The organism is Pantoea sp. alder81, from assembly GCF_020179835.1.
GTDB lineage: Bacteria > Pseudomonadota > Gammaproteobacteria > Enterobacterales > Enterobacteriaceae > Pantoea.
Map to the genome: position 1 here is coordinate 173,014 of NZ_JAIUDA010000008.1, position 55,352 is coordinate 228,365.

The window sequence follows — 55,352 nt, forward strand, 5'->3', positions numbered from 1 at the left end:
TGAAGCCGCGGAAAAAGCCGACGAATACGTGCGCGACAATCCCTGGCACGGCGTGGGCATCGGTGCAGCTGTCGGTGTACTGATCGGCATCCTGATTTCACGTCGTTGATATGAACGAGAGTCAGAGCCACGGCCCAGGCAAAGGGGTCTTCAACATCGGTCAGCGCGTCGTCACTACCTTAGTGAGTATGGTTGAGACGCGCGTCCGTCTGGCGATTGTCGAGCTGGAGGAGGAGAAAGCCAATCTGATTCAGATGCTGATGATGGTTGGGTTGACCATGCTGTTTACCGCTTTTGGTTTAATGAGCCTGATGGTGCTGATCATCTGGGCGGTGGATGCGCAGTATCGGCTGATGGCGATTGCCATTACCACCGCCGTACTGTTTGCGCTGGCGCTGATATTTGGTTTGTGGACATTGTACAAGTCACGTCAGTCAACGTTGTTGCGTCATACCCGCAAGGAGCTGGAAACCGATCGCAACCTGCTGGAGGAGCATCGCTCATGAGCCGTCGCGAACGTGAAGCCCGCATTCACGAACTGTTGAATCATGTTCAGCAGCAGCGATTGGATCTGAGTGCCGCTCGTCGTGACTGGCTGGATGGCACCGCTCACTACGATCGCGGCTGGTTGACGTTTCTCAGCCTACGCCGCTATCTGGCAATTGGCAGCAGCGCACTGGCCATCTGGTCTATCCGCAGTCCTAACCGTATTTTGCGTTGGGCAAAACGCGGTTTTGGACTGTGGAGCACCTGGCGCATGATTAAATCCACGCTCGAACCTCGCTAACGTCTTCATTTCAAACCGGATCTAAAAGATTCGGTTTTTCTTTATCAGAATTCCTGAACAACATTGACAGTTTATCTCGCTTACAACTGTTGCGACCTGCGACTATCATCTCCCTCCATCAGCCCAACGAATTGAGACATGCGATTCGGCGGGAATAAAACCTTGCAGGCCAACAACCTGCTACATAATTCTTGTTGGAGTAAATGATGAAAAAATTCGAAGACTCAGGCCTGCTGCTGGCACGTGTATTAATGACTATTCTGTTCATCACTGCAGGCTGGGGCAAAATCACCGGTTATGCAGGCACTGCACAATACATGCAGGCAATGGGCGTCCCGGGCTTCCTGCTGCCACTGGTTATTCTGCTGGAGTTCGGCGGCGGTCTGGCGATTCTGTTCGGTTTCCTGACCCGTTTCACCGCACTGTTCACCGCGGGTTTTACCCTGCTAACTGCGTTCCTGTTCCACAGCAACTTTGCTGAAGGTGTTAACCAGCTGATGTTCATGAAAAACCTGTCCATCGCCGGTGGTTTCCTGGTGCTGGGTCTGGTAGGTCCAGGCGCTTACAGCATCGACCGTCTGATTCGTGCTCGTTTCGCACCAGCGGCCGCACGCTAAGCACACAAGCGTTGCCAGAACACATATACTGATTTGCAGGGGCGAGGATATTCCTCGCCCTTTTTCTTTATGGAGGGCTTATGGGACAACTGATTGACGGTGTATGGCATGACACCTGGTACGATACGAAGTCAACCGGTGGCCGCTTCAAACGCACAGAAGCAGTCTGGCGCAACTGGGTAACGGCGGATGGCAGCGCAGGCCCAACCGGCAATGCCGGCTTTGCTGCCGAGCGCGATCGCTATCATCTTTATGTTTCGCTTGCCTGTCCGTGGGCACATCGCACGCTGCTGATGCGCCAGCTCAAAGGGCTGGAGGAGATGATTTCGGTTTCGGTGGTGCATCCATTGATGCTGGAAAACGGCTGGACCTTTGACGACGATTTCCCGGATGCGACCGGTGATTCGCTGTACCAGAACGAATTCCTTTACCAGCTCTATCTGCACGCCGATCCGCAGTACACCGGCCGCGTGACCGTTCCAGTACTGTGGGACAAAACCCAGCACACCATCGTCAGTAATGAGTCCGCCGACATCATTCGTATGCTCAACACGGCGTTTGATGCACAGGGTGCCCGCGCCGGAGATTATTATCCGCCTGAGCTGCGTGACAAGATCGATGAGCTGAACGGCTGGATTTACGACACGGTGAACAATGGCGTGTACAAGAGTGGGTTTGCTACTTCACAGGCGGCTTATGATGAATCAGTCACGGCATTGTTCCACTCGCTGGCACGGCTTGAGCAGATTCTTGGCCAGCATCGCTATCTGACTGGCGATCACCTGACGGAAGCCGATCTGCGCTTGTGGACCACGCTGGTGCGATTCGATCCGGTGTATGTCACTCACTTTAAGTGCGACCGCCACCGTATCAGTGATTACCGCAATCTGAACGGCTTCCTGCGTGACATCTATCAAATGCCAGGCATCGCCGACACGGTGAATCTGCCGCATATTCGCCATCACTACTACTGCAGCCATAAAACCATTAACCCGAGCGGCGTGATTTCGCTGGGCCCGGCGTTTGACTGGGATGAGCCACACGGCCGCGGTTGAAGTTGGTGCGGATCTTTGCGTTCAACACACTCCTTTTTTTGAAGGAGTGTGTTGTGCAGAGTTTTACAGATGGAATACGAGGTGAAGCGGCTGATAGCCCATTTCTTCACGCGCGTTAACCGCTAAGAATCAGGTCAATGTGTCCAGTTTTAGGCAAACTTAATCAGCACCATCCCCGCAATCAGCAATCCTACCCCTAACCAGCCAATACGATTCAGACGCTGCCCAAACAGCACCCATCCGGCTGCCACTGTTGCCACCAGCCCAAAACCGCCCCACAGCGCATAGGCTACCGAGAGATCGATCCCTTTTACCGCCTGTGACAACGCACTGAACGCCCCCAGCACCGCGACCAGCGAGAGCACGCCGTAAATCGCACGGCGGAAACCATCAGAGTATTTGAGAAAGATATTCGCGATGATCTCTAGCCCAATCGACAATGCCAGCCAGGCAACGTGCACAGCATTAAAGGTGGCCATGTTGCGGCTCCTTACGTGTCAGCGTGCCAGATTTGATCAGCACAATCCCTGCCACCAGCGTGACTAAGCCCGCCACTTTCATCAGCGATAAGGTTTCGTCGAACAGCGTGACACTGAATAGGGTGATAAACAGAATGCCAATACCTTCCCACATCGCATAGGCCACGCCCAGGGCGATACGTTTGACGGCGAAAGACAGGAAAATATAAGAGAGCGCAATCATCACCAGCATAAAAATAAAACCCACGTTGTCGTCATTGACGCTGGACCATTTCATTGACAACGTGCCGGTTATTTCAGCCAGGATAGCTAAAATTAGTAAAAGCCAATAGCGCATACTTTCTCTCCTTAAGAGAAATAGAGAACTATCACGCGAAATAAACGCATGGGAAACTTTAAGAATATTTTTAAATAAGGAGAGGGTGACGCTAAAGCGCGAAGCGCCAGTGCTGATCGCAGATCGAGCAGTGGAAGTGCTGAGGAAGATAAATAGAGGTTGCCATCATTGGGGCGAGCATTTTTTCCATAATTTTACAACTTATCCACGTTGTTGCTTTTCGTCGATGTGGAAGAATAATTGTCCTCGGTAGTGAAACACGCGCCTATTCTGGCATAAGGATTATTTTGTTCCCCGGTATTTTCATTTCTTTACGCTGCGGCTTTTCTTATTCTCCGCGGGATAAAGTTTATTTTAATTTCCGATAAGCCGCATTCTTTTCATTGAAGGTGGAGTGGACAATCATTCTTCTCACTCCCGTACGCCAGATAGCAAAAACCCCGCCGAAGCGGGGTTTTCACCTGAAAAGTCGAAACTGACCGATAAGCCGGGTTCTGTCGTGGACAGTCATTCCTCTAGGCCAGCAATCGCTCACTGGCTCAAGCAGCCTACCCGGGTTCAGTACGGGCCGTACCTTGTGAACCCCTATTTGGCCTTGCTCCGGGTGGAGTTTACCGTGCCACGGACTGTTGCCAGCCGCGCGGTGCGCTCTTACCGCACCCTTTCACCCTTACCTGATCCCATTACTGGGCCATCGGCGGTTTGCTCTCTGTTGCACTGGTCGTAGGCTTGCGCCCCCCAGGCGTTACCTGGCACCCTGCCCTATGGAGCCCGGACTTTCCTCCCCTCTGCCCGTCTCCCCCGAAAGGGACGACGACAAAGCGGCGACTGTCTGGTCAGCTTCGGCGCGGGATAATAGGCGATCCGCCCGCGTTTGTCACGCCTCTTGCTGCTCTAGTGCGTACTTATACAGGGCGTTCTTCTTAACGCCATGAATTTCCGCTGTTAACGCTGCGGCTTTTTTCAGCGGCAATTCCGCTTGCAGCAACGCCAGCGTACGCAGCGCTTCGGCAGGCAACGCTTCTTCGTCGGCCTTGTGACCTTCAACAATCAGCACCATCTCGCCTTTACGACGGTTTTCATCTTCCAGCACCCAGGCCAGCAGCTCACCGACCGGCGCGCCCTGGATGGTTTCCCAGGTTTTGGTGATTTCGCGTGCCAGCACCACATAGCGTTCTGCGCCCCAGACGTTCACCATATCTTGCAGGCTATCGATCAAACGATGGGTTGATTCATAAAAAATGAGGGTACGCGGTTCATTCTCAAGGGAGCGCAGCACGTCGCAGCGGCCTTTACTTTTGGCGGGCAGAAATCCTTCGTAACAGAAACGATCGGACGGTAACCCCGCCGCGCTTAATGCTGTGATAGCCGCGCAGGCACCCGGCAACGGAACCACGCGCACACCTGCTTCACGGCAGCGACGCACCAGATGATAGCCCGGATCGTTGATTAACGGCGTGCCCGCATCTGAGACCAGCGCTATGCTCTGGCCTTCTTGCAGCTTGGCTAACAACACTTCTGCTTTCTGTTGTTCGTTGTGGTCGTGAAGTGCGAACAGTCGCGCATTGATGGCGAAATGTTGTAGCAACAGCCCGGTATGACGTGTATCTTCCGCTGCGACCAGATCGACGCTCGCAAGCACCGTCAACGCACGCTGCGTGATATCACCCAGGTTACCGATCGGGGTAGGAACGATATAGAGCGTGCTGGCAGAAATCTCTGCCCGATCGAGTTGTTTCATTGTTTCATCCGAATTGCCGATTTAATATTGAGCATCTAGAAAAAAACATCACTGGATACAGTATGCTTCCTTCAAAAGTCGTACGTCATAAAGCAGGACGCTTTGTGCCTGTTCTTCTCGCTGGACTGATTTTAGCCGCCTGTAGCGGACAGGGACCGCAGCAAACCTCCAACGTCAATATTCAGGGGCCTGCTACTGGCCGATCTGACTATTATCTGCAGCAGGTGCAGCAAAGCAGCGATGATAGCAAGACCGACTGGCAATTACTTGCCATCCGTGCCCTGTTGAAGGAAGGAAAGTATCCGCAGGCAAACGATCAGATCTCGCAACTGCCACAACAGCTCTCTGATGTGCAGCAGCAGGAACTGCAATTACTGCGCGCGCAGATGCAGATTGGTCAGCAAGATTTCGGCGGCGCTCAACAGACATTGGGTCAGGTGAAAACCGATGGCTTGTCTGAAGATCAGCAGGTGCGCTACTACGCACTGCAAATCGCTGCGGCGCAGAATCGCCCTTCGCTCGCGTTACTGCGCGCCTATATTGCTCAGGAGCCGCTGCTAAAAGGCCCCGACCACCAGAGCAATATTGACGCTACCTGGCAAGCCCTGACGCAAATGACGCAGGATCAGCTAAACAGCCTGGTGATTAACGCCAATGAAAACACCCTGCAGGGCTGGCTGGATCTGCTCAATACCTGGCATACCAACAGCCAGGATCCGCAGATGCTGAAAGCGGCGATCAAAGACTGGCAGACACGTTATCCGCAAAATCCGGGTGCGAAAACACTGCCAACGCAGCTTAGTCAGGTGCAAAACTTCACGAAGGCCTCAACCAGCACCATCGCGCTGCTGCTGCCATTGAATGGCCAGGCACAGGTTTTTGCCAACGCGATTCAAAAAGGCTTCAACGATGCCAAAAATGGCGTGTTAAATGCACCGCAGCCCGCGCCTGCTGCGCCAGCGGCAACCGACGCCAATGCTCAGCCGTCAGCACCACAGGCTGGCGACGCCAACGCGCAGCAGCCTGCCGATGCTAACACCGCTGCTAATACGGTTGTCAGCCCGGCCATGGCGGGCAATATGCCGCCGCAGACTGAACAGCCGCAGTCCGCCGCACAACCGGCGACCACTGCTGCTCAGCCAGACAGCAGCGCGCAAGTGAAAGTCTATGACACCAGCAGCCAGCCGATTGCCCAGGTGATGCAGCAGGCCCAGCAGGATGGCGCGACCATCGTGGTGGGTCCACTGCTGAAAAACGACGTGGAGTCGGTGGTGAATAGCCAGACGCCACTTAACGTGCTGGCGCTGAATGAGCCAGAACAGATCCAGAACCATCCGAATATTTGTTATTTTGCGCTTTCTCCTGAAGACGAAGCGCGCGATGCCGCGCACCATATCTACGAGCAGGGCAAACGCCAGCCATTACTGTTGGTACCGCGTAGCAGCTATGGCGATCGCGTCAGCAAGGCTTTTGCGCAGGAGTGGCAACAACTCGGCGGTTCCACCGTACTGCAACAGCGTTTTGGTGGCGTTTCCGAGCTGAAACAAGGTATTAATAGCGGAGCCGGTATCGCATTGAGTGGCACGCCGCTGACGGTTGAACAACCACAATCAGCCGGCGTGGCTGTTGCAGGCCTGACTATTCCGGCACCGCAAACCACCACGCCAGCGCCAACGGCCGATGCCAGCGGTGGCAGTGTGGATGCGGTGTACATCGTGGCCAGCCAGGATGAGCTGCAACTGATCAAGCCGATGATTGCGATGCGCACCAGCAGCCGCAACAACATCGCGCTGTACGCCAGCTCACGCAGCGCGCAGGCGGGTGCCGGTCCAGATTTCCGTCTGGAAATGGATGGCCTGCAGTTCAGTGATATTCCGCTGCTCTCCGGCAACAATCCGGGTCTGATGCAGCAGGCGGCGAAGTCGTTTAACAACGATTATTCGCTGGTTCGCCTCTACGCGATGGGCATTGATGCCTGGACGCTGGCGAATCACTTTAACCAGATGCGCCAGGTGCCTGGCTTTGCCATTGATGGCAACACCGGCAAGCTGAGCGCCGACACGGATTGCGTGATCAACAGGAAGTTGGCATGGAACCAGTATCGTCAGGGACAAATCGTTCCGGTGCAATAAACCGCCAGCGCATTGGCGCTGAGCAGGAGCAGCAGGCACGCCTCTATCTGGAGCGTGCCGGGCTGCGATGGATTGCCAGCAACGTGCGTTGCCGCAGCGGGGAAATTGACCTCATTATGCGAGACGCCGATTGCTGGGTGTTTGTTGAAGTGCGCTATCGACGCGATGCGCGCTACGGCGGTGCCGCCGCCAGCGTGACGCGCCAGAAACAACAAAAGCTGCTGCGCACCGCTGCATGGTGGTTGCTGGCACGCGGCGGCAGTTTTGATACGGTGAATTGCCGTTTTGACATCATTGCCATTACCGGGCGTGAGCTGGAATGGCTGCCCGATGCCTTTAATGCCGATGGATAGAACCAGGTGGTCTTGTGCAGGACAGAATTAAAGCGTGTTTTACCGAAAGTATTCAGACTCAAATCGCTGCTGCGGAGGCGCTGCCGGATGCGATTTCTCGCGCCGCTATGACGCTGGTGCAGTCGCTGCTGAACGGTAACAAAATCCTGAGTTGTGGTAACGGTGCTTCATCGGCCAATGCTCAGCATTTTGCCGCCAGTATGATTAACCGTTTTGAGACCGAGCGCCCCAGCCTGCCTGCGCTGGCACTGAGCGCCGATAATGTCATGCTGACGGCGATCGGCAACGATCGTCTCCACGATGAAGTTTATGCCAAGCAGGTTCGCGCGCTTGGTCAGGCCGGTGATGTGCTGCTGGCCATTTCAACCCGTGGCAACACCCGCGATATCGTTAAAGCGGTTGAAGCTGCGGTTACTCGCGATATGACTATCGTCGCGCTGACCGGCCATGATGGCGGTGAGCTGGCGGGCCTGTTGGGTCCGCACGATGTGGAAATTCGCATTCCATCACATCGCAGCGCACGCATTCAGGAAATGCATATGCTGACGCTGAACTGCCTGTGTGATTTGATTGATAACACTTTGTTCCCACACCAGGAATGACTGAAGGAGCTCAAATGAAAGCATTGAACGCTGTCGCCATTCTTTTAACCGCCATGATGCTGCAAGGCTGTGTTGCCGTTGTCGCTGGCGGCGCCGCTGTGGCGACCAAAACCGCAACTGACCCGCGCACCGTGGGTACGCAAGTGGATGATGGTACGCTGGAACTGCGTGTCAGTAACGCACTGGCTAAAGATGAACAAATCAAAAACCAGGCGCGCGTCGTGGTGACCGCTTATCAGGGCAAAGTGCTGCTGACTGGTCAATCGCCATCCGCTGATTTGGCCAGCCGCGCCAAGCAGATTGCGATGGGCGTGGATGGTGCCACCGAAGTGTATAACGAAATCCGTACCGGCCAGAAAGTGAGCCTCGGAACGTCATCATCGGATACCTGGATCACCACCAAAATCCGCTCACAGCTGCTGGGTAGCGATCAGGTGAAATCATCGAACGTGAAAGTGACCACGGAAAACGGTGAAGTGTTCCTGCTGGGTCTGGTGACACAACAGGAAGCGACGGCGGCCGCCGATGTGGCCAGCCGTGTGAGCGGTGTGAAACACGTGACTACCGCGTTCACCATCCTCAAGTAATCTGCATCTGACGGGCGCAGTCAATTGCGCCCCGACCACAGATCAGGGCAGCCTCAACGGGCTGCCTTTTTTTATGCCGGTAAATCGATCACCAGGGCACGCAGCGGCGTTTTCGCCTGCAACGTAATCTGATGTTCTTCACTTAAAAACGCACCATCGCCGCAGCTCAGCAACTCCTGGTTGGCACTGCTTGCCTGCAGATCTAACGAGCCGTGGATCGATTGCAGATAGGCGCGAGGGCCATTCAGCTTCACCGTATGCTGTTCACCCGGCGCCAGGATGACCTGATGCACCCAGACTTGCTGACGCAGCTGCAGGCTGCCGTCAACGCCGTCTGGCGAGGCCAGCAAGAAGCGAGTTTCCTGCGGCACAGCGATTTTCTGCAGCAGCGGGTTTTCACGTTCCGGGCAGGCCGCCAGCCATAGCTGCATACGCGTCAACGGGCGATCTTTGCTGATGTTGATTTCGCTGTAGTTCACACCCTGGCGCGCCGAGAGTAGCATGGCTTCGCCTTCCCGCGCGATCAGGTGATTACCCTCGCTGTCGCGGTACTCCGCTTCACCCTGCAGGACCAGGTTCAGCACATCCACCTGCGGATAGCTGCGCGGCTGAAACGCCGCACCCGGCGCCAGCACTTCCTGATTGAGCACACGCAATGAAGCGTAGCCCATCAATTTCGGGTCAAAATAGTGGCCAAAAGAGAAGCTGTATCGCGCCTGCAACCAACCGAAATCGGCCTGGCCACATGCGGACGCGCAGCGGGTTGTCATCATGATTTACCTCCGACGCACTGCGGTGAGATTCGACCACAGGCTTTATACGTTCATGGTAAAAGGCTGGACGCCGGATTGTTAGCCAGTTAATCTGCCTGGCATATTCAAATTTACTGACAGAGAACCGGCATGGCAAAAGACCGCGCGTTAACCCTCGAAGCTTTACGTGTGATGGATGCTATCGATCGTCGTGGTAGCTTTGCTGCGGCAGCCGATGAACTGGGCCGCGTTCCCTCTGCATTGAGCTACACCATGCAGAAGCTGGAAGAGGAACTGGACGTGGTGCTGTTCGACCGCTCCGGTCATCGCACCAAGTTCACTAACGTCGGACGCATGCTGCTGGAGCGTGGGCGTGTGCTGCTGGAAGCGGCCGATAAGCTCACCACCGATGCCGAAGCGCTGGCACGCGGCTGGGAAACCCATCTCACCATCGTGGCCGAAGCGCTGATCCCCACCAATCTGCTGTTTCCTGTCGTTGAAAAACTGGCTGAGAAAGCCAACACGCAGATTTCGCTGGTGACAGAAGTGCTGGCCGGTGCCTGGGAGCGTCTGGAGCAGGGCCGCGCCGATATCGTGATTGCACCTGATATGCATTTCCGTGCATCGACCGAAATCAATACGCGCAAGCTTTACAGCATCATGAGCGTCTACGTTGCCAGTCCGGATCACCCAATTCATCAGGAAGCCGAGCCGCTGTCGGAAGTGACGCGCGTGAAGTATCGCGGCATTGCGGTGGCGGATACCGCGCGCGAACGCCCGGTGTTAACGGTGCAGCTGCTGGATAAACAGCAGCGCCTGACGGTAAGCAGCATGGACGATAAACGCCGTGCCCTGCTGGCAGGATTAGGTGTCGCCACCATGCCCTATCCGATGGTGGAACAGGATATCGCCGAAGGTCGTCTGCGTGTGGTGAGTGCCGAATACACCCGTGAAGTGGATATTATTATGGCGTGGCGCCGCGACAGCATGGGTGAAGCCAAGGCGTGGTGTTTGCGTGAGATCCCGCGACTGCTGGCGAAGCAGCGCGGTTGATTAAATCCAGGTCGGCATAAATGCCAACCCTACGCCGAACATCGTAGTGGCGGCATTCCTGCCAAACATTGTAATACGCAATCCATATCGGACATTGTAGGGGCGGCATTCATGCCGCCCTGGTTTACGATCACATCCGACTCAGACAATCGATCGCCACCGCTTTAAAGCTGACGAAATCCCCGCAGTCGCGCAGTCGGGTCATCGCCCTCTCGCGCAGGAAGGTAACGAAAAGATCGTAGATCGCCATCGCCTCTTCGTATTCGCTTTTGCTGATCGCCAGCAGGAAAATCACCGAAGCGGTTTCATCCCCCCAACTCACGCCATGCGGCGCCAGCACGGTATAGACCACGGTTTTCTTCGCCAACAGTCCCAGTGAGTGCGGCAGCGCAATGCCTTCGCCGAGCATAGTGCTGACGATGGCTTCACGCTCTTCCACTGAAGGATAAAACTCCGCATCCACAAAGCCCTCGGACTCCAGCTGATCGCACAGCACGCGGAACAGCGCCGATTGCGTCATCGGCTTATCCAGCACCATAAAGTGCTGCGCGTCGAAGTACTTTTCCAGCATGTAAGGCCGCGTGCGATCCACCAGCACCAGCTTGCCCAATTGCTCCAGCTGGAATTCGGTGGGGAACGGAGACATCACCGCAACCGGCTTATTCTTTTCGCTCAAACGTACGGTGGAAATCACGAAATCTTCGTCGATGTGTTCGCGCATCTCGTAATCACGCTGCGACAAACGCGCCGTGACCACCAGCTGCGGGTATTTGCGCAGCAGCAGCGCTTCAATCATGCGCAGCGTGGAGTTGCCGCTGTCGCACACCAACAGCACCTGAGGATGGCGTTGATAGCCGACATCGTAATGCCGCTCCAGCCCGACACCGATATGCAGCACCAGAAAACCGATTTCGTTCTCGCTGATGCTGTACGGCGTGTACTTGCCCCAGCTGGTCACCGCCGCCAGCGTGACGTCATACGCCATCGGATAGTGCTGTTTGATGTTACCAAGCAGCGGATTGGGAATGTGAATCTGGTAGCGCACCCGGGTAATCATGGTTTTGATGTGGGTGAGCAGATCGGCCCGCAGCTGTTCATCCTGCTGCAAGCGGTAGTTGTAGTGGGTGTTGATGTAGTTCAGCAGATAATCGACCAGCGCGTCGGCGTCATCGGCATTGATGGCGCTGGGGGCCAGTGCCTGAATCTGTCGTGCGGCGATATTCACGCGCAGCCAGTTCTCTTCTGCCTGCGAAATCGGTTTGCCGACCAGCGGTTGCATCAAGCTCACCAGATGATGTGCGGCTTCGCGCACCTCGTCACCGACATCTTCCGCGCCAGGATCGTTGAGCGGGAAACCTTCGCTGATGCGCCGCACCGCCACCGCACAGTAAATTTGCAGATAGCGCTCGCCCTCATCGCTGAGGCGAATCGCGTACTGATTGAAACAGTGCTGCAGCAGCGGTTCCAGCTGCGCCAAAATGCCGCTGTGCAGCGCTTCCACCGTCAGCAGCGGGCTGTCTGGCATCTCCTGATCGATCTGCCACAGCAAGTCTGTCAGGCAGGTGCGAATCGCCGCCTCGCTGCCAAACAATTTCATGCCGTAATGGGGTTTGGTTTCGATATTCAGATGATAGCGGCCGAGCCATTCCCGCACTTCCGCCATGTCACTTTGCAAAGTGGCGCGACTGACAAACCACTCTTCAGACAGGTCTTCCAGCTTGAGGGAAAAGGCGGCGGTGAGAAAACGCGTGAGCAGATAGCGCACCCGATCCTGCGAGGTACGAGGCACACGCAGCGGTGCGGTGCTCTCTTCCTGCAACCGGTCGAAGCGCGCCACATCGTCAATCTTGAGTTGATACCCCGCGCCGCGTGCCAGCACGAACTGAGCGCCGTGTTGCTCCAGCAGCGCATTCAGCGCGGTGATATCGGTGCGCACCGTGCGCGTTGAAACTGAAAAGCGGCGCGCCAGTTCATCCTGTGGCAGCGTTTCATTTTGCAGCGCAGCGAAAAGTTGGGCCAGACGCTGATTGGGAAATCTCACGGAGCTTCACCTGTGACTCGTTTGTTACAGCAGTTTCTTGCACGTTGCCAGAAGCTGACGCACATCGTCAATGCGCGTGTCGCCAGTGGCACTGTCGATGATCGAACTATAGACGTGTGGAATCACTTTGCTGACGCCCGCATCAAGCGCAATCTGCACAATGGCTTCGAAATTATTGAGATCGATGCCGCCGGTCGGTTCCAGCCAGAAGTCGTGACGCGCACAGGCTTCAGCCACAGCACGATATTCGTTCACTGATTTTAAGCCGCCCATCGGGAAGTATTTCACCGAGCTGCCGCCCATGTCCTGCAGCATGGCGATGGCGCTGTCGATCGGCACTATCGCATCTTCTGCCTGCGAGCTGCGCGGCCCGGTGGAGATTTTCACCAGACCAGGCGTGCCGGTTGGCGAAATCAGGCCGTTGACCACGGTGTGATTCTGGCCGAGCAGCGCACGGCTGGTGGCGACACCAGTGAATACCTGGTTGACGTGCTGCGGTTGCAGCACTGCTGAAATCTCACTCACCATCGCGGACTGATTCGGATCGCCCGCGCCCAGTCCAACGGACAGTGCGTTATCGATCAGCGCCGCGTACTCGCGCATATCGGCAATCGCTTCTTCATTGGTGGCGTAATTTTTTGATAAGACGCCCACCAGCACGTGGCCTTCTGCGGCCTGCCAGATCTCTTTGGCGTTCTGCTTAGAACCGGCCAGCACGTTGAGGCACAGACGGCCCTGATAAAAATTCGGGTTCAGACTCATGCGCGTTTTCCTCCGCTGATTAACGCCTGGATACGGCTAAAGATAATATGCAGCTGATCGGCGCTGACGCTGCGCACATCCGCTTCGATAATGCCTTCATTGGCCTTGTAGCCACGGAAGTAGATAGCGATATCGCCGGTTTTCAGCGCCTGCACCAGCTCGCCGGTTGGCCATTGAGTGACGACTTCATCGAACTTGATCTCAGCACGAGCGATATCGCGGCCCGCCGCATCCCACACCACGCGAGCGGACACGCCATTAATCGTGTTGAGGTTGTCGATAAACGGCGTCATGTTGGCCACCATCTCAGCGCCGGTGGTTTTCGGCTGCACCAGATAGTTTTCAATCGCCTGCGTCAGACCGAGAATGCCCTCTTTACCGACTTTCATCGCGCGGCCAATGCCGTTGCTTTGACGTTTTACCCACTCAACATATTGGGTGCGGCCGATCACCAGTCCGCTGGTTGGCCCTTCAATCGCCTTGGCACCGCTGTAGATCACCAGATCCGCGCCCATTTGGTAGTAGCACTGCAGATCTTCTTCTGCTGCCGCATCCACGATTAATGGGATACCGTGTTTACGCGCGACCACCGCCGCCTGCTCCACGCTCAGGTGGCTCTTCTGCACGCAGTGGTGTGACTTGATGTACATTAGTGCCGCCGTGGTTGGCGTGATGGCGGCGGCCAGCTGTTCTGGCGAGCATTCGTTGCTGTAACCGGCTTCCACTAAACGTCCACCGCCCAGCGCCACCATCGCGCCCACCGGTGCGCCGAAGTTTACGTTGTGCCCTTTCGGCACCACGATATCGTGCGGTACGGTCAACGGTGCGGCATGCAGGTTATCCAGCAGCCAGTCGTTATCTTTGACGATCACCGCCGCCACGCTCTGCGCGATGCCAGCCGAGGCGCAGGAGACCACGACCGCGTTCTCCACATCCAGCAGTTTAGCGATATAGGCGCCGGTTTTATTGACCAGATCTTTGATCTCGAAATAGTGATTCAAACCGTAGCTGACGGTCTCCACCACATCGGCAGACGGGGTTGAAACACCGAGAATGGTCATACGACCGGAGGCATTGATGACCTGTTTCAGGTCATATTTTTCATAAATCGAAGACATGATTGGTTTTCCCTTCATCTGTCAGATGCCACTCACCCGCGACAACCACGGCCAGCGGCAGCAAATGTTGCTCACCCAAAACCCGTTCGCCTTCAGCATCAACGAACGGGCGGGCTTCCTCTTTGACGGTAAAAATGGTCAGGTCGGCGTCATAACCCTCAGTTAAGCGCCCTTTGCCCGCTAAGCGCAGGCCAGCCGCGGCATTGCCGGTCACGCAGTCAATAACCTGCGGCAGCGTCATGCCAATGCTGAAGAATTTCGACATCACGTGCGCCAGGCTGTGTACCGGGCCGTTGATGCGGTTGCGACAGTAAATGTCAGAGCTGATGGTGTCGGGCAGAATGCCCTGCGCGATGGCCTGACGCGCCACTTCAAAGCTGAAGCTGGCGCTGCCGTGGCCGATATCCAGCTTCACGCCGCGCGCGATAGCATTTTTCACCGCCGCCTTCAGTTCGCCCTGTGGCGACAAAATGCGGTTCGGTTTGCCGTTGAAGCAGTGGGTAATGATGTCACCGGAGGTGAGCAGATCGGCGATCTCTTCCAGCACCGGCGGATTGTTGCCGATGTGCACCATCAGCGGCAGATTACCCGCCGCCTGCTGGATGGCTTTAGCGCGAATCAGTGGCTGAATGCCGTTTTCGCCCACCACGCTGCTGCTCATGCGCGCTTTCAATCCCACGATAAAGTCCGGGCGACGTTTTACCGCCTGCACCACCGCGTCACTGTCGATCTGCGCCATATCGGCCAGCTCGTTCTGCGTGATGATGCCGGTGCGTGAGATGTTGATCAGCGCGCGCACTTCCGTGGTGGCGGAACGGGTGAGCTGATAGAAATCGTCGATATGATCCGCACCGGTGCTGCCTGCATCGACCACCGTAGTGACGCCCTGCGCCACGCCAATCGCATCGGCTTCATCGTGATAAATCGGGGATTTGGGATAGCAGTGCACGTGGCTATCAATCCAGCCCGCGCTGACGTAGTAGCGCCCTGCTAAATCGCGCTCCTGCTGAGCCGCGCCTTTAACGTCACCGACTGCAGCAATCTTGCCGTGCTGGATGGCGATATCCACCAGCTGTTCGTCGCACAAACGCGCGCGGCGCAGAATCAGATCAAACATATTTACTCCTTAACAACCTGCATTCAGCCTGGTGCACATAAATGCGCACCCTACGGAATGTGCACCACATCTGCCTGATGCGCATAAATGCGCACCCTACGGAATGTGCACCACATCTGCCTGATGCGCATAAATGCGCACCCTACGGAATGTGCACCACATCTGCCTGATGCGCATAAATGCGCGCCCTACGGAATGTGCACCACATCTGCCTGATGCGCATAAATGCGCGCCCTACGGAATCGTAGGGTCGCCATTTATGGCGACCGTTAAACCGGTTACTGCATCACAGAGAGATCGGGAACATCGCGCCTAATGCCATCGCGCCGAGAATCGCGCCACCGGTGATCGGTTTGTTCCACAGATAGAACAACAGCGCACCCACCAGCGAACCGAGGCCAATCGGAATCGATGCCGCCATCGCAGACAGGATGATCAACGGCCCGAGGAAGCGGCCGGAGGCATTACCTGCGCCCATCATCACGTCCGCACCGTAAGTGGAATCGCTTTGATTGATGGTGAACTTACGCGCCAGGATGATCAGATAGCCAATCGCTACGCCCACCACCAGGCCAGTTGCCAGTGACGCGGCAAAGTTAGCCACCGGGAACACGATGCCCGCACCGAGCAGCAAGGCAGGAACACCTAAGCCGACGCCGGTTTGGATCGCACCACCAATATCCAGAATCCCGACCAGCGAGCCTTCAATGATACGGGCAAACAGGAAGCTGGCACCGAACGCCGCCACTGCGCCATATACGCCGGTTTCCATACCGGAGCGCAGCATGGATACGAATGCCACTTCGTTGAAAGCGCCAATGCCGTACAAGTAGTACATGTGCGTACCGGCAAACACGCCAGATGACAGCAGGCCAACAAAGATCGGGAACGACCAGTCGGCATACCAGAACCCTTTGTTTTCAGTCTCGTTCATTCTCGAGGCTCCTTATTTGCCGCTCAGGCTGTTGTGGATCATGTCCAGCCAGCCAGGGACACCCAGTTGGAAGGATTGCAGCAGTTTCATGTCGAAGCCACGGAAGAAGCCACTCAGAGCGAACAGCAGCACAATCGCGAACATCATCACTTTGGTGACTTTGTTCCAGCCGCTCTCTTCCACGCCTTTACCGATCAGGATGCCCAGCACCAGACCCGGTACGGCATTGCCCATGATCAACTGCGCCAGACCACCAAAGATGGTCGCCCAGAAGCCCGATTTCTTACCGGCATCAATGGCCGCCAGCCAGAAGATCACTGGCATCACGGTATTCACCAGCAGGTTCGCCGCCGGTACCAACACTTTCACTGCCGTGACCTGCAACGCCGCTGGCACCGCAGAAGCGGTACTGTTGAGGAACGCTACGACGATCATGCCGATGATGCCGCAGGCAATCGCCATGCGTTTCGGGTTGTGCAGGGTTTCCGCGACGTTACGATTTTTCACCATCAACGCAGCCGCGCCCCAGTTGGGCAGAATGCGGTGGTCAACGTCCTGTGTGAAGGAGCCTGCCGCCACAGACGATGCCCAGGCGTTAAAGAAGAAGCCAAGACCAAAGGAGAAGTGCGAAGCAGGATCGCCTTCGCAGGAATTGAGTTCACCCAAAGTACGAAACGCGCCCATACCTTGCGTGGTCGGTGCATGGAACATGCGCGCTGCGCCCGCTCCTACCCCAACGCCAACCAATCCACCAATGATCAACGACTTAAACAAAATGATTAAAAACATGTTGTTGTACCCTTTGTTGTCGTTTTTATTTCGTCGCGATGAAATCCACCTTGTCGGTGTCGATCACGGTGACGCTGACGGTAATATCCAGCTCAACGCTGTAATTCCGTCGTTCGCGCGCCAGAAAGAAGAACAAGAACTTCTCTGTGCGTACGCTCTCCTGCGCGCGCAGCACCCGCACATCTATGGGTTCAATGCGCAACAGAATCTTTTGGCTGGTGCGCAGCACTTGCTGCTGCACCTTGCTCAATGCATCGGAAAAGGCTTTCGCTTTGCTGTCGCCTTTGCCCTGCACCGTTACCTGGGTCTCGTATTGCTGTTTCATGCTTAGCTGCCGTGTTTTTTATTCCAGGCCTGCACCAGACGTTCACCCAGCTCTTCTTTATCCATAAAGCCAAAGCCCAGCACGGTGGCGCCTTCGTTGATGGCAGTCACGCCTTCATCAATCGAACGCATGCCGTGTTTGGCTTTGTAGCCATATTTGTTCTGTGCAGTGATGGCACCTGCACCGCCGCTGCCGCAGAAGGAGATACCGAAATCGGCGTTTTCCGCTTTCATCACATCGCCCAGTTTCATGTCGGCTGCTACGCCCGGCACGACAACGGCACGGCCGCCTGCTTTCTCAATACCGGCTGCGACTTTCTGGCCTTTACCCAGACGATCACCAATGACGACTGTTACCATGTTCAATTCCTCTCGATTTATGCTTCGTTCGATTTCGCCACTTCGATATGCACCGATAACAACCAGGCTTCTTCTTTTGGCAGATTGCCAAACAGATCGACCACTTGCTGTGCCAGCGCCATGGTTTCTGGCGAGATATCTTCAAACAGTTCGGCTTCCACTTCCGGCAAGGCTTCTCCCGTGAGGGAACGCGCTGCCATCGCCCGCACATGCGACGCCAGCATCTGCTGCTGCACGGCATTGGCTTCGATGTGGTGCGCGGCGTAGATCGCCGCAATCTGCTTCAACGTGTTATCCGCCAACGCCTGAATGGCTTCTGGCGTACTCGGTTTCAGCGGGACAGCTTCACTCCTCACCTTGCTACTCCTGTTTACTGCGGATAATTAGAGATAATTCGCGTTGAAAAGAAATTACGCTTTCCGCTTCAGGCTGTGGAGACGCATCTTTTCCACCTCAAAGTGGAAATCCCACGGGCGTGTGTGCGCCAGATCGCACTACGCATGAAGTGTGCGAAACAGGTCACAAAAATGCGGGTTATGCCGGAAATGAGTGTGAGAGAACGGAGAAATCGCGGGGGAAGATAAGGCCAGCCACAGGGCTGGCCGGTTTATCAGCGGAATTTCTTATGGTTGGCGTTACGAATATCTTCCAACTTTTTCGCTTCAGTTTTGGCTTCGTCGAGTTTATTGGCTTTCGCCAACTGATCGACGACATCAATCTGTGCAATCAGAGAATCAAGACCAGCGTGATAATCCTTAATCTGGGCGCTATCGGCAGCCTGACCTTCCAGTTTTTCCGGCGTGGATTTTTTAGCATCCTCCGCCGCCTGGCGCATCTTGCCGAGTGCGGTTTGCATTTCCTGAGCATCGGAGGTTTTTTTCACCACGCTCAGGCCATCTTTCAGAGTATCCATATCATTCTTCAGGTCAGCGGCGAATACGCTAGCCGAGGAGAACAACAGCGAGAGAGACAACATTGCAATTACATGCTTCCGCATAAAAATATCCTTATTTACCCTTCATCCTTCACGTTCCAGGCGCGTTGGCTGCGCTTACTCACCTCAGTCACTCACTCATGTAAGCTCCTGAGAATTCATTCACTTGCCGGCTTCCTGCAACGCGAATTATTTCGGGTATTATTATTGGCAAAAAAAAAGCAGCCACGTGGGCTGCTTTCAGTGAAGCGATGTGTTTATTGTCCGGCGATTTTCATCTCCGGCAGCAGCACCGACCCGCATTGTATATTGCTGCGCGTTTCAATGTCGTTACCGAGAGTTACCATATTGAGCCACATATCCTTGAGGTTGCCCGCAATTGTGATCTCACTCACAGGATATTGGATTTCACCGTTTTCAACCCAGAAACCTGAGGCACCGCGCGAGTAATCACCGGTCATAGCGCTGACGCTGGAACCCATCATTTCGGTCACCACTAAGCCACGGCCCATCTGTTTCAGCATATCTTCAAAGCTGTGACCCTGGCCGGCAATGCGCCAGTTGTGAATACCGCCCGCGTGGCCGGTGCTCTGCAGGCCAAGTTTGCGCGCCGAATAGCTGGTCAGCAGCCAGTTTTGCAGCACGCCATCTTTAATGATGTCACGCGCCTGGGTGCGGACGCCTTCGCTGTCGAACGGCGTAGACGCCAGCCCTTTCAGCAGGTGCGGCTTCTCTTCAATGGTCAGCCACTCGGGCAGAATCTGTTTGCCCAGTGAATCCAGCAGGAAAGTCGCTTTACGATAAACGCTGCCGCCGCTGATCATACCGACCAGATGGCCAAACAGACCCGTCGCCACTTCCGGCGCGAAGATCACCGGTGCTTTCATGGTTGGCAGTTTGCGCGGCGCCAGGCGTGACAACACGCGACGTGCACACTCTTGTCCTACCCAATCGGCACTTTGCAGATCGTCAATCGAACGGCCGATGGTGTAAGCGTAATCGCGCTCCATGTTGCCATCCTGTTCGGCAATCACACAGCTGGAGAGCGAATGGCGGCTCGAGCAATAGCTCTGCAGCATGCCGTGGCTGTTACCGAACACTTTGATGCCGACGTGGCTATTGAAGCTGCCGCCTTCGGTGTTGGTAATACGCTTGTCAGCCTGCAGCGATGCCTGTTCGGCTTGCGCGGCCAGTTCGATAGCGCGATCGGCGTCGATCTCCCACGGATGGTAAAGATCGAGATCCGGCGCTTCAAACGCCAGCAGATCGGGATCGGCTGGGGCGCCAAAAGGATCAACCGAGGTGTAGCGCGCGATATCGATCGCCGCTTGCACGGTGCGTTTAATCGCATCCGGGCTGAGATCGGTCGAGGAGGCGCTGCCTTTTCGGTTTTGATGATAGACGGTGATGCCGAGTGCACCATCGCTGTTGAATTCGACGTTTTCCACTTCGCCATAGCGGGTACTGACGCCGATGCCGGTGGTTTTGGTCACCGCCACTTCTGCACCATCGGTGCTGGCTTTCGCCAGTTCCAGCGCCTGCGCGACAGCCTGTTCTAACACTTTACGTTGTTCTGCAACCTGAGTAGATACGTTCATCGACCTGCCGTCTAATCTTAAGTATGAATTTATTGAGTCTATCAGACTCAGAGAACAATTTCGCAGTCGCCCGATAAACTGGTAGGATTAGCCTCTTTTTTTTAGGGAGCCAAGAGATGACCAAGCAGCCCGATGACTGGCTCGACGATGTGCCAGATAATCAAAACGAAGAAGATGAAGACGAAGAGATTATCTGGGTCAGCAAAAGCGAAATTAAACGCGACGCCGAAGAGCTGAAACGCCTGGGCGCCGAGTTAGTTGATCTGGGGAAAAACTCCCTCGACAAAATTCCACTCGACGATGATCTGCGTGCCGCCATTGAGCTGGCACAGCGTATTAAAAAGGAAGGCCGTCGCCGCCAGTTGCAGCTGATCGGTAAGATGTTGCGCGCGCGCGAAGAAGATCCGATTCGTCAGGCACTGGATAAGCTGAAGAACCGCCATAACCAGCAGGTTGCGCTGTTCCATAAACTCGAGCAACTGCGCGATCGTATGATCGAGAAAGGCGATGATGCTATCGCGGAAGTGATTAACCTCTATCCGCAGGCCGATCGCCAGCAGCTGCGCACCATGATCCGTAATGCGCAGAAAGAGAAAGCCGCCAACAAGCCACCGAAAGCCACCCGTCAGATCTTCCAGTATCTGCGCGAGCTGGCAGAGGCGTAAGTTTGCCGCGTGCATAAAAAGGGTCGCCAATAGGCGACCCTTTTTAGTTTGGGCAGATAAAAGAGCGTCATCAAACCCAGCGGTAAGCCCGATAAAACGGTGGCCATTCCTGGCCACCACTCAATCAACGCCCTAATCTCTCCAGCAGTTTCTGGTGAATGCCACCAAAACCACCATTACTCATCACCAGAATGGAATCGCCTGGCTGGGCTTCTTTCGCCACCATTTCAACCAGCGCATCGATATCCGCACTCCACCTGGCGGGCTGAATACAGGCTTCTGCAACATCCGAGACTTGCCATGGAATATGGTGCGGCTGGAACAGGAACACTTTGTCAGCACGGCCTAATGATGGCGCCAGCTCGTTTTTGCTTACGCCCATCTTCATGGTGTTCGAACGAGGCTCCAGTACCGCCAGAATACGCGCGGTGCCGCCGACTTTACTGCGCAGTGCCGCCAGCGTGGCGTGGATCGCCGTCGGGTGATGGGCAAAGTCGTCATACACCTTGATGGCATTCACTTCACCACGCAGCTCAAGACGACGGCGCGCATTGATAAAGCTGCTCAGCGCTTCACCGGCATCCACCGGCTTCACGCCGACGTGACGCGCAGCCGCAATCGCCATCAGGCCATTGTGCATGTTGTGCTCGCCCACCAGCGCCCAATTCACTTCACCGACTTTCTCGCCATCGAGCCAGATTTCCCAGTGTGAGGAGTCCGGCGTCAGTTTCTTCGCCTGCCAGTGACCATTGTCACCCACAGTTTCCTGCTCGCTCCAGCAGCCCATCGCCATCACCTGCTTGAGATTGTGATCGTGCTCTGGCAACAGGATCTTGCCCTGGCCTGGCACGATACGAATCAGGTGATGGAACTGCTTCTGGATCGCGCGCAGATCGTCAAAGATATCGGCGTGATCGAATTCCAGGTTGTTGAGGATCAGCGTGCGCGGGCAGTAATGGACAAATTTGGAACGCTTGTCGAAGAACGCGCTGTCGTACTCATCCGCCTCAATGACGAAGAATGGACTTTTTCCTAATTTTGCCGACACCTCGAAGTTTCCTGGCACCCCACCGATGATGAAGCCCGGTTCAAGGCCACAGGCCTCCAGAATCCACGCTGCCATGCCTGCGGTGGTGGTTTTGCCATGGGTTCCGGCCACAGCCAGTACCCAGCGGTCACGCAGCACGAAATCATGCAGCCACTGTGGGCCAGAGAGGTAGGGAATGTTGCGTTCCAGCACCGCTTCCACACACGGATTACCGCGCGTCATGGCGTTACCGATGATCACCAGATCCGGTTGAGGCTCAAGCTGACTGGCGTCATAACCTTCTGTCAATTCAATACCTTGCTGTTCCAGCAGGGTGCTCATCGGCGGGTAGACATTGGCGTCTGAGCCGGTCACTTCGTGCCCCAATGAACGGGCCAGCATCGCCAGTCCGCCCATGAAGGTGCCACAAATCCCAAGGATGTGAATGCGCATATAGAGATCCATTACTCAAAAGTTCGGCGCACAGTGTAACCCCGAGCAGAGTGGGAAGAAACGGATTAGGACTATGGTTTTTAAAGTTCAATCGGCTAAACTGCGCTCATACGTTGGTAGCGTGTTAAAGCTGCTGCCACTCCATCGTAGATTCAGGGAATGTGTTATGAAAACGTTAGGCGAATTCATCGTCGAGAAGCAACACGACTTTCCACACGCCACAGGTGAACTGACGGCGCTGATTTCCTCCATTAAGCTCGGAGCCAAGATTATCCACCGCGACATCAACAAAGCGGGTCTGGTGGATATTCTCGGTGCCAGCGGCGTGGAAAACGTGCAGGGCGAACAGCAGATGAAGCTGGACCTGTTCGCGAATGAAAAACTGAAAGCTGCCCTGAAAGCACGTGGAGTGGTCGCTGGTATCGCTTCCGAAGAAGAAGATGAGTTTGTGATCTTTGAAGGTTCGGAAGACGGTAAATACGTGGTGTTGATGGATCCGCTGGACGGCTCTTCCAACATCGACGTGAACGTTTCCGTGGGCACCATTTTCTCCATCTACCACCGCATCAGTGAGCCGGGTACCCCGATCACTGAAGCCGACTTTATGCAGCCGGGCAACAAGCAGGTCGCGGCTGGTTACGTGGTTTACGGTTCTTCCACCATGATGGTGTACACCACCGGCGTGGGCGTGCATGCGTTCACCTACGATCCCTCACTGGGCGTATTCTGCCTGAGCCATGAGCGCATGACCTTCCCGGAGAAAGGCTACACCTACTCCATCAACGAAGGTAACTACATCCGCTTCCCACAGGGCGTGAAGAAATACCTGAAATTCTGTCAGGAAGAGGATATCGCGACCAAGCGCCCGTACACTTCGCGCTATATCGGTTCACTGGTGGCAGATTTCCACCGTAACCTGCTGAAAGGCGGTATTTACCTCTATCCAAGCACCGCCAGCCACCCGAAAGGTAAGCTGCGTCTGCTGTATGAGTGCAACCCAATGGCGTTCCTGGCGGAACAAGCCGGTGGCAAGGCGAGCGATGGTGCCAATCGCATCCTCGATATCCAGCCTGAAACCCTGCACCAGCGCTGCCCGTTCTTCTGCGGCAACGATGCGATGGTGAATGACGTTGAGCGCTTTATCCGTGAATACCCAGATAGCCACTCATAATGTGATGTGATGTGAAAAAGCCCGCCAAATTTGAGCGGGCTTTTTGTTGGGTTATTTTCGCCGCTTTGCCTGCCGATCGATTAATTCACCCTGCGTGGAGTAATAGCGGCTTGGCCATATTTGATCTGGCGCGACGCCAATCGCTTCGGCAATCAGCCACTCGCCCTTGGGCCAGGGCCGGATTAACGCATTTCCCAGGGTGGTCGAGCACAAGCCCGCCTCGCGGGATACGGCGGCTAATGAAGTCCCTCTCTTACGTAAAGCGGCAATAATATCGGCCTGATGCCAGTCCTGCTTGCTTTCACCCACGTCACTCTCCTTAGTTCTCGTTATAGGTTGCCATAACGATACTACGTTACTCGTAGTATCTGACAAGCAGCAAATCTACGATTCTCGTAGGCATGAAACCGACCTCTTCCCTGCAAAATACCTTCTGTAGACGCCTGAAACAGGCGCGTCTGGTGAAGGGTTTTTCGCAAAAAGGGTTAGGGATTGCCGCTGGCATTGAAGAGTTTTCCGCCAGTGCGCGCATTAATCGTTATGAAGTCGGCAAGCATCAGCCGGATTTGCTGACGCTGCAACTGCTGGCGAAAGCGCTGGAGATTCCTGCGGCCTACTTTCTTGCAGAAGATGACCAATTAGCTGACATGATCCTGCGCTTCGCTAAAGAGATGAGTAGCAACGCGCCATAGGGCACGTTGCACCTGTTTTTACGCCGCGACCACGCGGAACTGCGCCATTGATTCCTGCAACTGAGCTTCCAAACACTACGTGAGGGCACTGGCTTCTTCCACCAGCGCGGCGTTTTGCTGCGCCTGTAGCATTGAATCTTACAATAATCCTGGCTATAGTATTTTTTACTACACCCGGGACTATATCAAATGGACATTGAGTTAAGAATTTTCGTCGAGTGGAGCTATAACAAGAAGCGGAAGAAATCAAAAATCAGTGATGATGATTTACGTTCAGTTGCAGCCGAGCTTATCGAAGAAATTAAAAATGGATCGACTAAAGCCGCATTGGGCGGTGGAATTTTCAAAAAGCGTTTAGGTGACGAGGATAGCGCAAGAACCATTGTTGCTTATCATCATGGAGATAAACTTTACTTTATCGACGGTTGGGAAAAAAAAGAGATCCCCAAAAATAAGCGTGAGATAGATGATTCTGATTTGAAAGTGTTCAGGCAGATATCCAAAGCAGCTAAAGCTTACACCGCAGAACAATTTGAAAAGCTAGAGAAAAATAGGATTTACGTAGAGTTACCCTCTATTAATCAGGAGAGTAGAAATGAGGATTAATAGGCGCGTACTGAAAATGCACGCAATGATGAAACGCCAGTTTAAAGCTGGTCTCATCTCAGCAGATATGATGCAAGAGGCTGACGCCATCTTTGCAGAAGCTAAGTTAGAGGCGATGAAAGATTCAATCACTGGCGAGCGCATTAAAGCAATGCGTGCACGCGAGAAATTGAGTCAGAGCCAGTTTGCGGAACGCATCGAAGTCTCAACGACTTGCCTCCAGAAATGGGAGCGAGGCGCAACAATACCAAAAGGGATTGTTGCACTTGCATTGAGGCATATCGAGGCCAAAGGGCTTGATGATTTCTTAGCAGTTTAGACCGCATGAATAAACCCGCCCCTTCGCTGAGGAGTCACCAGCAATGGGCGGGCGTTAAATCACAGGCATTGAGATCATTAAAGAGTATTAGTCGCCACGCGGAACTGCGCCATTGATTCCTGCAACTGCTGCGACTGCGCTTCGAGCGACTGCGTAGCGGCGCTGGCTTCTTCCACCAGTGCGGCGTTTTGCTGCGCGGCTTCATCCATCTGCGTTACCGCCTGATTTACCTGCTCAATCCCACGACTCTGCTCTTCCGAAGCAATTGAGATCTCTTTCATCAGTGAAGTCACTCGCATCACTTCGCTGGAGATCTCATCCATGGTTTCACCGGCACGCGTCGCCATGTCGCTACCCTCTTTGACCCGCGTTTGCGATTCGCTGATCAACTCACGAATCTCTTTCGCCGCGGTGGCGCTGCGACCGGCTAAGGTGCGCACTTCATTGGCGACCACAGCGAAACCACGCCCCTGCTCGCCCGCACGTGCGGCTTCAACGGACGCGTTGAGTGCAAGGATGTTGGTCTGGAAAGCGATACCGTCGATCACGCTCAGGATGTCGCCGATGCGGTTAGAGCTTTGGGTGATCTCCTGCATCTTCTCCATCACGTAGCCCACCACTTCCGCACCGCGATCGGCACTGGTCGAGACATTGCTGGCCAACTGATTCGCCTGCTGTGCATTGCTGGCGTTAAGACGGACGGTGGCGGTGAGCTGCTCCATGCTGGCGGCAGTTTGCTCCAGCGAGGCGGCAGACTCTTCGGTGCGCTGCGACAGATGTACCGTTCCCGCGGCCAGTTCACGGCTGCCAACATCAATCTGCATGCTGGCTTCACGTACCTGACTCACCGAATCACGCAGCGCCAGCTGCATATCGGATAACGCCTGATTGAGACGGCCCACTTCGTTTTTGCCTGCCTGTGGCAGCGGCTGCGACAAATCGCCCGCCGAGATCTGCTCAAGGTGTTTGATGGCGTTGTTTAACGGCACCATAAACAGGCGACGCAACATTTGCCATGACAACACGATCATCAGCAATGCCAGCGTCATGGCGACGCCAATCATGATTTTCATTTTCACTTCATTATCTGCCGCCTGCTGTAGGCGCGCAGCAGAGACTTCATCCGCATAAATGCTGAAGTCACTCACGGCTTTCGAATAGTTCGCGGCTAGCTGAGATTGGTTGCCTTCCAGTACCTGATAATATTCATCGGTATACTGTTTTCTCAGCGCTTCCATCATCGGCTGGATGCCCTCTTTGTCATACACGGCGTAAGTGGAGACGATGGCATCTGCCAGCGTTTTGCCGTGGGCCGTCACCGTGCCCGCATCAACAAATGCCTGCAGCAGCTTGTGCGAGCTATCTACCGCCGCCTGCGCCTGGGCGGTGACTTTTGTACCGTCATCCAGCAGGCCAATTTCAATTTTGCGTACAGCTAAAGCCGCGTTAGCACGCGCGCGCATCAACTCAGAACGGCTTTGATACAGCTTGTTAAGCTCAATACCCTGAATACGATTAATGGCATCCAGTGACTGATTGCCCGCATTGATGGCATAAATGCCCATAAAACTCACTGCCAGCAGTAGCAGTGTCATAAAGAAGAGTAAGGCGCGTATTCCATTTCTAATCGATAGCTGTTTCATGATCATTCCCGTGTGTATGAAAAAAGGCAGAACTCCACTGGCCCTAAAACGGAGAGATTATCGGCAGTTGATCGCAGAAACTTTATCCAATGTTGATGGTCAATCTGCCGACGTTCGCTTACCCTTCAGCTTTTCTGAAGTCCGCTGCGCAAAAATGAAGGAATGAAATGATGAAAAAGTGGCTCCCAATTTTGTGTCTGCTCGCCAGTGGTGTTGCCATGGCGCAGACGCATCCCCTCGACCAGCTGCTGCAGCAGTGTCTGGACAAGGAGTCCAGCACCCTGGGCATGTCACAGTGCTACAGCAGCGCCAATAAGGGCTGGGATAAAGAGATGAATTTGCAGTACAACCAGGTGATGAAAAAATTAACCGGTGAACCTAAAGACAAATTGCGTGCCGCACAGCGTGCATGGCTGGCCTATCGTGATAGCTGGATGGAGGCCAGCCGCAGTTATTTCCTCAGCAGCCAGGGCAGCATGGCGGCGCTCTCAGTGGGTGCTCAAGGGGTCAGTCTGGTGAGGAATCAGGCCCTGATGTTGCAATCAATTAACAAAGGCAGTTGCGCCAATCCCGATGATTGTTGATAAATGGTGGCGTTAAAAAAACGTCAGCGCAGGCACTGACCTGCGCATCCATCCATCTTCAGGGAGAAATCATGGCTGCTTATGCCTCTACCATCATTCTGGTCTGCCTCGCCGTCCTGAGCTATTTCGTTCATAACAGTGCCGTTACCATTTCCATTCTGATCCTGCTTGCCATCAAGCTGACACCGCTTTCGCAGTTCTTCCCCTATGTGGAGAAACAGGGCATTCAGATCGGCATCATTATTCTGACCGTGGCCGTGATGGCACCGCTGGCCAGCGGGACGTTACCTGCATCGTCTCTGCTTAAGTCGTTTGCCAACTGGCAATCGATAGTGGCGATTATTGTCGGGGTGTTTGTTGCCTGGCTCGGCGGGCGCGGCGTCAGTTTTATGAGCGTGCAGCCGTCAGTGATTGGTGGATTGTTAATCGGCACCGTGATTGGCGTGGCGTTTTTCCGTGGGGTACCCGTCGGACCACTGATTGCAGCAGGGATTGTCTCGCTGTTTGTCACCGCTAAGTAGGCCTTTGGAGCATTCCGAAACGCCAAAAAGGGGGCATACTTTCAGAGTCAGTTGGCTATAATAGCCGTCACTCAACATACGACCAATGAAGGAAAGCCAGATGAGTTTGAACCAGGTGCCTGCAGGTAAAGAACTGCCAGAAGATATCTATGTCGTTATCGAGATCCCAGCGAATGCCGATCCGATCAAATATGAAGTGGACAAAGAGTCTGGCGCCCTGTTTGTAGACCGTTTCATGTCTACCGCCATGTTCTATCCGTGCAACTACGGTTACATCAACCACACCCTGTCTCTGGATGGTGATCCGGTTGACGTGCTGGTGCCAACCCCGTATCCGCTGGTGCCGGGCTCAGTGATCCGCTGCCGTCCCGTTGGCGTGCTGAAAATGACCGACGAGTCTGGTGAAGATGCCAAACTGGTTGCCGTTCCGCACACCAAACTGAGCAAAGAGTACGATCACATTAAAGATGTGAACGACCTGCCAGAACTGCTGAAAGCGCAGATCACCCATTTCTTCGAGCACTACAAAGATCTGGAAAAAGGCAAATGGGTGAAAGTTGACGGCTGGGACAACGCTGAAGCGGCCAAAGCTGAAATCATTGCTTCTTACGAGCGCGCACAGAAGAAATAATCTTCTTCGCCTTGCGAGCATAAAAAAACACCGTCCAATGGACGGTGTTTTTATTTATGCCTCTGGTAGGTCATCGCGCTTGAGCCAGTCACCGCTCGCGATGCGGGTGCGACCCGCAATCGAACGCTGATAGACATACAGCCAGGCACTGCCGTAAGGCGTCTGGATGAGTTGGCGTTTGTATTCGCCATTCTTGGTGCGTAAGGCATCAAGCTCGCCCAGCGTACTGGCATCGATGCGATACACTTCGCAGAAGACGGTTCCCTCATCTTCAACGACGCCCGGATAATGACCCAGATTGTAGAGCGCAAACCCTTCAATCTGATGGTCGCCGAGCCATTGCGCATTCGTCATCCAGTGACTGTTTCCCTGTTTGCGCCGTAAACTGCCGTAGACAATTATTCGCATTGCTAAAACTCAAACTGATAGAGCAAATCCAGTGCCTGATCGAGACCGGACACGGCTTCCAAATAGAGTTTGGGCATCAGGCGGTAACGCAAGGTTAACGTCGCCAGTGAATCAAAAATGCCAACACCGTATTTTACTTGTAGACCCGGCAGTACATAACCGCTCACCTGCACCTGCTGGCTGTCGCCAACGCCGGTGGTATCAAGCGCGAGGTTACTGACGCCGAATGTCTCGCCGATTTTACCCATAACCTGACCACTTTGTGCAACCCCTAACCCCACAAGTGCTGAAGTTAATGCATTACTGTCACCATCACTGCTGAGTCCCTGACCGCGTAATAAGTAAGAAAGCGCTTCCTGCTGCGACATGGCGGGGTCGGAGAACACCTCCACTTTCGGTTCATCGGCCAGGCCGGTGACGCGAATACCAGCGGTGACATCATCTTCGGTGGCTTCCGGATTACGTATCGCTTCAAGGTTAACGTACGGCTGATCTGGCGGCCCGGCAAACTGCAACTCGCCTTTACGCACAATCAAATCCTGTCCGTAAGCGTGGAAACGGCCATCAGGAATGTTGATCTGCCCGTTTAAGCCCAGGCCGTTTTTATCCTGCACCAGTTTGAGATCGCCGTTAAGTTTGGCTTTCAGACCAAAGGCTGACAGCCGCACATCGTTACCGACGTGGATTACCAGGTTGCTGTTAATCGGGATCGCGGCGGTTTTTGGCTGAATCGGCTTGAGATTCTGATCCAGCATCACTTCATCTGAAGAGACACCGGTGGCGCTTTCTGGCACCTCCTGCACCGTGATGCGCGCCCAGGGAATATCTACCTTGCCATCCAGATTGAAGGCGGCTGGCGTGGCTTCAAACACCAGATCCGGCGAGACATCCATGCGCACCATCGGCGGCACGGTGACGCGAATACGGCTGCCCTGCGCCGTGATGCGCGCACGCCAGTTATCCAGCTGGCTCCAGTCCGCATTGCCGCCCAGATTCAGATTGCCCTGGGTGGTCTGCAGTAGACCGTTAAGCGTCGAACTCATGCCATTGAACACCATGTTCAGATTGGCCGAGGTGAGCGTAACCGGCATAAAGCTCGCCAGCACATTCACATCACTCAGCCCCAACTGGCCAAACACCTGCGGCTGTTGCAGCGTGCCGCCCAAACGCAGGTTGCTGTTGAGGTTGCCTTTAATCTTCTCACCCTGCATCAACGCCGGGTTGAACATCGCCAGCGACAGATTGCTGATGCCGATGTTGCCGGACAGCTGACGACGGGTTTGCGGATCGGCAATCTGCAAGTTGCCACTCAGCTGCCCGTTGTTGACGATATGGATTAGCCAATCAAGCTGCGCACGTCCATTACGCATCGCAGCGTTAAGATTGAGCGTATCGAAGGCGATTGGCAGCGTGTTGCCCTGCACATCCTGCTCCACTTTCACGCCGTTGCCCTTCAGTGAAACGTTGCCGGTTGGCAGCGCGCCATCTGACGTCCAGTTGACGCGCGCATCACCGCTAAATACGCCGGTGAGTTTGGTGGCATCGGTCAGGAACGGTTTGATCATCGCCAAATCAAAACGGTTCAGCACCACGTGAGCATGGCCGCTCGGACCCGCTTCGATCGGTTCTGGCACACAGAGCTGGGCGTTAGGGTTCTGCCAGCAATGTGGTCCAATGGTCGCGGTCTGCTTGCTGTTGAGGTAATCAATCGCCATCGCACGCGTCAGACGCCATTCGCCCACCGGTGTATCAAAATGGGTATTGTTGAGATTGCCCTGCCAGCGTTCAGTTTTACGATCGAAGCTGCCGTTCAACGCCAGCTGACCGGAGACCGGCTCGCCTTCCACGTTCAGCTTGAGCTGATGCTGCTTCTCGTTACCGTCAGCGTTCAGCGTCAGCAGATTGATCTTCAGTGCGTCCTGTTGCAGTTGCTCGACGCGCAGTTGCAGCTTACCGGCGATCTGGTCGCTGGATTTCACATCGCCTTCCAGCGCCACACGACGAATTTGCAGCTGCTGCCAGCGCAAGCCCGTGGCCGTGAGGTCAGCTAACAGCTGCGGTGCTTGTAGGGTGCCACGTGCTTTGATCGTGCCTTTGGCCACGCCGCCGAGCCCAGGTAACGCGTTATCCAGGTGCGGTGCATCGACATTGGCATCCAGATTGAGCGTGTCGCCCAGTTCGCCTTTCACATCCAGATGGTTACGACCCAGCGCGATATTAATGCCCGGGATTTTCCATTGATTGTAGCTATTCCCGGTGAGTGAACCGTTGGCGCTCACGGCGTTCTGCTTCACGTTCCCTTTCAGCTCCAGCTGCGGCACGCTGAGCTGCCAGCTGCCGCCGTAGAGACTGCCGCGCGTGGCTATCTTGCCGTCGAGTTTGGCTGGCCAATCTGGATACTGTTTGGCGGTATTGATACCGGAGAGCGTCAGTTCACTGCGCCAGCTGATGGCTTTGCTCCAGTCCACCAGCGCGGTTAAATCGACATTGCCCTGCAATGCCGCCACGCGCAGCTTGTCCAGACTGAACTGCTGCACATTACCTTTGCCATCAAGCGAAATGATCGCCGGTGGCACCGCTTCGCCTTTAACTGCGGTTCGCAGCGACATCACATAGTCGGTGGCTTTGCCTTTGAACTGATAATCGAGGTTATCCGCCTGATACTGCACGGGTCCCGTTAGCGGCCAGCGTAACACTGGACTGGTGAGCTTAAGCGACAGTGGCAAACCCGCCACCGCCGGTTGCGCTGCGGCATCCAACTGCGCACGCACCGGGCCAGACAGATTCAGCCCCAGCTTCAACTCTTCACGCATTGCCCCGCTGAGGTTCATTTTGATTTTCTCGCCCTTAATCGGATCGAGATTCAGCGTACCGCTGAGGGCAAAATTCACCGGCCAGTTATCCGCCAGTTGCGCGTCACCGCTGGCATTCACCTGCCCTTGCGGCGAATCAACGTCAAAGGTCTCTAATTGCAGATGACGATCGGCGGTTTTGGCTTTCAACAACAGGCGCGTAATCGCGATATCTGTGTCACCGGTAATACGCAGCTGCTCACCCAGTAGCTCCTGCACGGTGATATCCAGCGGCAGCTGGAAGTCCGGCAACTCAGGCAACAGCGGTTTGGCGAACATTTCCTGTAAGGTTTCACCCAGTGGCTTCTCACCTGGCTGTGGTTGCTGCACTTTCGGCTGAACCACCTGCTCATCCGCCACTTTGGCGGCTTTCGGCAGGGCAATCAGCAGACTTTGGATGTGCGTCGGCGTCAGCGTTAATGAACGCCCTTGCCAGTTGAGGCCGGTGGTGAAATCCAGTAGCGAGATGGACGTGTCATCCACTTTGACGTTGATGTTATGCAGGCCAACTTTGCTCAGCGTAATTGGATAAGGCGTGGTCAGGTTGGTGCTGCCGCTCTCCTCTTCTGGCGGTGGCGCAGCAGCCGGCGCCATTTTCTTGCTGTCGACCACCACGCTGACATCCTGCAAGCCGATGTCATTCACGCACACTGATGAGTGCAGCAGGCAGTTAAGATTGAGCGCCAAATGGAAGCGCCCAGCATCTACGCTGACGCCCGGCATTTCGTATTTCACGCCGCTCAGCGTCAGATCGCGCCAGCCACCCTCAACTTTGTTGATCGATAAACCGGGCACCCAGCGATCGGCGCCTTTTAATAACAGATGGATTCCGGGCGTCGTACCAATCAAAAACGCCACGCTGCCAAACAGCACCACCAAAAAAATACCAAATCCAATCAGGACCTTTTTCCACAGCTTCATAGTTCAGGCCCCAGTCCTACATAGAATTGCAAACCATGTTCCTTGTCATCGCCAATCGGCCGTGCGATATCAAATTTGATCGGCCCGACCGGAGAAGCCCAGCGCACGCCTACACCGGCACCGGTTTTAAAATCACTCTGTTTGATGTCGTTCACCGCTTCACCCGAATCGACAAACACCGCGCCCCACCACTTACCGGTCACGTTGTATTGATACTCCAGCGAGCCAGTGGCCATTTTGGAGGCTCCGGTCAGCTTGCCGTCGCTGTCGCGCGGGGAGACATCTTTGTATTTATAGCCACGAATACTGCGGTCGCCACCGGCGAAGAAGCGCAGGTCCGGCGGCACTTTGTCGAAGTTGTTGGTTTCGATCCAACCCAGATTGCCACGGGCCACAAAGCGGTTCTTGTCGCCCAGCATGCGGATCCAGACGTTCTGTGCCTGCAGGATCAGGAAGTCGACATCCGATCCCCAGGTGGTATCAGAGACATCCACTGAGTAGCGCTGTGAGTCGCCCCAGGTCGGCATTAACCCGCCACGCGAACGGGTACGACTGAGGCTCACGCCCGGATAAAGCAGCATGGTGGTGTTGGTGACACTACCTTGGGTAAAGTGATCGAGACTCCACTTCAGGTTAACCGCACGCTGCCAGCCGGAACTGCTGTCCCAGTTACGCGAGACGCCCAGCGTGCTGGTATCGGCTTTGGTGTCATTGAGATCGGTGCGCTTCAGGCCACCCGAGAAGGTGTAATACTGCTCCAGCGGACTTTTCAGCAGCGGCACTTTATAGCTGAGATCGACCTGCTGCTCGGGGGCAGAAATATAGGAACTGGCCGTCAGGCTGTGGCCGCTGCTGTTGATCCACGGCTTTTTCCACGTGCCTTTTAAACGCGGCCCAACATCGGTGGAATAGCCGACACCGGCTTCGATAGTGTTCTCAACGCGTGGCGATACTGCCGCATTAAGTGGCAGCACTTTGGTCTGGCGGCCTTTATCGAATTCAGGGGCGACGACCACCGAGTTGAACCAGCCAGTGGCCGACAAGCGGCGGTTCAGTTCCGCCAGATCGCGCGAGCTGTAGGGATCGCCCTTTTTGAACGGCACAAGATTACGCAGATAGGCTTCGTTGATTTGCGAGCCCTGGAAGCTGACATCGCCAAAACGGTAGCGCGGGCCACTGTCGTAATCGATATCCCAGAATGCCTCGCGTCTTTCGACCGAAACGCCAAGCTGGCTTTGCTTAAAGTCACCGTCGAAGTAACCATTACGCAGTGCCAGGCTGGAGAAGCCATTTTTAAATTTGTCGTATTCGCCGTGATTGAGTTGCGTGCCGACTTTCGGCGTGCCCTGTTTCACCCAGGCTTTATAGTCATCATCGTTTTTCGCGGCACCTTCAACCACGATGTGGCTGCCACCGATTTTCACCGGTTCGCCGGGTTTGACGTGAGCGATAAGTACCGGTCGGCCGCCCTGTGCCGGCGCGGGACGAGATTCAAAATCGATTTCGGGTTCGTAATAGCCAAGTGCCCGCAAGCCTTCTTTGATCGCTTGTGAGACACGCGCCTGGAAACGCCCATCGCTGGACACTTCATCGGTACCAATGGTGGACAAGCGCGCCCTGACGTTCTTCTGTAAATCCCCGGTTAGCCCTTCCAGCTGCAAGCGCACTTTTGCTGCCTCAACGGCAGGTGCAGCAAGCAACAGGCTGGCCAAACAATAAATATGCAATCGCGGCACGCGTACTCCTGTTAATAATGCCTGCCCCTTATTCCGCAGGGGCGTTATTTCTCATCGGAGGCTATCACCACCACTCGCTTACCCATCAGCATAGCCGCTCTTTTTGGCGGATGGCTGAGGAAAAATGGTCACTAAGCCAAATCATTTCCTATTGTCGGTAAATGGGGGGAGCGATACAACTCCGAACCCGCACTTCTGCGACTGAGGGTCTCGCACTCGGATTATTCCGAGCTCATGTTGCGCGCCTCTGGCGGCATGATAAGCGCTGCTGCTATAATCAGCACCCAGCAGGCATGACCTGCTTTCCTTTCTGCCCCGACGTTATCGTTCCTTGTCGAAATGGCGCAGACATTTTTGGCACGGATAGCCCTGTATGACAGGCGAATACTGGATGTTCTCCTGCGCTGCCCAGGCCAAAAATGACAAGTGATTAACCAACGGATCTTCTATGCTCGATAGCTTACTTGTCATTCTTTTACTGATTGTGATCAGTTCATTCTTTTCTCTTTCTGAGATCTCGCTGGCCGCTGCCCGCAAGATCAAACTTAAACTGCTCGCCGATGAAGGCAACATTAATGCGCAGCGCGTGTTGAAGATGCAGGAACAGCCTGGCATGTTCTTCACCGTGGTGCAGATTGGCCTGAACGCCGTGGCTATCCTCGGCGGTATCGTCGGTGATGCGGCTTTCTCCCCTGCCTTCAACAGCTTGTTCAGCCGTTTTGTCGCGCCGGAACTGGCGGAACAGCTCAGCTTTATCTGTTCCTTCACCGTGGTGACCAGCCTGTTTATCCTGTTCGCGGATTTAACGCCAAAACGCGTTGGCATGGTCGCGCCGGAAGCCGTTGCGCTGCGCATCATCAACCCGATGCGCTTTTGTCTGTTCGTGATGCGGCCGCTGGTGTGGCTGTTTAACGGCCTGGCGAACGTGTTTTTCCGCATCTTCAAATTGCCGATGGTGCGCAAAGATGACATCACTTCCGATGACATTTATGCGGTGGTGGAAGCCGGTGCTTTAGCGGGCGTGCTGCGTAAACAGGAGCACGAACTGATTGAAAACGTGTTTGAGCTGGAATCGCGTACCGTGCCCTCCTCCATGACTTCGCGTGAAAACGTGGTATGGTTCGATCTGCACGAAGATGAAAACACCCTCAAAACCAAAATCGCGCAGCATCCGCACTCTAAATTTATCGTTTGCGATGGCGACATTGACCACATTGTGGGTTATGTCGACTCCAAAGAGTTACTGCTGCGCGTGCTCGGCAATCAGAGTTTAACGCTGAGCAGCGGCGTTCAGATTCGCTCTGCGCTGATTGTGCCGGATACGCTGACACTCTCTGAGGCTCTGGAGAGCTTTAAAACTGCAGGTGATGATTTTGCGGTGATCATGAACGAATACGCGTTGGTGGTGGGAATCATCACCTTAAACGATGTGATGACTACGCTGATGGGTGATTTGGTCGGTCAGGGTCAGGAAGAGCAGATCGTTGCACGTGATGAGAACTCATGGCTGGTTGAAGGCGGCACACCGATTGATGACGTGATGCGCGTACTGGATATCGATGATTTCCCGCAGTCCGGCAACTATGAAACCATTGGCGGCTTTATGATGTATATGCTGCGCAAAATCCCGAAACGTACCGATTTCGTGAAGTTCTCAGGGTATAAATTTGAAGTGGTGGATATCGACAGTTACCGCATCGATCAGCTGCTGGTCACGCGTATTGATGAGCGCCCACCGGTGATAAATCTGACGAAGAGTGCGACTGATGAGATGGAATCGCCATAGCGTGGAGTGGCCAGAAAAAACAAGGCGCGATTAATCGCGCCGCTACAGGGCGCCTGATTGTATGGCGCCCTTTCTTTTTACTGCTTAGTTGTACTCGGCTTGTAGCCGCAGAACCTGGCGGTTGATCTCGGACATCACGCTAAGGTGCTGTTTATCTTTGACGCGTGGCAACATCACTTTGCCTTTATCAAACTCAAACGCGCCAACATCCTTGATATACAACCTTCCTTTAAAAAGCGTTTTTACGTATTTCGCAATTTGCAGCGGATTATAGCGCTGGAAGATTTTCATGCTGTCTAACTCCTGAACAGATGTACTACGCTTCGTCGTTGCCAAATCCGGTACGAACCCATGAAGCGCAAATGAGGCATAACTATAGAACACCAAACGTTACGTATGTTCCGAAAAGGTGAATTTTTTACTGAATTGACACATTATTACAGAACACTCTGTTATGACGTTCACAAAACCCAGTATAAACCTTCACTCATTAAGGAATTGTGGCGTGGGTTGCAAAGCTGTTAACTCATCGCGACAGGCGCATCATCCACGCCTAATATTGCAAAATCATGAATAACTGGTCGGATCACTAAGGAGCATTACCATGCGTTTGGCACACTCGGTGTTAGCACTGGCACTGCTGGTTCCCAGCCTTGTCTCAGCCCATGCTTTTAAGATTGGCGAGCGCGTCCCACCGGTGGGTGTGAGCGACAGGGGGGAATTGCTTTATCAACAAGATAAGTTTAGCTACCAACCGTGGAATAGCGCGCAGCTGAGTGGAAAAGTGCGTGTCATCTTGCATATTGCCGGGCGTTCTTCGGCTAAAGAGCAAAACGCAGCGCTGATTGAAGCCATTAAAGCAGCGAAGTTTCCGCATGACCGCTATCAAACCACCACTATTGTGAACACTGACGATGCCATTCCCGGCACCGGCATGTTTGTGCGCAGCAGTATTGAGAGCAATAAGCAGCAATATCCGTGGTCGCAGTTTATTGTGGATAGCGATGGCAATGTGCGTAAGGTCTGGCAGCTGGAGAAAGGGGGTTCAGCGATTGTGGTGCTGGATAAGACCGGGCATGTGCGATATGCCAAAGAAGGTGCATTGACGCAGGATGAGGCGCAGCAGGCGATAACGTTGATCCGTGAGTTGCTACAGTAAAAACTAAGGTCGCCATCAATGGCGACCCTGTTTTGACCGGCTTAACTTGTGTATTCATCCCGGAATTAACTGCGAAAACACAGGCTGCGAATTTCTCTGTTCATCCCGGAGTTAACAACGAAAATACCGGCTGCGGTTTTCGCAGGGTGCGCATCAGGAACTAAAACAGCGAGACGCGGAAGCCCGGATTCAGGAAGGACTCGCGCGGTGAGTAGTCAAGGGTTTTGCCCTGCCAGTCATGCACATGGGCTCCGGCCGCAATCGCCACCGCGTGACCCGCTCCGGTATCCCAAATGTTGGTTGGCCCGAAACGCGGATACAGCTGGGCTTTACCTTCCGCCACCAGGCAGAATTTCAGCGAAGAGCCAATCGCAGTGGTTTGGTGTTCGCCCAACTGCGCCAGATATTCTTTCAGCTCTTCATCTTTATCTGCATGCGAGCGACTGACGACGACCAGCAATGGACGCGCCTCGCGCACCTGAATCTGTGATTTATGGCCGCCCTCTTCTTTCCAGGCTTTGCCTTCGGATGCTGAATACATCACACCCAACGCGGGCGCATAAACCACACCTAACACCGGCTTACCGTTTTCAATCAGAGCAATGTTGACGGTGAATTCCCCGTTGCGCTTGATGAACTCTTTGGTGCCATCCAGCGGATCAACCAGCCAATATTTTTTCCAGTTCTGACGTACGGCCCAGCTCGGCGGATCTTCTTCTGATAACACCGGCACTTCGGGTGATAGCGCGGCCAGCCCTTCCACGATGACTTTGTGTGCCGCGAGATCGGCGGCCGTCACCGGCGAATCATCCGACTTACGCGTCACATCCATCGGTTGTGAACCCGCATAGACATGCATAATGGCATCGCCCGCTTCACGCGCCAGTTGGATTATTTTATCTAACATTTTTCACCTCTTTTCCGCTGACTCTGCCTGTCAGACATCAACAGCTCACCTCTACACATTTTAGCAGTTATGTCCCGATGCTCTGCGGCTGAACTGTCTGAAACGGCAATCTATATTATTATCAATACCATAGTTCATGGTTGGCGGCTATGGCGTGATACTGAATCCCTTTTTAGCGGACAGCGAAGCCTGCTGATGCGTGAAAGTCTGAGACACATCACAAATTGAAATGATAATTCGTCATTGTTTTACATTATTTTGAGAGGCCCATTAGATCAGACAAGGAGCAAATCATGTTCAAAGCGAGCATGTCGTTACTGGCGCTGTGTGTGACGGCGGCCACGGTGCAAGCCGCTACAGTGGATCTGCGCATTCTGGAAACCACCGATCTACACAGCAATATGATGGATTTCGATTACTACAAAGACACGCCAACCGAGAAATTTGGTCTGGTGCGCACGGCGACGCTGATTCAACAGGCCCGCGCAGAAGCGAAAAATAGTGTGCTGGTCGATAACGGCGACATTATTCAGGGCAGTCCGTTAGGCGATTACATGGCAGCTAAGGGACTGAAAAAAGGCGATGTTCATCCAGTGTATAAAGCGATGAACACGCTGGATTACGCGGTGGGCAACTTAGGCAATCACGAATTCAATTACGGCTTACCCTATCTGCAGAAAGCGATTGCCGGGGCGCGTTTCCCCTATGTGAATGCCAACATTATCGATGAAAAGAGCGGAAAACCGCTGTTTACCCCCTATCTCATCAAAGAAACCACTGTTACCGACCGCAGCGGCAACCCACATCGCTTAAAAATTGGCTACATCGGCTTCGTTCCGCCGCAGATTATGGTGTGGGATCGCAACAATCTGCAGGGCAAAGTGCGCGTTGATGACATCACGGAAACAGCGAAGCGGTATGTGCCGGAAATGCGCGCAAAAGGTGCTGAAATAATCATCGCTATTCCGCACTCAGGTTTAAGCAGTGAGCCCTATCACGCGATGGCGGAAAATTCGGTCTACTACCTCAGCCAGGTGCCTGGCATCAACGCTATTATGTTTGGTCACGCGCATGCGGTGTTCCCCAGCAAAGAGTTTGCCGCCATTAAAGGCGCTGATATTGCACAAGGCACGCTGAACGACGTTCCCTCAGTGATGCCCGGCATGTGGGGTGATCATCTCGGTGTGGTTGATTTGGTGCTGAATAACGAGGGCGGCAAATGGCAGGTTACACAGGGCAAAGCCGAAGCGCGGCCTATCTATGATCCCGTCGCCAAAAAGTCACTGGCGGCTGAAGATGCTGATTTGGTGAAAGTGCTGGAGCAGGATCACCGTGCCACACGTGAGTTCGTTGCTAAGCCGATCGGCAAGTCTGCGGATGTAATGTACAGCTACCTGTCACTGGTGCAGGACGACCCTACTGTGCAGATCGTCAACAATGCACAGCGCGCCTATGTTGAGCACTTTATTCAGGGCGATCCCGATCTCGGTCGCTTGCCGGTGCTTTCCGCTGCTGCACCCTTTAAAGCCGGTGGGCGTAAAAACGATCCCGCCAGCTATACCGAAGTAGAGAAAGGTGAGCTGACTTTCCGTAATGCCGCCGATCTCTATCTCTATCCCAACACACTGGTGGTGATGAAAGTCACCGGTGCGCAAGTGAGAGAGTGGCTGGAGTGTTCAGCGGCGCAGTTTAATCAAATCGATCCACACAGCAGTAAACCGCAAGCGCTGATTAACTGGGATTTCCGCACCTATAACTTCGACGTCATTGACGGTGTCGATTATCAAATCGATGTAACGCAGCCCGCGCGTTACGACGGTGAATGCACGTTGATCAACAAGGATACTTCACGCATTAAGGATCTGACGTGGCAAGGTAAGCCGATCGATCCTAACGCGGTATTCCTCGTCGCCACCAACAACTATCGCGCGTACGGCGGGAAGTTCGCTGGCACCGGCGATAAGTACGTGGCGTTTGCTTCACCGGATGAGAACCGTTCAGTGGTCGCGGCTTATATCAGCAGCGAAACCAAAGCACACGGCGAAGTGAAACCACAGGCCGATCATAACTGGCGTTTAGCGCCGATTCACAGCGATACGCCGCTGGATATTCGCTTTGAAACCGCACCGGGCGAGAAAGCCACGCAGTTTATTGAGAAGTACGCTGATTATCCGATGAAAGCGGTGGGCAGTGACGAGATTGGATTTGCGATTTGGCAGGTAGATTTGCAGAAGCAGTAAGGTTGGCAAAAGAATGGCCAGTCATTTACGACTGGCCATCTACTGCTGGAAATTCAGATTACAGAATTTCCAGCAGCTCGACTTCGAATACCAGGGTGCTGAATGGCGGGATGGATGCGCCAGCACCGCGCTCGCCGTACGCGAGGTTTTGTGGAATCACCAGTTCCCACTTAGAACCCACTGGCATCAGAGTCAGCGCTTCAATCCAGCCCGCGATCACGCCGCTTACCGGGAATTCAGCAGGCTCGCCACGTGCCACTGAGCTGTCGAACACAGAACCGTCGATCAATTTGCCGGTGTAGTGCACACGTACACGGTCCTGACGCGATGGGATTGGGCCATCGCCTTGGGTGATCACGCTGAACTGCAAACCAGATTCAGTGCTGCTCACGCCTTCACGCTGGGCATTCTGCTCCAGGAATTTATGGCCATCAGCAGCCATTGCTTCCACACGCTCACGACGCACGCCTTCTGCACGTTCGTGCACTTCACGCAGCGCGCGATGTACCACGTCAACAGGCACTGCCGGTGAGTTCCCTTCCAGCGCGTCGCGCAGACCCGCGAGCAGTGCTTCCGGCTGCAGACCCTGCAGGCCAGATTCCTGCAGCTGCTGGCCTACCTGTAAACCGATACCGTAACTTGCTTGTGATTCGACGCTGTCGAATGAAGGGGTGGTCATCTTAATTCCTTAATCCCGGAGAAAATAGAAACGGCAGCATAACAGCGCAGGCGGCTGGCGTAAAATCTGCAGCGCCGCAGATGACATTTACCAGGGAAAGAGAAACAATACGCAGGTCAAATTTTTCAATGCTGGCAGGCACTTCCCGCCCGCATTGCCCATACTATAGCTGTGGCAACGTTTTCGTCGTACAGCGCTAAGAAAGAGAGAATACATGGGCCAGATCGCCCCACGACGCCGCAGGACGCGCGCACCGCGTGCTTTTACATTATCGAGGTTGCAACGTTGGCTGCCGCAATTTACGCGCAAGGCCGCCAGCGAGGAGGATTCACGAATGGCTTCTGATACCCCTTCCCGCGTTCCCGCCGTGCTACTGCGCGTCTGGCACCTGCTGGATGATGTACGCTGGATGAACCCACTACCGGCCTTCCATCGACGTGGCATGGTGATTGCCCTGCTGGTTCTGCTATTAGCGTTTCTCTGGCCGAGCAGTACGCCGCAATACCCGATTGAGCGCCCGGCAGATAACAGCAGCAAAGAGGTGCCGTTGCAGGCGGAGATTTACGACAACAAGCAGCCGCAGAACACCCAGCCGAAAACCGATTCTCAGGGTGAGTGGCACAACTATACCGTGTCATCAGGCCAGACGCTGGCGCAGCTGTTCCGCGACAATAATCTGCCGGTAAATGATGTGTTTGCGATGGCTCGCGTCGAGGGGGACGATCAGCCGCTCAGCGCATTGAAGAATGGACAGCAGGTGAAGATTCGTCAGAACGCACAAGGCGTGGTGACAGGCTTAACGGTGGATGGCAGCAACGGTCCGGTGCTGTTCACCCGTCAGCCCGACGGCAGCTTTATCCGCGCCCAGTAAATCGCAGAAACAAAAACGCCGGCACATGGCCGGCGTTTTCGCGTTACCGAGTATACTCGTCATACTTCAAGTTGCTGATGCGTTGGCTTCGCTCATTCACCCCAGTCATTTACCTAAGTAAGCTCCTGAGATTCATTCCCTTGCCGCCTTCCCGCACCTTGAATTATTTAGAGTAAATTACTCAGCCACTACATTCACAACCAGTTTAGCGAATACTTCGCTATGAACCTGGAAGTCAACTTCGTGCTCACCGGTAGAACGCAGAACGCCGTTTGGCAGACGCACTTCGCTCTTAGCCACTTCAACGCCAGCTGCAGTTACTGCATCAGCGATGTCGCGGGTACCGATTGAACCGAACAGTTTACCTTCGTCGCCTGATTTAGACGCGATGGTAACGGTGCCCAGTGAGTTGATTTTCTCTGCACGTGCGTTAGCAGCAGCCAGAACGTCAGCCAGTTTGGCTTCCAGTTCAGCGCGACGTGTTTCGAAGAACTCAACGTTTTTCTTGGTAGCAGGAACAGCTTTACCCTGTGGAACCAAGAAGTTACGAGCGTAGCCCGCTTTAACGTTAACCTGATCACCCAGGCTGCCCAGGTTTGCTACTTTATCAAGCAGAATAACTTGCATTACCTTATCCTCTTAAAGTCGTTAATGGACAACTACCAATTACTGATGACGATCAGTGTATGGCAGCAGGGACAGGTAGCGAGCGCGCTTGATGCAACGAGCGAGCTGACGCTGGTATTTTGCACGAGTACCGGTAATACGGCTCGGGACAATTTTACCGCTTTCGGTAACGTAGTTTTTCAGTGTAGCGATATCTTTGTAATCAATCTCTACAACACCTTCCGCTGTGAAACGGCAGAATTTGCGACGACGGAAATAACGTGCCATTTGGCTAGTCTCCAGAATCTATCAATTCAATCTGCTCGGCATGTAACACCATTCTGCTCTGACCATTGCGTGCCTGATGGCAGCTAATGAATCCTTCGAGAGTGAGTTGCGTACCGACCGTTATATGTTGAGTAATCACCTGGTGGGTGCTGCCGCTGATAATCACCGGCATTTGACACCAGGCTTGCCGGTGGAAACCGGCTTCCTCCTGCACAGACCGATGCTCAAGCACGAACTGGCAGTGTGGAATCCCTGACGGACTGATTTTTCGAACTGGCGTCTTGCACACAGTGCCTGACAGGCGCAGTCGATTTGCCGTCATGTCGGATTACTCTTCAGAATCCCCAGCATCTGAGTCATCTGATGATTCGCTAGCGAAGTCTTCGCGACGATCACGACGCTCATCTTTCGCTTTAACCATCGGAGATGCTTCAGTTACCGCGTGCTTAACGCGCATAACCATGCTGCGGATAACGGCGTCGTTGAAGCGGAAGTTAGTTTCCAGCTCGTCAATCACTTCCTGCGGCGCTTCTACGTTCAGCAGAACATAGTGAGCTTTGTGCAGTTTGTTGATTGGGTAAGCCAGCTGACGGCGGCCCCAGTCTTCCAGACGGTGAATCGTGCCCTGTGCACCGGTGATAGCACCAGTGTAACGCTCGATCATACCTGGAACCTGTTCGCTCTGGTCAGGGTGGACCATAAATACGATTTCGTAATGACGCATCGATAGCTCCTTACGGATTATTCAGCCTCCTGTCGGGGTCAGCTGCGGCCCATGGAAGCAAGGAACGTTATAGGTAGTGAATCATTTAAATGAAACACACCTCTGAATGCAGCTGAAAAATTGACGCGTAATCATACTGGCGTACCCCAGGAAACTCAAGCGCACAATTCATCAAATCGTGGGGGTCATGCCAATTAAGCGCACCTTTTGTGCTAAGGATTAAGATTCAGCAGGTTAGTGAAGGATTGTTCAAAATTGCTGATGGAGGCGTTCAACAGGGCGATCTGGCATCAATGTGGCGAAGAACTAAACTATTTACAGGCGCAACGGTTTGGCTTATTCGCGGCGTCTGAGAGTGCAATCCCTGAGGTGAGGAGTCGAATATGAAAACCATCATTTTCGCCACTTTACTGGGTCTCTTCCTGTCTCCACCCGCTTTCGCCAGCTCCGCTGACTACGCGCAGCAGATGAGAAGTAACAGCAGCAATGCGGCTTCAGGCTATGTCTATGTCAACCGGCTGGATGCGCCTGGCAGTAACCCGGTCAGTGCGAATACCAGTGCAGCAGATCGTTTATCTTCACAACTGTAAATCGGAAGACGTAACGGGCTGGCCTCTTTGCCAGCCCGAGTTTTTTCACAGCTGATGTTTGAAAAAACTCACCAGCGCGGTGAGGGCTGACGGCGTAATTTTGTGGCCAATCTGCTTTTCTGACAGGTAAGTGATTTTGTCATTCAACGCGGCTTCACGCAGCGCTTTCTCCAGACGGACGGTTTCGGCAAACGGCACCACTTCATCGGCTTCGCCGTGCCACAACAGCAACGGGCGATTAGCCAGTTTATCCAGCTGCTGGCTGGGATCGTAAGGCGCCAGCGGTGCGAGGCGGGCGGCAAGCGTCTCTTTTTGCTCTGGCGTGCGCGCCACCAGCGGCGGGAACAGCGTTTGACTCAACTGCATAAAGTAACCTGAGCCCATCATGCAAGCGACACTATGAATCTGCGGATAGCGCACCATCGCGCCGAGTGCCGTCATGCCGCCCATCGAGGCACCAGCCACCGCAAAGCGCTCATCGGCAATCCAGTCGTTCTCACGCAGCGCTGCTTCTAACAACGGCACTTCGTCGATGTTCTGTTTGAGGATCTCCCAGAAGTGCGTCATGCGCGTTTCGGTATCCCCGTTGTAGCGCGCCCCGTGCATGTCGGCGTCTGGCATTATCACGCGAAAACCGGCCTGCGCCAGTGCCACCGCAAAGTAGCTGTACACCTCTTTGGATGAGGTAAATCCGTGATAAAACAGGATGGTGGGTAAACGTGCCTGCCGCTGTCCCGCGGGAGCCGTGTGAATACACTCAATGCCTGCCAGGTTTTCCGTTGCCAACTCAATCATACCGCCTCCGTTGAGAATGATTATCACCCGTCACAGTGTAAGCGCTGAACGGCAAAACGCGAGCGACTTCACATTTAATCAGAATAATTTCTGTACTAAACCTTTTGCCGCATTTGCCGTTGATCTTGTACCCCTCCAATAATCTTGAAATAGGTACTTTATGAAGCGTCTCTCTCTCAGCGCCATGGGTCTCGGCATTAAACTGTCTGTATTGACGTCTTTAAGCGTGGCGATTGTGCTGTTTACCTTGACCTTAACCCTGAGCCATAACGCGGCACGCCAACTGGAGCAGTTGGCCACCGACGATATGCAGAATCAGGTGTTGGGCATCAATGAAATGGCCACCATGTTTAACGCCACTTTGTCTGAAGAAGTGGCGAATTACACCAAGCTGTTCCAAAGCTTCCTGCCTAAACGCTTTAGCCGTGATGAAAATGAGCGTGTCCAGGTCGGCGAACTCAGTACGCCAACGCTGCGCGCCGGACTGAAAACGCTCAATCTTGATCAAATCGCCGTGGATGATTTTCTCGATCGCACCGGCGCGGTGTCGACCATCTTTGTGCGCGACGGTGAAGACTATGTCCGTATCGCTACCTCATTGAAAAAACAGGACGGCAACCGCGCCATCGGCACCAAATTGGATCGCAGCAGCGCGGCATGGCGCAGCGTTAATCAGGGCGAAGTTTATCGCGGACTGGCCACGCTGTTTGGCCATCGCTATATCACCCAGTACCAGCCAGTGCAGGATGAGAGCGGTGCGGTGATCGCCATTCTGTTCGTCGGCGTGCAGATCGATACGCAATACGCCCTGATGCGTGACAAAGTGCTGGCGCGCCATCTTGGCGACAGTGGCAACTTTTTTGTTCTGAACGGCACCCCCGGCAGCACGCAGGGGCAATATCTGTTTGATCGTGAATCAGAGGGCAAATTGCCGCGTTGGGATCAGACCGTCCAGGAGCAGCTGTTAACCCAGCCAAAAGGGTTGATGAGTATTGAGCTCGACGGTGAAACTACATTATTGGCGTGGCAGCAACTGCCGGGCTGGAACTGGATTATCGCGGGAAAAGTGAGTCGCGCCAGCCTGCTGGCTCCCATTACCCAGAGCCGCAACCTGTTTATCGTGATTGGCTTTGCACTGGTCATCGCTTTCGCCGTGGGCTTTATCTGGTACAGCCGCCGCGCCATTACGCGTCCGTTACAACAGGTGATTCATCTGGCGGAGCAGTATGCGGCCGGGAATTTGCAGGCGCATCTGGATTCTAACCGTCGTGACGAAATCGGCCAACTGGTGGCAGCCATTAATGGCATCGGCGATGGACTGGAAAAAGTGGTGAGTCAGGTTCGCCATGCGGCACGCGATATCAGCCGAGGCACCGATACGATCGCCGCCAGCAGCTCCAGCATCAGTGAGCAGATCAATCGTCAGGCGAGTAGCGTGGAAGAGACCTCTGCCAGCATGGAGCAGTTTGGTGCAACTGTCGCGCAAACCGCGGCCAACGTGCGCCAGGCGATGGCGCTGGTCGGTGAAGCGGCCAGCACCGTCAATCATGGTGGCAGTACAGTGGCACGCTCTGTCGAAACCATGGCGGAGATCCGCGTGGCTTCACAAAGCATCGCCGATATCACCCATGTGATTGAGTCGATTGCTTTCCAGACCAATATTCTGGCACTTAACGCGGCGGTGGAAGCGGCGCGTGCCGGTGAGCATGGCAAAGGCTTTGCCGTGGTGGCAGCGGAGGTGCGTGCGCTAGCGCAGCGCAGTGCCAACGCGGCGAAAGAGATCGATAACTTGATCGCCACCTCCATCGATAAAGTGGCGGCCGGGCATACGCTGTCTGAGCAAACGCGCGATGCGATGCAGCATATCGTCAGTCATATTGAGCAGGTCAAAACGCTGATGGGCGAGATCAATATCGCTGCCCAGGAGCAGGCGGCGGGCATTGGTCAGGTGAATCTGGCGATGAATCATATTGGCCAGGCGACGCACCAAAGCAGCGATATGATTACCCAATCGGAAACCACTGCGCAAACGCTGAGCCAGCAAGGTCATCATTTGACCCAGCTCGTGAGTGTTTTTCATCTGAAAGACTGATGTGAGTCGGGAAGATGGCCTAAACTGGAGCCATCTTCCTTTTCAGGAGCTTGTTATGCGTCGCCTCTTACTGGTGTTGTGCTTGTTATTAACCGGTTGTGCCGCGTTTAAAACCACCCCCGAAGCCCCACCGCCGCCCACCAGCCACGCGCAGGAGATCAGCCGTGCGCAAAGTTATGGTTTGCGCAAGCTCGGCAACATTACCGTCTCCACCCGTGGTTCACCGGATGATGCCGAACGCGCACTGGCTGCACGAGCGAATCAGGCGGGCGCCGTGTATTACCAAATCCTGATGCTGGATGAAACCACACTACCCGGCTTTTGGTACGGCACCGCGATTCTCTATGGCGCGCCATCAGCCAGCGCTGGCTCGCAGCAGTAGGCGCGCGCTGAGATCGTCACTCAGCGAACGCCGCCCCCGCATATCCAGATGTTGATCGCACCAGCCATCGGCCAACGGCGGTTCTGCCACTTTCAACAGAATCGCTGCCGTCGCCAGTTGTAAAAGCGCCTGCGTGACCTCGCGCGCCGTGCCTTCGCGCACATGATTGAGCTGCAGCCTTAACTGACGCCAGCGACGATCAAAGTGGCGATTTATGCCTTTTACGGCTTCAAATTCATCATTGAGCATAGTCATCACATCGGCCTGACGACCCAGCACGCGCAGCACGTCGAGGCACATCACGTTGCCGGAGCCCTCCCAGATGCTGTTGACCGGCATCTCGCGGTAGAGACGAGGCAGCTCACTCTCTTCGCAATAGCCGATACCGCCCAGCACTTCCATCGACTCCGCCACAAATGGCATGCCGGCTTTGCAGATGCCAAACTTGGCGGCAGGTGTGAAAAGCCGCGCATATAAACGTTCATGCTCGCTGGCGGGGGTTGACCATGCGCGCGCTAATCGCATGAGCAGCGCTGTCTGTCCTTCCAGCTGCAGCGCCTGCTGCGCCAGCACGGTGCGCATTAATGGCTGATCGCTGAGGTTTTTGCCCATCACCTGACGCTGCTGCGCGTGATGCAGAGCAATCGACAGGGCACGCCGCATCAAACCATGGCTACCCAATGCGCAATCAAGGCGCGTCATGCCACCCATTTTCAGGATAAGCCTTACACCATCGCCCTCTTCGCCCATCAACCAGCCTATCGCATCCTGAAACTCCACTTCGGCGCTGGCGTTAGAGCGGTTGCCCAGCTTGTCTTTTAGGCGTTCAATGCGAATCGCGTTGCGCATGCCATCAGGCAGCAGGCGCGGCAGAAAGAAGCAGCTCAGCCCCTGTGAGGTTTGCGCCAGTATCAGATGCGCATCGCTTTGTGGCACGGAGAAAAACCATTTATGACCGGTGAAGCGATAAGGCTCGCCTGTGCCGTGCACACCAATCGGTTCCGCGCGCGTGCTGTTGCTGAGCACATCGGTTCCGCCCTGCTTCTCGGTCATGCCCATGCCAATCAACAGGCCGCGCTTTTTATTACCCGGCTGATGATGTGCATCGTAACGATCGCTCAGCAGCGCCTCGCGCCAATCAGCGTAGACCTCCGGCAGATGATTTTGCAGTAGCGGAATGGCGGCGTGGGTCATGGTCACAGGACAGAGCGAACCCGCTTCAACTTGCGCGTGCAAAATAAAACGCGCGGCTCGTGCCACCATGGCATTAGGCTGCACATTCGGCTGCCAGCTGAGATTGTGCAAGCGGCTGGCGCACAATCCCTGCATCAACAGGTGCCATGCCGGGTGAAAGCGCACCTCGTCTAGCCGCTCACCGCGTGCGTCGTAGCGCTGCAGCTCAGGTGGTTGGGTATTGGCCAGACGGCCCAATTCAAGGGATTCGGCGCTGCCGAGTTGCAGTCCAACGGAGGCCAGCCATTCGCGGTCCCAGCCTGCACCTTCGCGTGCCACCGCCTCGCATAAGGCGATATCGTGGGTGAATAAATTGCTGTTACTAAGAGGATGGGGCTGATTGAAAATGCTGTGGGTTGTCCAGGTCATAATGTGGCATCTCCCTCATAAAACGCATGGTTCAAGTATGAGGGGGATGTGCAGTTATGCCTGGCTCAGAAACACTTTTGCGGCGGGGATCACGCCAAACGCTGACGCACCGCTTCGAACAGGCAGACGCCGGTTGCGACAGAGACGTTCAGTGAAGAGACGCTGCCAGCCATTGGGATGCTGATCAGCTCATCGCAGTGTTCACGGGTCAGACGACGCATGCCTTCGCCTTCCGCGCCCATCACCAGCGCCATCGGGCCGGTCATTTTGCTCTGGTACACGTTGTGATCGGCTTCGCCTGCGGTGCCCACCACCCAGATGTTGTACTCCTGCAGTAAACGCAGGGTACGTGCCAGGTTGGTGACACGAATCAGGGGCACGTTTTCTGCTGCGCCACTGGCGACTTTTTTCGCCGTGGCATTCAGCGGAGCGGCACGATCTTTCGGCACAATCACCGCATGTACGCCAGCAGCATCAGCGCTACGCAGACAGGCTCCGAGGTTATGCGGATCGGTAACGCCATCCAGTACCAGCAGGAACGGTTTATCCAGACTTTGCAGCAGATCCGGTAAATCGCCTTCCTGATAGTTTTTACCCTGCTTCACGCGCGCCACGATACCCTGATGCACACCGCCTTCCACCTGGCTATCGAGCCATTGGCGGTTAGCCACCTGAACCACAATTCCCTGAGCTTCCAGTGCGGCAATCAGTGGCTGCAGGCGACGATCGTCACGGCCTTTGAGAATAAAGACTTCCTGGAAACGCTGAGGATCACGTTCCAGCAGCGCCTGCACGGCATGAATACCAAAAATTATTTCACTCATTTGTTTGCTCAAGGTTGTATGTATCTATCTGAAAATATGGGCATTAATTAGGGTCGACCATTTATGGCGACCCTTGCTTCATGATGCGATCAGCCCTTTAGACTTCGCGATCCAGCCCTCAGGCTTCGTTAGGTTTCTTCTTCGGCCCACGCTTGGCCTTTGTGGCGGCGGCGATTTTACGGGTTTTCTCAGAGACTTTTTTGCCTTTTTTCTCGGTGTTTGCCGATGGCTCAGCAGCCGCAGGCTTTTTCTTCTCGCTGCGGAACGCTGAATCTGGCTCGAAGGTGCCCTTTTTACCCGCATCGCGACGACGTCTGGCCGGTGGCTTACCGCCGCGCTTCTCACGTTCACGCTCGGTTTTACCTTCACCGCGCGGTACGCGTTTGCTGGAGATCAGCGCGAAGTCGATTTTGCGCTCATCCATGTGAACCGCTTCCACGCGCACTTCCACCGTATCGCCAAGGCGATAGGTACGACCACCGGATTCACCAATCAAACGCTGACCGACGGGGTCGAAACGGTAGTAATCGTTATCCAGTGAAGAAACGTGCACCAGGCCGTCGATAAACAGATCGTTGAGGCGTACGAAGAAACCAAATCCGGTGACGCTAGAGATCACACCGTTAAACACATTGCCGACCTGATCCTGCATAAAGTCGCATTTCAGCCAGTCTGCCACATCACGTGTCGCTTCATCGGCGCGGCGCTCTGTCAGTGAACAGTGCTGGCCAAGTTGCAGCATCTGCTGCATATCGTAGTGATAACCGCCGTTTGGCGTGGTGTTACCCTTCAGCGTGCCCTGCTCTTTCGCCAGCAGGTATTTGATCGCGCGGTGTAACAGCAGATCAGGATAACGACGAATCGGCGAAGTGAAGTGTGCATATGACTGCAGCGCCAGGCCGAAGTGGCCGCGGTTCTCTGGATCGTATACCGCTTGCTTCATCGAACGCAGCAGCATGGTTTGCAGCATTTCCGCATCTGGACGCTCGGCCACTTGCTTCAGCAGTGCTGCATAATCAACAGGCTGCGGTTTCATGCCACCCGGCAGGCTTAAGCCCAGCTCGTTCAGCACGGTACGGAAGCTCTTGATGCTGTCTTCGCTCGGACGATCGTGATCGCGGAACAGTGCCGGCTCTTCGTGCTTCTCGACATAACGTGCTGAGGCAATGTTAGCAAGGATCATGCACTCTTCGATCAGCTTGTGCGCTTCGTTGCGAGCAGTGCGTTCAACACGGTCGATACGGCGTTCCGCATTGAAGATAAATTTCGCTTCCTCAGTTTCGAAGGAGATACCGCCACGCTGTTCACGCGCAGTTTCCAGCTCCTGATACATGTGATGCAGCTCTTCAAGGTGTTTAACCTGTGCAGCATACTGCTCACGCAGCTCGGTATCGCCCTGCAGAATGTTCCACACTTTGTTGTAGGTCAGACGCGCATGGGAGTTCATCACCGCTTCGTAGTGCTTATAGCCGGTGAGCTTGCCGCTGGAAGAGATGGTCATCTCACACACCATGCACAGACGATCAACTTGCGGGTTCAGCGAGCACAGGCCGTTGGAGAGGATCTCCGGCAGCATCGGCACCACTTGCGACGGGAAATAGACCGACGTGCCGCGCTGATGCGCTTCGTCATCTAACGCCGTACCTGGACGCACGTAATAACTGACATCCGCAATCGCAACCCACAGACGCCAGCCGCCACCGCGTTTTTTCTCACAGTAGACCGCATCATCGAAGTCACGCGCATCTTCACCATCGATAGTGACGAGCGGTAACTCACGTAAATCAACACGCCCTTTTTTCGCGGCTTCTGGCACCTGCTCTTGCAGCTTCGAAATCTCTTTCTCGACTTCTTCAGGCCAGGTATGCGGAATTTCATGGGTACGCAGCGCCATATCAACGGCAAGGCTGGTACCCATATCGTCACCGAGAATCTCGGTCACTTTACCGATGGCTTTGGTGCGACGGGTCGAGCGCTGGATGATCTCCACCACCACAACCGATCCCATACGCGCGTTAAGTGTTTCTTCCTGCGGGATGAGAATGTCAAAGCTCAGGCGGCTGTCATCCGGCACCACAAATCCGGTACCGGCATCGGTAAAGTAACGGCCAACGATCTGGCTGTTGCGCGGCTCAAGCACACGCACTACACGCGCCTCGCGGCGACCTTTACGGTCAGCGCTGCCCGGCTGCGCCAGGATCACATCACCGTGCAGGCAAAATTTCATCTGCTCAGCAGAAAGATAGAAATCATCTTTCTGGCCTTCAACGCGCAGGAAGCCATAGCCATCACGGTGGCCAATCACTTTGCCGCGCAATAAGTCGAGGCGTTCTGGCAGGGCGTAACATTGACGACGGGTAAACACCAGCTGACCATCACGCTCCATGGCGCGCAGACGACGGCGCAGCGCTTCAAGCTGGTCTTCGCTGGTGATATTCAATTCCTGAGCAATTTCATCACGATTGATGGGTTTCTCACGCTTTTCTAACAGCGCCAGAATAAATTCGCGGCTTGGAATGGGGTTGTCGTACTTTTCTGCTTCTCTATCCTGGAAAGGATCTTTTGACATTACGGTTCCTCCGATGTCATTTAATTTGGATTGCCACCGGCGGTTCGGACAATAAAATTTGGTACAGTGAATCGTTATCTTTGACCAGATCGGCCAGCGTATAGTTATCCAACTCTTTGAGGAATAACTGGACCGCATCGTGCAGCGCCTTGCGCAGACGACAGGCCGGCGTAATGGCGCACTCTTCACAGTTCACCAACTGCAAAGGCTCCATTCTTCTCACAACCTGACCAATGACGATTTTTTCCGGGTCCATGCCTAAACGAATTCCGCCGTTTTTACCGCGAGTTGCGGCGACAAAGCCAGCCCGGCTTAGTTGGTTGATGATTTTAACCATATGGTTACGCGACACCCCGTAGGTATCGGTGACTTCGGTAATGTTGGTCTGCTTACCTTCCGGCAACGTCGCCATGTAAATCAGCGCACGCAGACCATAATCGGTGAAACTCGTTAGCTGCACATATACCTCGGTGAATCATCGGGCGTTAGGGTTATGCGCCGGTCGGCGTGGTGTTTAAGTATGATGATAAACCAGAGCGTGAAGGCCGGTGCGTTTTTTCTTAGGCAAGTATCGATAATTGCAAGAAAAAAGAGAGTGAGCGGAGTCAAAGAGCGGATAAACAAAGGCCGGACAGTGTCCGGCCATGTAAGATTATGCGTCGAACGGGTCACGCAGAATCATGGTCTCACTACGGTCCGGGCCAGTTGAAATAATATCAATCGGCACACCGGTCACTTCTTCCACACGCTTGATGTAGTCACGCGCTGCCTGCGGCAGACCTTCCAGCGTTTTCACGCCAAAGGTGGTTTCGCTCCAGCCCGGCATAGATTCGTAGATTGGCTCAATACCTTCCCAACCTTCAGCAGCCAGAGGCGTGGTAGTCATTTCGCGGCCATCCGGCATGCGATAAGCCACACAGATTTTCACTTCTTTCAGGCCATCCAGCACGTCCAGTTTGGTCATGCAGAAACCTGACAGGGAGTTAATCTGTACTGCGCGACGTACCGCAACTGCATCCAGCCAGCCGGTACGACGACGACGACCGGTGGTCGCGCCAAACTCGTTGCCCTGTGCACACAGGAATTCACCAGTTTCATCGAACAGTTCGGTTGGGAATGGACCCGCGCCGACACGCGTTGAATAGGCTTTAACGATACCCAGCACGTAATCAACGTAACGCGGACCAATACCGGAACCGGTCGCCACGCCACCCGCAGTGGTGTTAGACGAGGTCACGTACGGATAGGTACCGTGGTCGATATCCAACAGCGTACCCTGCGCGCCTTCGAACATGATCAGATCGCCACGCTTGCGCGCACCGTCCAGCAGTTCAGACACGTCAACTACCATGCTGGTCAGGATGTCAGCCACAGCCAACGTATCGCTCAGCACTTTTTCGTAGTCTACGGCGTCAGTTTTGTAGTAGTTAACCAGCTGGAAGTTATAGAAATCGACGATTTCTTTCAGCTTAACGGCGAAGGTTTCTTTGTTGAAGAGATCGCTCACGCGCAGACCGCGACGAGCAACTTTATCTTCGTAGGCTGGGCCGATACCACGACCGGTGGTACCGATCGCTTTGGCGCCACGCGCTTTTTCGCGCGCCAGGTCCATTGCGACGTGATATTGCAGAATCAGTGGACATGCTTCAGAGATCAGCAGACGTTCACGTACCGGCACACCGCGCTCTTCCAGGCCTTTCATCTCTTTCATCAGCGCTTCAGGTGACAGCACAACACCATTACCAATGATGCTGGTCACGTTATCACGCAGGATGCCAGATGGAATTAAGTGGAGGACGGTTTTTTCACCGTTGATGACAAGTGTATGGCCAGCATTGTGGCCACCCTGGTAACGCACAACGTAATTCGCGCGTTCAGTCAGAAGGTCTACGATCTTACCTTTACCTTCGTCACCCCATTGGGTGCCCAGTACGACGACGTTCTTACCCATTTTTTCAAAATCACCGATTGCTTAAAAATGGATTCTACCATCGGTTTTGCTCACTTTCAGCACTTTTAGCATACGATTGCGCGGTTTTTTGCCCGCGTTTTGATCAATACAACATGTTGGGGGAAACATCGACTGCAAGACACAATTTAGCCGTGCGTTATCGCTCAAATTTAACCCTATGCGCTCGCGTGCACGCTCAACATGTAATAAATCACCACGCCCGCTACTACTAACCCACCGCCAAAACGATGCAGGATACGATCGGGCAACTGCGCCATTGAAATAATCATGCGGCGCCAGATGCGCGGCAGAAACATCGGACCCAGCCCTTCCAGCACCAGAACTAATGCCAGCGCCATCCAGATGGTTGTGTTCATGCTATTTTTCCCAAAAAAAAGGCCGACAACATTGTCGGCCTCAAGGTTATATCAGTTCTTAACGCGCGGTGTTAGTCGGCGCCTTCATAAAGCGGAAGAAATCGCTATCCGGGCTTAACACCATCACATCCTGGTTGTCAGAGAAGCTGTTCTCGTAAGCACGCAGGCTGCGGATAAAGGCGTAGAAATCAGGATCCTGACCGAAAGCA

At 54.4% G+C, this 55,352-nt stretch carries 61 protein-coding genes and 1 other RNA gene (2 of these 62 only partly in view); 25 read left to right on the plus strand and 37 right to left on the minus strand.

Annotated features, from left to right (window positions below):
* The 5 genes from LBW88_RS20170 to LBW88_RS20190 all read left to right on the plus strand — a co-directional run.
* Positions 1 to 109, plus strand: the 3' portion of a protein-coding gene (locus LBW88_RS20170) for a DUF883 family protein (RefSeq protein WP_224933952.1). It extends 197 nt beyond the left edge of the window; 109 of the gene's 306 nt are visible here — the last part of the coding sequence; the start codon falls outside the window, past its left edge; the stop codon is at positions 107 to 109.
* A 1-nt stretch (position 110) separates the two neighbouring features.
* Complete coding sequence (locus LBW88_RS20175; protein WP_224933953.1) at positions 111 to 506, plus strand: phage holin family protein; 396 nt, start codon at positions 111 to 113, stop codon at positions 504 to 506.
* Positions 503 to 787: a YqjK-like family protein gene (locus LBW88_RS20180; protein WP_224933954.1), complete on the plus strand. Its 285-nt coding sequence runs from the start codon at positions 503 to 505 to the stop codon at positions 785 to 787. The genes LBW88_RS20175 and LBW88_RS20180 overlap by 4 nt, the downstream gene beginning before the upstream one ends.
* Before the next feature lie 206 nt (positions 788 to 993).
* On the plus strand, positions 994 to 1,404 hold the full coding sequence (locus tag LBW88_RS20185) for a DoxX family protein (RefSeq protein WP_034829198.1): 411 nt from the start codon (positions 994 to 996) through the stop codon (positions 1,402 to 1,404).
* Between the two features lie 80 nt (positions 1,405 to 1,484).
* Entirely contained in the window at positions 1,485 to 2,459 is a 975-nt protein-coding gene (locus LBW88_RS20190) for a glutathione S-transferase family protein (protein ID WP_224933955.1), read from the plus strand.
* 149 nt (positions 2,460 to 2,608) lie between these two features.
* Here LBW88_RS20190 and mdtI read toward each other — a convergent pair whose 3' ends face one another.
* The 4 genes from mdtI to rsmI all read right to left on the minus strand — a co-directional run bounded on the left by mdtI (position 2,609) and on the right by rsmI (position 5,016).
* Positions 2,609 to 2,938 (minus strand): multidrug/spermidine efflux SMR transporter subunit MdtI, encoded by a 330-nt coding sequence (gene mdtI / locus LBW88_RS20195; RefSeq protein ID WP_224933956.1) that lies wholly within the window; start codon positions 2,936 to 2,938, stop codon positions 2,609 to 2,611.
* Positions 2,925 to 3,275, minus strand: a complete 351-nt coding sequence (mdtJ, locus tag LBW88_RS20200) for a multidrug/spermidine efflux SMR transporter subunit MdtJ (RefSeq protein ID WP_224933957.1) — start codon at positions 3,273 to 3,275, stop codon at positions 2,925 to 2,927. Before mdtJ ends, mdtI begins: the two co-directional genes overlap by 14 nt.
* A gap of 467 nt (positions 3,276 to 3,742) precedes the next feature.
* Positions 3,743 to 4,119, minus strand: an RNA gene (gene rnpB / locus LBW88_RS20205) — RNase P RNA component class A.
* A gap of 33 nt (positions 4,120 to 4,152) precedes the next feature.
* Positions 4,153 to 5,016 (minus strand): 16S rRNA (cytidine(1402)-2'-O)-methyltransferase, encoded by an 864-nt coding sequence (gene rsmI / locus LBW88_RS20210; RefSeq protein WP_224933958.1) that lies wholly within the window; start codon positions 5,014 to 5,016, stop codon positions 4,153 to 4,155.
* A 62-nt stretch (positions 5,017 to 5,078) separates the two neighbouring features.
* Here rsmI and LBW88_RS20215 point away from each other — a divergent pair, with 62 nt between their 5' ends.
* The 4 genes from LBW88_RS20215 to dolP are packed head-to-tail and all read left to right on the plus strand — an operon-like array spanning position 5,079 to position 8,690.
* Entirely contained in the window at positions 5,079 to 7,148 is a 2,070-nt protein-coding gene (locus LBW88_RS20215) for a penicillin-binding protein activator (protein WP_224933959.1), read from the plus strand.
* Positions 7,106 to 7,501 carry a YraN family protein gene (locus tag LBW88_RS20220; RefSeq protein WP_224933960.1) on the plus strand — a complete coding sequence of 132 codons (396 nt, stop codon included), beginning with the start codon at positions 7,106 to 7,108 and terminating at the stop codon, positions 7,499 to 7,501. The genes LBW88_RS20215 and LBW88_RS20220 overlap by 43 nt, the downstream gene beginning before the upstream one ends.
* 14 nt (positions 7,502 to 7,515) lie before the next feature.
* A complete protein-coding gene (diaA, locus tag LBW88_RS20225) occupies positions 7,516 to 8,103 on the plus strand; it encodes a DnaA initiator-associating protein DiaA (protein WP_034829211.1) in 588 nt (195 codons plus the stop codon).
* Positions 8,104 to 8,117: 14 nt separating this feature from the next.
* The gene (gene dolP / locus LBW88_RS20230; protein WP_034829213.1) at positions 8,118 to 8,690 is read left to right on the plus strand and encodes a division/outer membrane stress-associated lipid-binding lipoprotein; all 573 of its coding nucleotides are present in this window, start codon (positions 8,118 to 8,120) and stop codon (positions 8,688 to 8,690) included.
* A 71-nt stretch (positions 8,691 to 8,761) separates the two neighbouring features.
* Here the strand turns inward: dolP and LBW88_RS20235 are convergent, their stop codons facing one another.
* Positions 8,762 to 9,463 carry a pirin family protein gene (locus tag LBW88_RS20235; RefSeq protein WP_224933961.1) on the minus strand — a complete coding sequence of 234 codons (702 nt, stop codon included), beginning with the start codon at positions 9,461 to 9,463 and terminating at the stop codon, positions 8,762 to 8,764.
* 129 nt (positions 9,464 to 9,592) lie between these two features.
* On the opposite strand from LBW88_RS20235, the gene LBW88_RS20240 reads away from it, so the two are divergent.
* Positions 9,593 to 10,495, plus strand: a complete 903-nt coding sequence (locus LBW88_RS20240; protein WP_034829216.1) for a LysR family transcriptional regulator — start codon at positions 9,593 to 9,595, stop codon at positions 10,493 to 10,495.
* Positions 10,496 to 10,625: 130 nt separating this feature from the next.
* Here LBW88_RS20240 and LBW88_RS20245 read toward each other — a convergent pair whose 3' ends face one another.
* The 11 genes from LBW88_RS20245 to pmbA form a co-directional block, all read right to left on the minus strand.
* Positions 10,626 to 12,536, minus strand: coding sequence for a BglG family transcription antiterminator (locus LBW88_RS20245; protein ID WP_224933962.1), 1,911 nt, complete (start codon positions 12,534 to 12,536; stop codon positions 10,626 to 10,628).
* Positions 12,537 to 12,560: 24 nt separating this feature from the next.
* Entirely contained in the window at positions 12,561 to 13,298 is a 738-nt protein-coding gene (gene dagF / locus LBW88_RS20250; protein ID WP_224933963.1) for a 2-dehydro-3-deoxy-phosphogluconate aldolase, read from the minus strand.
* Positions 13,295 to 14,416, minus strand: a complete 1,122-nt coding sequence (locus LBW88_RS20255; protein ID WP_224933964.1) for a DgaE family pyridoxal phosphate-dependent ammonia lyase — start codon at positions 14,414 to 14,416, stop codon at positions 13,295 to 13,297. The genes dagF and LBW88_RS20255 overlap by 4 nt, the downstream gene beginning before the upstream one ends.
* A complete protein-coding gene (locus LBW88_RS20260) occupies positions 14,400 to 15,533 on the minus strand; it encodes an amidohydrolase/deacetylase family metallohydrolase (RefSeq protein WP_224933965.1) in 1,134 nt (377 codons plus the stop codon). Before LBW88_RS20260 ends, LBW88_RS20255 begins: the two co-directional genes overlap by 17 nt.
* Before the next feature lie 286 nt (positions 15,534 to 15,819).
* Positions 15,820 to 16,467, minus strand: a complete 648-nt coding sequence (locus tag LBW88_RS20265; protein ID WP_224933966.1) for a DUF4310 family protein — start codon at positions 16,465 to 16,467, stop codon at positions 15,820 to 15,822.
* Between the two features lie 12 nt (positions 16,468 to 16,479).
* Positions 16,480 to 17,256 carry a DUF4311 domain-containing protein gene (locus LBW88_RS20270; protein WP_097119509.1) on the minus strand — a complete coding sequence of 259 codons (777 nt, stop codon included), beginning with the start codon at positions 17,254 to 17,256 and terminating at the stop codon, positions 16,480 to 16,482.
* Between the two features lie 25 nt (positions 17,257 to 17,281).
* Positions 17,282 to 17,581 (minus strand): DUF4312 family protein, encoded by a 300-nt coding sequence (locus LBW88_RS20275; protein ID WP_224933967.1) that lies wholly within the window; start codon positions 17,579 to 17,581, stop codon positions 17,282 to 17,284.
* Positions 17,582 to 17,583: 2 nt separating this feature from the next.
* Positions 17,584 to 17,940, minus strand: coding sequence for an SFCGS family glycine-rich protein (locus LBW88_RS20280; RefSeq protein WP_009087404.1), 357 nt, complete (start codon positions 17,938 to 17,940; stop codon positions 17,584 to 17,586).
* Positions 17,941 to 17,957: 17 nt separating this feature from the next.
* The gene (locus tag LBW88_RS20285; protein ID WP_034829231.1) at positions 17,958 to 18,296 is read right to left on the minus strand and encodes a glycine dehydrogenase; all 339 of its coding nucleotides are present in this window, start codon (positions 18,294 to 18,296) and stop codon (positions 17,958 to 17,960) included.
* Between the two features lie 254 nt (positions 18,297 to 18,550).
* A complete protein-coding gene (gene cybC, locus LBW88_RS20290; protein WP_034829233.1) occupies positions 18,551 to 18,937 on the minus strand; it encodes a cytochrome b562 in 387 nt (128 codons plus the stop codon).
* A gap of 194 nt (positions 18,938 to 19,131) precedes the next feature.
* Complete coding sequence (gene pmbA / locus LBW88_RS20295) at positions 19,132 to 20,472, minus strand: metalloprotease PmbA (RefSeq protein ID WP_224933968.1); 1,341 nt, start codon at positions 20,470 to 20,472, stop codon at positions 19,132 to 19,134.
* A gap of 116 nt (positions 20,473 to 20,588) precedes the next feature.
* Here pmbA and yjgA point away from each other — a divergent pair, with 116 nt between their 5' ends.
* On the plus strand, positions 20,589 to 21,137 hold the full coding sequence (yjgA, locus tag LBW88_RS20300) for a ribosome biogenesis factor YjgA (protein ID WP_224933969.1): 549 nt from the start codon (positions 20,589 to 20,591) through the stop codon (positions 21,135 to 21,137).
* A gap of 124 nt (positions 21,138 to 21,261) precedes the next feature.
* On the opposite strand, the gene mpl is transcribed toward yjgA, so the two are convergent.
* Complete coding sequence (gene mpl, locus LBW88_RS20305) at positions 21,262 to 22,617, minus strand: UDP-N-acetylmuramate:L-alanyl-gamma-D-glutamyl-meso-diaminopimelate ligase (RefSeq protein ID WP_224933970.1); 1,356 nt, start codon at positions 22,615 to 22,617, stop codon at positions 21,262 to 21,264.
* 166 nt (positions 22,618 to 22,783) lie between these two features.
* Here mpl and fbp point away from each other — a divergent pair, with 166 nt between their 5' ends.
* Positions 22,784 to 23,788 carry a class 1 fructose-bisphosphatase gene (gene fbp, locus LBW88_RS20310; RefSeq protein ID WP_224933971.1) on the plus strand — a complete coding sequence of 335 codons (1,005 nt, stop codon included), beginning with the start codon at positions 22,784 to 22,786 and terminating at the stop codon, positions 23,786 to 23,788.
* 51 nt (positions 23,789 to 23,839) lie between these two features.
* Here the strand turns inward: fbp and LBW88_RS20315 are convergent, their stop codons facing one another.
* On the minus strand, positions 23,840 to 24,097 hold the full coding sequence (locus tag LBW88_RS20315; RefSeq protein WP_224933972.1) for a helix-turn-helix domain-containing protein: 258 nt from the start codon (positions 24,095 to 24,097) through the stop codon (positions 23,840 to 23,842).
* A 92-nt stretch (positions 24,098 to 24,189) separates the two neighbouring features.
* On the opposite strand from LBW88_RS20315, the gene LBW88_RS20320 reads away from it, so the two are divergent.
* The 3 genes from LBW88_RS20320 to LBW88_RS20330 all read left to right on the plus strand — a co-directional run bounded on the left by LBW88_RS20320 (position 24,190) and on the right by LBW88_RS20330 (position 25,405).
* Positions 24,190 to 24,480, plus strand: coding sequence for a helix-turn-helix domain-containing protein (locus LBW88_RS20320; RefSeq protein ID WP_224933973.1), 291 nt, complete (start codon positions 24,190 to 24,192; stop codon positions 24,478 to 24,480).
* 189 nt (positions 24,481 to 24,669) lie between these two features.
* Positions 24,670 to 25,086, plus strand: a complete 417-nt coding sequence (locus LBW88_RS20325) for a type II toxin-antitoxin system RelE/ParE family toxin (protein ID WP_224933974.1) — start codon at positions 24,670 to 24,672, stop codon at positions 25,084 to 25,086.
* On the plus strand, positions 25,076 to 25,405 hold the full coding sequence (locus LBW88_RS20330) for a helix-turn-helix domain-containing protein (RefSeq protein WP_166936691.1): 330 nt from the start codon (positions 25,076 to 25,078) through the stop codon (positions 25,403 to 25,405). The genes LBW88_RS20325 and LBW88_RS20330 overlap by 11 nt, the downstream gene beginning before the upstream one ends.
* 77 nt (positions 25,406 to 25,482) lie before the next feature.
* Here LBW88_RS20330 and LBW88_RS20335 read toward each other — a convergent pair whose 3' ends face one another.
* Positions 25,483 to 27,048 (minus strand): methyl-accepting chemotaxis protein, encoded by a 1,566-nt coding sequence (locus tag LBW88_RS20335; RefSeq protein WP_224933975.1) that lies wholly within the window; start codon positions 27,046 to 27,048, stop codon positions 25,483 to 25,485.
* 170 nt (positions 27,049 to 27,218) lie between these two features.
* On the opposite strand from LBW88_RS20335, the gene LBW88_RS20340 reads away from it, so the two are divergent.
* The 3 genes from LBW88_RS20340 to ppa all read left to right on the plus strand — a co-directional run bounded on the left by LBW88_RS20340 (position 27,219) and on the right by ppa (position 28,784).
* Positions 27,219 to 27,632 (plus strand): lysozyme inhibitor LprI family protein, encoded by a 414-nt coding sequence (locus LBW88_RS20340; RefSeq protein WP_224933976.1) that lies wholly within the window; start codon positions 27,219 to 27,221, stop codon positions 27,630 to 27,632.
* Positions 27,633 to 27,703: 71 nt separating this feature from the next.
* Positions 27,704 to 28,153, plus strand: a complete 450-nt coding sequence (locus LBW88_RS20345) for a DUF441 domain-containing protein (RefSeq protein ID WP_038644476.1) — start codon at positions 27,704 to 27,706, stop codon at positions 28,151 to 28,153.
* A 100-nt stretch (positions 28,154 to 28,253) separates the two neighbouring features.
* On the plus strand, positions 28,254 to 28,784 hold the full coding sequence (gene ppa / locus LBW88_RS20350) for an inorganic diphosphatase (RefSeq protein ID WP_007892166.1): 531 nt from the start codon (positions 28,254 to 28,256) through the stop codon (positions 28,782 to 28,784).
* A gap of 54 nt (positions 28,785 to 28,838) precedes the next feature.
* Here ppa and LBW88_RS20355 read toward each other — a convergent pair whose 3' ends face one another.
* Genes LBW88_RS20355 through tamA form a run of 3 tightly spaced genes read right to left on the minus strand, consistent with a single transcriptional unit; the run spans position 28,839 to position 34,701 of the window.
* Positions 28,839 to 29,192, minus strand: a complete 354-nt coding sequence (locus LBW88_RS20355) for a gamma-glutamylcyclotransferase (RefSeq protein ID WP_200576696.1) — start codon at positions 29,190 to 29,192, stop codon at positions 28,839 to 28,841.
* 2 nt (positions 29,193 to 29,194) lie between these two features.
* On the minus strand, positions 29,195 to 32,965 hold the full coding sequence (tamB, locus tag LBW88_RS20360) for an autotransporter assembly complex protein TamB (RefSeq protein WP_224933977.1): 3,771 nt from the start codon (positions 32,963 to 32,965) through the stop codon (positions 29,195 to 29,197).
* Positions 32,962 to 34,701 carry an autotransporter assembly complex protein TamA gene (gene tamA / locus LBW88_RS20365; RefSeq protein WP_224933978.1) on the minus strand — a complete coding sequence of 580 codons (1,740 nt, stop codon included), beginning with the start codon at positions 34,699 to 34,701 and terminating at the stop codon, positions 32,962 to 32,964. Before tamA ends, tamB begins: the two co-directional genes overlap by 4 nt.
* A gap of 448 nt (positions 34,702 to 35,149) precedes the next feature.
* Between tamA and LBW88_RS20370 the strand changes: the two genes are divergently transcribed.
* Entirely contained in the window at positions 35,150 to 36,487 is a 1,338-nt protein-coding gene (locus LBW88_RS20370; protein WP_224933979.1) for a hemolysin family protein, read from the plus strand.
* Between the two features lie 84 nt (positions 36,488 to 36,571).
* Here the strand turns inward: LBW88_RS20370 and LBW88_RS20375 are convergent, their stop codons facing one another.
* On the minus strand, positions 36,572 to 36,778 hold the full coding sequence (locus tag LBW88_RS20375) for a DUF1107 domain-containing protein (RefSeq protein WP_031280153.1): 207 nt from the start codon (positions 36,776 to 36,778) through the stop codon (positions 36,572 to 36,574).
* A gap of 313 nt (positions 36,779 to 37,091) precedes the next feature.
* On the opposite strand from LBW88_RS20375, the gene LBW88_RS20380 reads away from it, so the two are divergent.
* The gene (locus tag LBW88_RS20380) at positions 37,092 to 37,646 is read left to right on the plus strand and encodes a YtfJ family protein (protein WP_224933980.1); all 555 of its coding nucleotides are present in this window, start codon (positions 37,092 to 37,094) and stop codon (positions 37,644 to 37,646) included.
* A 160-nt stretch (positions 37,647 to 37,806) separates the two neighbouring features.
* Here LBW88_RS20380 and cysQ read toward each other — a convergent pair whose 3' ends face one another.
* The gene (cysQ, locus tag LBW88_RS20385; RefSeq protein WP_224933981.1) at positions 37,807 to 38,553 is read right to left on the minus strand and encodes a 3'(2'),5'-bisphosphate nucleotidase CysQ; all 747 of its coding nucleotides are present in this window, start codon (positions 38,551 to 38,553) and stop codon (positions 37,807 to 37,809) included.
* 293 nt (positions 38,554 to 38,846) lie between these two features.
* Between cysQ and LBW88_RS20390 the strand changes: the two genes are divergently transcribed.
* Complete coding sequence (locus LBW88_RS20390; RefSeq protein WP_224933982.1) at positions 38,847 to 40,793, plus strand: bifunctional 2',3'-cyclic-nucleotide 2'-phosphodiesterase/3'-nucleotidase; 1,947 nt, start codon at positions 38,847 to 38,849, stop codon at positions 40,791 to 40,793.
* Between the two features lie 58 nt (positions 40,794 to 40,851).
* On the opposite strand, the gene fklB is transcribed toward LBW88_RS20390, so the two are convergent.
* Entirely contained in the window at positions 40,852 to 41,472 is a 621-nt protein-coding gene (gene fklB / locus LBW88_RS20395) for an FKBP-type peptidyl-prolyl cis-trans isomerase (protein ID WP_100703287.1), read from the minus strand.
* A 214-nt stretch (positions 41,473 to 41,686) separates the two neighbouring features.
* Here fklB and LBW88_RS20400 point away from each other — a divergent pair, with 214 nt between their 5' ends.
* Positions 41,687 to 42,343 carry a LysM-like peptidoglycan-binding domain-containing protein gene (locus LBW88_RS20400; protein ID WP_320442541.1) on the plus strand — a complete coding sequence of 219 codons (657 nt, stop codon included), beginning with the start codon at positions 41,687 to 41,689 and terminating at the stop codon, positions 42,341 to 42,343.
* A gap of 177 nt (positions 42,344 to 42,520) precedes the next feature.
* On the opposite strand, the gene rplI is transcribed toward LBW88_RS20400, so the two are convergent.
* The 4 genes from rplI to rpsF are packed head-to-tail and all read right to left on the minus strand — an operon-like array spanning position 42,521 to position 43,961.
* Complete coding sequence (gene rplI, locus LBW88_RS20405) at positions 42,521 to 42,970, minus strand: 50S ribosomal protein L9 (RefSeq protein ID WP_084937232.1); 450 nt, start codon at positions 42,968 to 42,970, stop codon at positions 42,521 to 42,523.
* Positions 42,971 to 43,009: 39 nt separating this feature from the next.
* Positions 43,010 to 43,237 (minus strand): 30S ribosomal protein S18, encoded by a 228-nt coding sequence (gene rpsR / locus LBW88_RS20410; protein WP_004392491.1) that lies wholly within the window; start codon positions 43,235 to 43,237, stop codon positions 43,010 to 43,012.
* 4 nt (positions 43,238 to 43,241) lie between these two features.
* Positions 43,242 to 43,559, minus strand: a complete 318-nt coding sequence (gene priB / locus LBW88_RS20415) for a primosomal replication protein N (protein WP_084937235.1) — start codon at positions 43,557 to 43,559, stop codon at positions 43,242 to 43,244.
* Between the two features lie 6 nt (positions 43,560 to 43,565).
* Entirely contained in the window at positions 43,566 to 43,961 is a 396-nt protein-coding gene (rpsF, locus tag LBW88_RS20420) for a 30S ribosomal protein S6 (RefSeq protein ID WP_084937237.1), read from the minus strand.
* Positions 43,962 to 44,344: 383 nt separating this feature from the next.
* Between rpsF and LBW88_RS20425 the strand changes: the two genes are divergently transcribed.
* Complete coding sequence (locus LBW88_RS20425; protein ID WP_034829327.1) at positions 44,345 to 44,551, plus strand: hypothetical protein; 207 nt, start codon at positions 44,345 to 44,347, stop codon at positions 44,549 to 44,551.
* Positions 44,552 to 44,596: 45 nt separating this feature from the next.
* On the opposite strand, the gene yjfP is transcribed toward LBW88_RS20425, so the two are convergent.
* Positions 44,597 to 45,346 carry an esterase gene (yjfP, locus tag LBW88_RS20430; protein WP_224933984.1) on the minus strand — a complete coding sequence of 250 codons (750 nt, stop codon included), beginning with the start codon at positions 45,344 to 45,346 and terminating at the stop codon, positions 44,597 to 44,599.
* A gap of 160 nt (positions 45,347 to 45,506) precedes the next feature.
* On the opposite strand from yjfP, the gene LBW88_RS20435 reads away from it, so the two are divergent.
* Both LBW88_RS20435 and bsmA read left to right on the plus strand, forming a co-directional pair.
* Complete coding sequence (locus tag LBW88_RS20435; protein WP_224933985.1) at positions 45,507 to 47,438, plus strand: methyl-accepting chemotaxis protein; 1,932 nt, start codon at positions 45,507 to 45,509, stop codon at positions 47,436 to 47,438.
* Between the two features lie 55 nt (positions 47,439 to 47,493).
* Positions 47,494 to 47,820, plus strand: a complete 327-nt coding sequence (gene bsmA, locus LBW88_RS20440) for a biofilm peroxide resistance protein BsmA (protein ID WP_224933986.1) — start codon at positions 47,494 to 47,496, stop codon at positions 47,818 to 47,820.
* On the opposite strand, the gene LBW88_RS20445 is transcribed toward bsmA, so the two are convergent.
* From LBW88_RS20445 to hflC, 7 genes are all read right to left on the minus strand, one after another.
* Complete coding sequence (locus LBW88_RS20445) at positions 47,794 to 49,422, minus strand: isovaleryl-CoA dehydrogenase (protein WP_224933987.1); 1,629 nt, start codon at positions 49,420 to 49,422, stop codon at positions 47,794 to 47,796. The two genes, bsmA and LBW88_RS20445, sit on opposite strands and share 27 nt — an antisense overlap.
* Positions 49,423 to 49,511: 89 nt before the next feature.
* Positions 49,512 to 50,246: a 23S rRNA (guanosine(2251)-2'-O)-methyltransferase RlmB gene (rlmB, locus tag LBW88_RS20450; RefSeq protein WP_224933988.1), complete on the minus strand. Its 735-nt coding sequence runs from the start codon at positions 50,244 to 50,246 to the stop codon at positions 49,512 to 49,514.
* Between the two features lie 118 nt (positions 50,247 to 50,364).
* Positions 50,365 to 52,815 (minus strand): ribonuclease R, encoded by a 2,451-nt coding sequence (gene rnr / locus LBW88_RS20455; protein WP_224933989.1) that lies wholly within the window; start codon positions 52,813 to 52,815, stop codon positions 50,365 to 50,367.
* A 16-nt stretch (positions 52,816 to 52,831) separates the two neighbouring features.
* The gene (gene nsrR / locus LBW88_RS20460; RefSeq protein WP_224933990.1) at positions 52,832 to 53,275 is read right to left on the minus strand and encodes a nitric oxide-sensing transcriptional repressor NsrR; all 444 of its coding nucleotides are present in this window, start codon (positions 53,273 to 53,275) and stop codon (positions 52,832 to 52,834) included.
* A 192-nt stretch (positions 53,276 to 53,467) separates the two neighbouring features.
* Entirely contained in the window at positions 53,468 to 54,766 is a 1,299-nt protein-coding gene (locus tag LBW88_RS20465) for an adenylosuccinate synthase (protein ID WP_224933991.1), read from the minus strand.
* Between the two features lie 176 nt (positions 54,767 to 54,942).
* Complete coding sequence (locus LBW88_RS20470; protein WP_200576668.1) at positions 54,943 to 55,143, minus strand: DUF2065 domain-containing protein; 201 nt, start codon at positions 55,141 to 55,143, stop codon at positions 54,943 to 54,945.
* A gap of 58 nt (positions 55,144 to 55,201) precedes the next feature.
* A protein-coding gene (hflC, locus tag LBW88_RS20475) for a protease modulator HflC (protein WP_224933992.1) crosses the window boundary here: on the minus strand, positions 55,202 to 55,352 show its final stretch. Its footprint extends 854 nt past the window's final position; the window shows 151 of its 1,005 coding nt (coding positions 855–1,005); its start codon lies beyond the right edge, outside the window; it ends in the stop codon at positions 55,202 to 55,204.

Bases quoted from the DNA above. Each gene is read 5' to 3' on its own strand.
- LBW88_RS20175 (WP_224933953.1), top strand. From the start codon at position 111: ATGAACGAGAGTCAGAGCCACGGCCCAGGCAAAGGGGTCTTCAACATC.
- LBW88_RS20180 (WP_224933954.1), top strand. From the start codon at position 503: ATGAGCCGTCGCGAACGTGAAGCCCGCATTCACGAACTGTTGAATCAT.
- LBW88_RS20185 (WP_034829198.1), top strand. From the start codon at position 994: ATGAAAAAATTCGAAGACTCAGGCCTGCTGCTGGCACGTGTATTAATG.
- LBW88_RS20190 (WP_224933955.1), top strand. From the start codon at position 1,485: ATGGGACAACTGATTGACGGTGTATGGCATGACACCTGGTACGATACG.
- mdtI (WP_224933956.1), bottom strand. From the start codon at position 2,938: ATGGCCACCTTTAATGCTGTGCACGTTGCCTGGCTGGCATTGTCGATT.
- mdtJ (WP_224933957.1), bottom strand. From the start codon at position 3,275: ATGCGCTATTGGCTTTTACTAATTTTAGCTATCCTGGCTGAAATAACC.
- rsmI (WP_224933958.1), bottom strand. From the start codon at position 5,016: ATGAAACAACTCGATCGGGCAGAGATTTCTGCCAGCACGCTCTATATC.
- LBW88_RS20215 (WP_224933959.1), top strand. From the start codon at position 5,079: ATGCTTCCTTCAAAAGTCGTACGTCATAAAGCAGGACGCTTTGTGCCT.
- LBW88_RS20220 (WP_224933960.1), top strand. From the start codon at position 7,106: ATGGAACCAGTATCGTCAGGGACAAATCGTTCCGGTGCAATAAACCGC.
- dolP (WP_034829213.1), top strand. From the start codon at position 8,118: ATGAAAGCATTGAACGCTGTCGCCATTCTTTTAACCGCCATGATGCTG.
- LBW88_RS20235 (WP_224933961.1), bottom strand. From the start codon at position 9,463: ATGATGACAACCCGCTGCGCGTCCGCATGTGGCCAGGCCGATTTCGGT.
- LBW88_RS20240 (WP_034829216.1), top strand. From the start codon at position 9,593: ATGGCAAAAGACCGCGCGTTAACCCTCGAAGCTTTACGTGTGATGGAT.
- dagF (WP_224933963.1), bottom strand. From the start codon at position 13,298: ATGAGTCTGAACCCGAATTTTTATCAGGGCCGTCTGTGCCTCAACGTG.
- LBW88_RS20255 (WP_224933964.1), bottom strand. From the start codon at position 14,416: ATGTCTTCGATTTATGAAAAATATGACCTGAAACAGGTCATCAATGCC.
- LBW88_RS20260 (WP_224933965.1), bottom strand. From the start codon at position 15,533: ATGTTTGATCTGATTCTGCGCCGCGCGCGTTTGTGCGACGAACAGCTG.
- LBW88_RS20265 (WP_224933966.1), bottom strand. From the start codon at position 16,467: ATGAACGAGACTGAAAACAAAGGGTTCTGGTATGCCGACTGGTCGTTC.
- LBW88_RS20270 (WP_097119509.1), bottom strand. From the start codon at position 17,256: ATGTTTTTAATCATTTTGTTTAAGTCGTTGATCATTGGTGGATTGGTT.
- LBW88_RS20275 (WP_224933967.1), bottom strand. From the start codon at position 17,581: ATGAAACAGCAATACGAGACCCAGGTAACGGTGCAGGGCAAAGGCGAC.
- LBW88_RS20280 (WP_009087404.1), bottom strand. From the start codon at position 17,940: ATGGTAACAGTCGTCATTGGTGATCGTCTGGGTAAAGGCCAGAAAGTC.
- cybC (WP_034829233.1), bottom strand. From the start codon at position 18,937: ATGCGGAAGCATGTAATTGCAATGTTGTCTCTCTCGCTGTTGTTCTCC.
- pmbA (WP_224933968.1), bottom strand. From the start codon at position 20,472: ATGAACGTATCTACTCAGGTTGCAGAACAACGTAAAGTGTTAGAACAG.
- yjgA (WP_224933969.1), top strand. From the start codon at position 20,589: ATGACCAAGCAGCCCGATGACTGGCTCGACGATGTGCCAGATAATCAA.
- mpl (WP_224933970.1), bottom strand. From the start codon at position 22,617: ATGCGCATTCACATCCTTGGGATTTGTGGCACCTTCATGGGCGGACTG.
- fbp (WP_224933971.1), top strand. From the start codon at position 22,784: ATGAAAACGTTAGGCGAATTCATCGTCGAGAAGCAACACGACTTTCCA.
- LBW88_RS20320 (WP_224933973.1), top strand. From the start codon at position 24,190: ATGAAACCGACCTCTTCCCTGCAAAATACCTTCTGTAGACGCCTGAAA.
- LBW88_RS20325 (WP_224933974.1), top strand. From the start codon at position 24,670: ATGGACATTGAGTTAAGAATTTTCGTCGAGTGGAGCTATAACAAGAAG.
- LBW88_RS20330 (WP_166936691.1), top strand. From the start codon at position 25,076: ATGAGGATTAATAGGCGCGTACTGAAAATGCACGCAATGATGAAACGC.
- LBW88_RS20335 (WP_224933975.1), bottom strand. From the start codon at position 27,048: ATGAAACAGCTATCGATTAGAAATGGAATACGCGCCTTACTCTTCTTT.
- LBW88_RS20340 (WP_224933976.1), top strand. From the start codon at position 27,219: ATGAAAAAGTGGCTCCCAATTTTGTGTCTGCTCGCCAGTGGTGTTGCC.
- LBW88_RS20345 (WP_038644476.1), top strand. From the start codon at position 27,704: ATGGCTGCTTATGCCTCTACCATCATTCTGGTCTGCCTCGCCGTCCTG.
- ppa (WP_007892166.1), top strand. From the start codon at position 28,254: ATGAGTTTGAACCAGGTGCCTGCAGGTAAAGAACTGCCAGAAGATATC.
- LBW88_RS20355 (WP_200576696.1), bottom strand. From the start codon at position 29,192: ATGCGAATAATTGTCTACGGCAGTTTACGGCGCAAACAGGGAAACAGT.
- tamB (WP_224933977.1), bottom strand. From the start codon at position 32,965: ATGAAGCTGTGGAAAAAGGTCCTGATTGGATTTGGTATTTTTTTGGTG.
- LBW88_RS20370 (WP_224933979.1), top strand. From the start codon at position 35,150: ATGCTCGATAGCTTACTTGTCATTCTTTTACTGATTGTGATCAGTTCA.
- LBW88_RS20375 (WP_031280153.1), bottom strand. From the start codon at position 36,778: ATGAAAATCTTCCAGCGCTATAATCCGCTGCAAATTGCGAAATACGTA.
- LBW88_RS20380 (WP_224933980.1), top strand. From the start codon at position 37,092: ATGCGTTTGGCACACTCGGTGTTAGCACTGGCACTGCTGGTTCCCAGC.
- cysQ (WP_224933981.1), bottom strand. From the start codon at position 38,553: ATGTTAGATAAAATAATCCAACTGGCGCGTGAAGCGGGCGATGCCATT.
- LBW88_RS20390 (WP_224933982.1), top strand. From the start codon at position 38,847: ATGTTCAAAGCGAGCATGTCGTTACTGGCGCTGTGTGTGACGGCGGCC.
- fklB (WP_100703287.1), bottom strand. From the start codon at position 41,472: ATGACCACCCCTTCATTCGACAGCGTCGAATCACAAGCAAGTTACGGT.
- LBW88_RS20400 (WP_320442541.1), top strand. From the start codon at position 41,687: ATGGGCCAGATCGCCCCACGACGCCGCAGGACGCGCGCACCGCGTGCT.
- rplI (WP_084937232.1), bottom strand. From the start codon at position 42,970: ATGCAAGTTATTCTGCTTGATAAAGTAGCAAACCTGGGCAGCCTGGGT.
- rpsR (WP_004392491.1), bottom strand. From the start codon at position 43,237: ATGGCACGTTATTTCCGTCGTCGCAAATTCTGCCGTTTCACAGCGGAA.
- priB (WP_084937235.1), bottom strand. From the start codon at position 43,559: ATGACGGCAAATCGACTGCGCCTGTCAGGCACTGTGTGCAAGACGCCA.
- rpsF (WP_084937237.1), bottom strand. From the start codon at position 43,961: ATGCGTCATTACGAAATCGTATTTATGGTCCACCCTGACCAGAGCGAA.
- LBW88_RS20425 (WP_034829327.1), top strand. From the start codon at position 44,345: ATGAAAACCATCATTTTCGCCACTTTACTGGGTCTCTTCCTGTCTCCA.
- yjfP (WP_224933984.1), bottom strand. From the start codon at position 45,346: ATGATTGAGTTGGCAACGGAAAACCTGGCAGGCATTGAGTGTATTCAC.
- LBW88_RS20435 (WP_224933985.1), top strand. From the start codon at position 45,507: ATGAAGCGTCTCTCTCTCAGCGCCATGGGTCTCGGCATTAAACTGTCT.
- bsmA (WP_224933986.1), top strand. From the start codon at position 47,494: ATGCGTCGCCTCTTACTGGTGTTGTGCTTGTTATTAACCGGTTGTGCC.
- LBW88_RS20445 (WP_224933987.1), bottom strand. From the start codon at position 49,422: ATGACCTGGACAACCCACAGCATTTTCAATCAGCCCCATCCTCTTAGT.
- rlmB (WP_224933988.1), bottom strand. From the start codon at position 50,246: ATGAGTGAAATAATTTTTGGTATTCATGCCGTGCAGGCGCTGCTGGAA.
- rnr (WP_224933989.1), bottom strand. From the start codon at position 52,815: ATGTCAAAAGATCCTTTCCAGGATAGAGAAGCAGAAAAGTACGACAAC.
- LBW88_RS20465 (WP_224933991.1), bottom strand. From the start codon at position 54,766: ATGGGTAAGAACGTCGTCGTACTGGGCACCCAATGGGGTGACGAAGGT.
- LBW88_RS20470 (WP_200576668.1), bottom strand. From the start codon at position 55,143: ATGAACACAACCATCTGGATGGCGCTGGCATTAGTTCTGGTGCTGGAA.